Raw genomic sequence first — 53,740 nt, forward strand, 5'->3', positions numbered from 1 at the left:
GCCCCATCCGCCGGCGGACATCAGCCTTGACGGCCTCGCTGTATGGACGCATTGGTCGGTTCCATCAGGCCCCCTGGTGATTGGAATGGTCGGGATGGAGAGGCTTCATCTTTCCTGGCAGAGGGGGGTCGCAGATCCGCTGGCAAGCTGCCGATGCGTCGACGGACGAGCGGCATCGCCAGGGTGGTCATGCGGCTCAGCCGGCAGCGGGACGACATCTTCAGACGGCTCTGACTGAATTGTGGGTGGTCTGCTGGGATATCAAGCTCATCGCTGCTGGCTGCCCCCGCAACCTTTGAGCTGATGAAAGCCAGGAGAACGTCCTGATGCCGCTCGCTCAGGCCGATCACCATCGCCGGGCGTGGCTTGACGTTGGGCCCATCGGTAAACGGGAAGGCCACCAGGACGATGTCAAAGCGAGCCAGCATCAAGCGGCCACGATCGTTTCGCCGTCCGTGAAGCTGTAGAGATCAGGTTCCTGGGCAAGGTCATCGAAGGCCTGACCCGCCAGGGCCATTTCGGCCAGCTCGTGGTCGCTGAGCTCGCCTGAATCCTGGCCTAACTGCTCCAGCAGCCAGCGTCGATCAGCATCGGGCAGGCTGCGGATGACCTCCAGGAGGTTCCTGGTGAGTTGTGGATTGGTCATGGTCTGAGGTTATCGCCGCCGAGCGGGGCGGCAGCCTCAGGCAGCCTCCAGCCCAAGGTGTTCCACGTAGGGCAGGAAGTCCCGGTCGCTGAACAGCAGTGGCAGGTTCGCCTCGATGCAGGCGGTGGCGATGATCCCGTCGACCGTCTTGGCCGGCGTGATGCCGCGGCGGCGCAGCTCCCGGTAACTTTCCGCCGCTTTCCAGGCATTGCGTGCCCCCAGCATCGGCAGGAGCGCCAGGGAGCGGAACAGCTGGCGAGCTGTGGCCACGTCCTTCTCCTGTCGGAAGCCCTGCACCACCTCCACCAGGATCAGATCGCCGATTGCGATCGGCGTGACACCGAGCAGGCCATCGAAGCGCTCCACCTCTGGCGAGCTGAACCCATTGAAAAAGTCGATCCAGACCGAGGAGTCGACAACGATCACGACAGATCCTGGTCTCCTGGTTCCTCAGGCTCCGGATCGGCGTCGAGGCGTTTGGCCTCCAGGTCACCCTCCCAGCGGAGCTGGCCGCGGAAGGAGCGGATTTCCCCCTGCTGATGCAGCCGCACCAGGGTGCGCAGCCCCAGCTCCACCGCCTCTCGCTTGCTGCGGGCACCGGAGGCCTGCATCGCCTGCCGCATCAGGGCGTCGTCGATGACGATGTTGGTGCGCATGGGCGGTTCGCACGGAGGGCCCGTGACGGTTGCCGATGTGTATAGCCTAGTCAGTTCATACACATTAAGTCAGCGTTGCCGCGCTGCTCGCATCAGTGGCAATAGGACGTGAAAACGGCCTGCTGAGCTGATGACCTCCTGGGCGAACACCGGCTCGATCCGTGGACCGCAGGGGGTGCCTGGACCTACAGGTCCTGCTGGCAGCACGGGCGCCACGGGGCCGCAGGGCAACAGCGGGCCGCAGGGACCAGCCGGCCCCGCCGGCAGCCAGGGGCCATCGGGAACCACCGGCCCAGCCGGCAGCGTGGGAGCGGCTGGACCCCAGGGCCCGGCTGGCCCGCAGGGCACCGCCGGCACCGGCATCAACTTCAAGGGCAGTGTTCCCAACATCGCCTCCCTGCCGATCACGGACCGGCAGCAGGGGGACGCCTACATCGTTCAGAACGAGAACAACAACCTTTACAGCTGGAACGCATCGACCAGCACCTGGATCAACGCCGGGCCGATCTCAGGCCCCGCGGGGCCCGCTGGTCCCACAGGCAGCGTCGGCCCGGTGGGTCCGACCGGACCAACCTGACCGGCAGGTAGCACCGGCGCTGCTGGACCGCAAGGCATTCAGGGACCGATCGGTGCCACCGGCGGCGCAGGCCCTGCCGGCAGCCGCGGTACGGGCTGGTTCGTGGGCAGCGGCCCGCCGCCGGCCTCGATCCCCGGCCAGATCACTGGTGACCTCTACCTCGATCAGAGCAACGGCGACGTCTACAAGCTCAACCCGTGACCCTCTGATGCCGAACTGGGTTCCAAGGATTGACACGCCCCGTCGGGCCAGTGAGCAGCAGACCAGCGGGCCGCTGACTGGCCCGTCCGTGGCAGATCTGACCTTTGCCGGCCTTGGTGTCGATGGCCTGTTTCTGGAGGTGAGTTGCTCGACACCGGCCTGGGTGACCTTCTACGACTCTGCGGCGGCGCGAACGGCCGACGGGGCGCGGCCAATCGAGGAGGACCCGCCACTCTCGGCCGGCGTGCTGCTCGATCTGCGCTTCTCCTCTGACGCGCTCCTGCTCAAGCAGGCGCCGGGTTGCAGCTACAGCAACGGCGAGAACCCCCTGCAGCAGAGGCTCTGGGCGCGCGTGCGCACCGAAGCGGCTGGCGCCCACACGGCCACCTTGGGCGTGCTGGCCCTGGTGCTCAACGATTCGGCGGGCGGCTGATGGCGGCGACGATCACCGATCTCAGCCGCCGGGGGGACCAAGGCTTTGCGCTGCCGGCCTTGTTTGGCGAGGCCCATGCCCTGCTGATGGCCTGGATCACAGCGGCCAACGGTCAGAACCCCAGCCAGCTGCTGAGCTTGCTCACCGGCCCCGCCGGGGCGCCGGGCTTCTGCGGCTGGACGCTCAAGGCACGGCTCGCGGCGCTCAGCAGCGGCCAGCCGGTGGAGCTGATCAGCCAGTGGGTGGCGAACCTGAGCACCGGCGCAGTGACGACCCACGCCGGCCTGGCCTCGGGATTCACCGCCGGCACGGCCCTGGGTGGCCACGGCAGCCTCACCGGCGGGGTGGGCACCGCCAGCTCATTGATCACCCTGCCCCCTCAACCGCTGCCCCTGGGGGCGGTGGTGGCCTCCTCCCTGGCGGCAGGCCAGGAGTTCTTATGTTTTGCCTTCTCTCAGCACTCCTTCTCCAACCGCCAGGCGGTGGCGCTGCTGATCGCCAAGGACGTGGTCTCCGCTCAGTGGCACCTCTCGCTCACCGACATGGCCGGGGTAATTGCGGCGGTGGCCTGGAACCTGGCGCGGCCCCAGGTGATGCTCTCCACCGCCTTCCGCGCTGACTTCTTCTCATCGGCGGCGCCGCTGATGCTGGTGCGCCCGGCCCAGTGGGTGCCGATCACACCCAGCGTCGTGTACACCACGCCACTGCCACCGGTGCAGTGGTGGGACCCGGTGGCGTTGCCGGCGGACCTGGCGCTTTACAACCGCACCTTCACAAGCTTGGGCTACATCAAGCCGGCCGATGGCAGCGAGTGGCTGCAGCTCGGCCCCTCACGCCTGGTGGTGCGGCTCAAGGATCCGGTGAGCTGACGCGATGACCCTCACCTGCTCCGCTCTGCAATGGCCGCTCTGGAACTGGACCAGCAAGCTGGCCACTGATCCGGGCATGAAGCTGGCGGAGGCCTTCAGCGCCTTCTCGGCGGAGGTGAATGCCACGCCGGCCAATGCCCTGGTGCCGCTCTCGCTCGTCAAGGATCACAGCGCCGCGACAGGCTCCATCACCTACGGCTACGTCTGGCGGCTAGGCCATCCCCAGACGCCGGTGCTGCTCAGCTTCTCCAACAGCTCCAAGGTTCAGGGCTACAACTCCAGCAGCAGCTCCGCCCGCCTGCAACTGGGCCTCGAGAGTGCCTATACCAACGACAGCAGCAACGGCGGCTACGGCAGCTTTTCGGCGACCCTCTTCAGCGTCAATGCCGGCCTGTCGCATTACGCCTCGGATGGAACGCCGGCCTGGGATCTGGCTGGCTTTCTGCTGATTCAGGCGGATACGACGCCAGGCCGTGAGTTCTTCTGCTACACGATCGCGCCGATCGGCACCGATATCAACACGCAGAATCACACCCTGCTGTTGTTCCGCTCGCCGGCGGTCAGCGGCTGGAGTGTTGTTCTCAACCGCTCCAACTCCTACCCCGGCATGTTCTATTCACAGAACAGCTACACCTGGAGCAACAACGCCCTGGTGGCGGCCTCGATCATTCCGCTCCCGCCCACCGGCAGTGACCAGCAACTGATCCGCGGTTGCGGGTTGTATGCCAACACCACCAGCGGCATTTTCGCGCCGGGGATCATCCAGCCACGCATCACGCTGCCGGACTGCTTCTGGTTGGGCAGCAACCAGCTCTCGGACCCGCGCCGCCTGGGCCGGGTGAGCAACCCCGGTGGAGCCGGCACCTTCTACCAGCTGGCGGCGGCCTACAGCGGCGCCACCGACCTCTGGTATCTGCACCCACCGGGTACGCAGCCACAGGCGGGCTGGGACACGGTCGGTTCCTTGCCTTGGCAAACGATCCCGGATCGGTTGAGCTTCTGCCCGTTGCTCACCCCAGGTCCGGTGGCGATGGGTCCAGGCACCGGCCCGGATTTCCTGATCGACTGGTCAACCGCGGCCCTCGGTGCCCCGGGCGTCCGCCAGCACCCCTTCTATGCCAAGCAGCTCCAGGGGGGCGGGGGAACGGGTGGCGGCAGTGGCCGGCCGAGCACGGGAGTGCTGTGGCCCCGGGGGGTGTGAGGCCCGCCACCTTCTGGCACACCTACTCACGGACCATTCGCAGGTCGGCGTTGCCCTCAACGCTCAGCCTTCTCCAGCACCGTTCCACGTCGGCCCATCGCGCCTGCGGCCCCCCGCCGTTGGGGCACCCGCTGTTTCTTGATTTCCCTTCTCCTGGGGTACGCCGCCAGGGCGGACTGGAGCCAGTGCCGGTGCTCTCGTTGCAGAGACAGCGGCGACTCAATCCGCACCCCGCCGCCGAGGGCATACAGCCAGCGGCGCAGGTCCTGGTCACGCTCGAGGGTCCAGAGCGGCAGGTCGATCTCCACCGGGTAGGGGTGGCTGGAGCGGCTGCAGGGCAGCAGCTCTGCCTGCTCGCCCAGCGCGCTGATCACCCCATCACCAGGCAGGGGTCGCGACAGGCGCACCGCCGCCGCCGGGAAGCGCCGCACCTCCTCACGCAGCAGGGCAAAGGCGGTGGCATCACAGCTCAGCTGCAAGGTGCCCATGGCCTTGCTGCGCTGCTCCGATGGCGTCCCGCAAACTGCTTGCTGCGCCTGGATGGCATCACCGAACTCAAGGCTGCCGCAGCAGTGCTGCAAGGTTTCGCCACGCCGCAGCGCCGCCGCATGGGACGGCTGGCTGCGGCAACTGCCGATTTCGATCCGGCGCAGCCCCAGCTGATCGATTCGCCGGCAGGCCAGCAACCCCTCCGTCTGGCCGATGTGGTCATGCTCAAACAGCAGATACCAGGCGCTGGTGTGGAAGATCAGCTGCAAGGGCCATCCACGGATCTCTTCCACACCGGCGTGGGAGGCGGCCAAGGTGGTGAACACCACCCTCTGATGCTGCTGAATGGCGCCGCGCAGCTGCTCGGCCTGCTCGGTATTGAGCAGGGTGCCGCTCCTTCGCTGATCTCCCGCCAGCAGGGAACGGTTGAAGTAGGCCCGCACCGGCGGCACGGCCTCTATGACGATGCCGCTGCGTTGCAACCGCCTGCCCAGCTCCCTGGCGATGGCCTGTCCGCTGGGATCACCGAGCCGATCGGCATTGGCCTGCAGCAGCCCGTGGATTTCCACCTGCAGCGGCAAGGGCAGCAGCGAGGCGCCGAGGGCATAGCCATGGCGGCCACTGCCTGCCGCATCACGAAAGCCATAGGGCGTGAGGATCGCGGTGATGCTCTGGTGCAACTGGCGGGGAGTCCAGCAGTGACGGCCGCCGCTGAGCGTCTTGAGCCGAGCGGCGAGGTGATGGTCGATCGCCACCCCCTCCTGTCGATCAAAGGGGTGGTGAAGGATGTGGCGCAGCAGGGTGAGCGCACGGCAAAAGGTCTCGCGATCGCCGAGCGCAGACCAGCCGCCCGCGGTGAGCGGTTGCGTCGCCGGCCAGGGCGGCGGCTCCACCGCCCGCATCGGCCCTGGCTTTGCCTGCTCGCAGCGGCCTGGCCAGGCGGCGGTGAACCCCTGCTGCCGCAACCAGTTCAGGTCGGCGGCGATCGCGCCCACATCCGCATAGCAAGGCCCGTGCAGCTGGCTGAGCTGGGCTGCTGCCCGCTCGGCCAGTCCCGCAGACTCCTCGGGGGAGGCCTGGACGTTGGTGGCGGTCAGTTCCGGCTGACGGCTGAGCAGCTGGATCAGGTGGAGCAGCCGCTCGCACTCCAGCAGGCGCGAATAGGCATGGGGGATCAGCCGGGCGTCCCGGTTGCGGGCGGCGCTGATCCGCCGCTCCAGCTTTGCCAGCACTGCCTGTAGGTGTGGCTCCAGCGGCTCATGGTGATGGGGTTCGACGCAGACCACCGCCGCGAAACCTTCCGAGCGGCTGGGCGAGAAGGCGGCCTGGGCCAGCAGGGAGACGTGGTTGTCGATCACCTGCTCGGGGATGCTGTGATCACGGTGTTGGTTCCACTGCTGGCAGAGCTCACGCGGTGTGCTCAGCCACCAGCCGATCCACTCCACCGGCACCGGCAGCTCCAGCTTCTGGGTGATCGCCAGCCGCCAGGCCCGGCGCGAGAAGGTGGCTTCCACGATCACCGGGGCGCCTGAGCTGACAGCCTCCTGGATGCGCTGGTGCATCACCGCGGCGATGTCATCCCATGGGCCAAAGACGCCGCGATCACCAAAGATTTCGGCGCGAATGTCGCGGCTGCTGATGTAACAGGGGGGAGGCTCCTCAGTGCCGCTCAGCAGCGCGGCCAGGTGGCGGGCGAGCGTGGACTTACCGCTGGCCGGTGGGCCGATCAGCAGGTGGCAGCGGAGTGGGCGTTGCGGCGTCGCCGAGCAGCTGCTGAGTTGCTCGGCCGTCGTCGATGGAATGAAGCGAGTCATGGGCGTTGGAATAAAGGACACATCCCCAGCTCCATTGGGCAGCAAGTGGCGCTGCCATTCCTGCTGCATTCATCACGATTCGGTAGCGGTACTTGCCGTGCTGGTGGCGGTCAGTACCAAAGGCCGATTACGGCCGTGGTGGCAGGAGCATTCCGCAACCCGCCGACCAGCGCGAAATCCGCTGCCTGCTCCGATTCCACCTCCTCTGCGCCCTGCCACCGGCCTGCGTGTGGCCTCTGGCCCGTTCCATCAGCACCTGCTCGACGACCTCGCCCCTCCGGGGCCGACTCCGCTGCTGTGGCGGAGCCTGAGCCAGTGGGGCGAGCTGCTGCGTGCTGGCGAGCTGGAGGCGGTGCTGCTGGCGAGCGTTGGCCCTGATCTGGAGGCACCACCTGCACCGGTCGAGGGGATGGAGTGGCTGCCCCTGGGCCGCTGGGGGTTGCTCCTCGCCTGCCGTTTGAACGGCCACGATTCCGCCGCCGCGCCGCCGCCCCGGACCTTCCGGTTCCTGGCACCGCCGGTGGCGGCGGCACCGGCGCTCCATCACGCCCTGGAGGAGCAGCAGCTGGCGGCCATCACCCCGCTCGATGCGGTTGCTGCCACCGACTGGCTGGCGGCGTTGCAACGGGGTGATGGGCTGCTGCCGGTGCCGCCGTCGCTGCTGCAGACCAGCCCCTGGCGGGAGGCCTCACTGACGGCGGTGTGGCCATGGGAGCCGCTCGTGGAGCGTCTCTGGCTGCTGGTGCCCCCGGAGCTCGCCGGAAGTGCGGCCGTTCTGTCTCTGGCCGCCAGGCTGCGGGAGCGGATCGCAGCGGCTTCAAGATGACGGTCTCAAGGCTCACCAAGTGCAGCAGCTCCAAGCGGTTACGTTCAAGCACCGCCATCGCCTCCCCCACCCGTATGGCTCTGTCCTCCCCGATCAAGAGCACGGCAAAGGCGACGTGTTGTTCTGTTCAGTGGAGCAGTTGGACCATCACCAGGGCATCGACATAACCCAGCTGCCTGTGACGAAATGCCCCCGGCAGGGTGCCGATGATCTGAAAGCCGTTCTGCTGCCAGCAGCGGATGCCGGCGGTGTTGGTGCTCACCACCAGGTTGAACTGCATCGCCCGGAAGCCAAGCCGCCGGGCGGCCTGGAGCGAGTGCCGGCAGAGGCGGCTGCCGACGCCCTGGAGCCGGCAGTGCTCGGCTACCACGTAGCCGGCGTTGGCCACATGGGCGCCGAGGGCGAGGGAGTTGGGCCTGAGGTAGTAGGTGCCCACCACGGCTCCGGTGGCACCGATGGCCACCATGACGGCCTGGCTCTGTTCCACCCACAGGGCCCCGGCCTCGCTCTCGCTGATCGCCGGATCGTGGGGGAAGGTGTCCCCGGCGCGGAACACCGGCTCCAGCAGCCGCCACACTCCAGGCCAGTCGTTTGGCTCAAACGGGCGGATCTGCAGCGGGGATGCCACCGGGGCCGGGGATGCCGATCATCAGTGCTGTGATTGTCACGCCCTTTGTTGCCGCCATGCGTGAGCTGCTGCACTTCGCCACCCATCGGGCCCAGGAGCTGGTGGACATCACTGAGGCCGTGACCGCGGTGGTGCGGCGCAGCGGCATCGCCGACGGGCTGGTGCATGTCTACGCCCAGGGCGCTACCGCGGCTGTGATGATTCAGGAGAACTGGGATGAGAGCGTTCAGGAGGACGTGATCGATTTCCTGCGCCAGCAGATCCCGAAAGGTGTCTGGAAGCATGACGCCCAGGACGGCAACGGTGATGCCCACCTCAAAGCCGGTCTGGTGGGGCCGTCGGAAACCATCCCGCTGATCGACGGACACCTGGGCCTGTCGCGCTGGCAGAACATTTTCTTCTGCGAGTTCGATGGCCCGCGCCAGGAGCGCTCGGTGGTGGTCACGGTGCTGGTCGCCTGATCACCCCATAACGGAAGGCGCCCCGTGGGGGGCGCCTTGGCACCGGTTGCGGATCATCGCCTTGGCATCTGGGGCCTGACCGATCGGGTGTCTGTGTTTCACGCATGGCCTGTCTGGGGCCTGGCAGGTAAGGGATGGGATCACGTCTCCGGGAAGAGATGCTCGGGGCTTGACCTTCTCGGCTGTGATCCGGGCCCGGGTTATGCAGCCCGGGATTTGAACACGCGGGGAACAGAACTGGCATATCGCTCTCTGCGGTTACGGGATGGCGTTCGCGCTGCGCCATCAAGTTCACGAGTGGTTTCACGCATCTTTGGCGCACCTCCGCTTTGGGCACCGGCTCGGGTGATCCCTGGCCGGACTCTCTTGGAGGGTGAGGGTCGGGTTGGCTACCGGGCCTCCCCTCAACTTCAAAGTACGCCTCTTTTCAGGCTTCAGCGGCTTCCAGGAGTACCTGTTCCCGTACCACTCTTGCGGCTTGTTCGGCGCAAGGACTCGCAGGCCTCGCGGTCGCCACTTGGAGGGGTTGGCTCGCGAGTCAGCGCTGACGGCTCAGCGGGAGGATTCGCACCCTCAGGTCAGGGCCGCCAACCGGCTGTCGCTCTGGATCCAGCTGGGTACGGTGCCGATAGAGGCGAGCGATGGAATGCTGCGTGAGCTGGTGCTGGCCATCGGACTCCCCGTGGTCCTGCTGGTGCTGGCGGTGCTGGCCCTGGAGCACTGGGGCGATCGAATGCCGCGCTGGCTGCAACGCCTCTCCCAGCGGCCCTCCCTGCTGTGGAACACCGGCATCGGCCTGATCATCGGCCTGTCGCTGCTGCGCTGGCTGCTGCAGCGCTGAGGTGTTCAGGGAATGAACAGTTCCTCGTAGCCGCCGCTTTCGATGGCAGCGACCGCTGCCTGAAGCTCGCCTGTGACCTGGCGAATCCGCGGCCAGCTGGTTGTTGTCAGCACCAGGATCGCGATGCTGCGCCCGCTCAGATTCTGCTGATAACGCAGGTTGGTATCGGTGGTGATCAGGAGCTCGTAGCCCTCCTGCTCCGCCAAGCGAATCAGTTCGCCATTGGTGACGGTCGACCAACCCAGCTCATAAGCCGTGGCAATCACATGGCCGGTCAATGAACGGCGAAGAGGAACGGGTGTCCCCTGGTCAAACAGGATCCGCACTCAAGCCAGTGCGGCAGCTGCGGTGCTCCGAGCAGCGTGCTCCAGGACCAGCCGGGACTGCTCAAGGCTTACCCCTGGGAACAGTTCGACGAATTCAGCCAAGGAGACGCCGTCTTCCAGGTTTTCAAACAGAGCCGCCACTGGAATCCGGGTACCGCGGAACACCCAGGCGCCGCTCACGCGCTGAGGATCACGCTCCACAGCACTGCAGCCTGCCCAGCCCAGATCGGTTTGCGTGGTCATGGCCCTCAGGGCGGCCGGACTCATGAATGGTAGGCAGCACCTCCTACCTGAGCTGCCGGATGACTGGATCTCAGGCAACGGTCTGGTGCTGCACCAGGAAGGCCTCGATCCAGTCGTGGTGTTGCTTCTGGGTAATGCGATTCGCGATGGAGGTGGCCTCCTCCGGGACTTGAAACCGCTTGCGGAAGGCCTTGGTGAATCCCTCCAGCTGGGGCTGGGGAAGGCTGCGGATGGTGGCGTGAATCCGCCGGATCGTGGTGCCATCGAGGGGCAGCAAGGCCGGATCTTCTTGGGCCTCCTGGATACCGTCAGCCGCTGCAGCGTCGGAGTACTGGCCTACGGGTGGGTGGATGCTGGGGCGGTGACCGTTGCCAGCCGGTGAGCGCCGCAGTGAGCCGTTTCCGGCAGCGGCATTGGCTGTTATCCCGTTTGGGGAGTGGGGCGGTATGTCGCCCCGAGAGGTGTGCTCGGTGATGCCCCCCCGTGAGGGGACCCCCGAGACGCTTGAGGTGACCTCTCGCTGCTGCTTGTCGTACAACGCCAGCCCGAACGGGTTCCCGAAGGTCATCAACGCCCGCTTCATGGCGTCGGTCTCGGCTTCCTTGAGGGCGGATTCATGGGCCTGGCCCAGGTCGACGTCGATGCCGTGGCCGGCGCCGCTGCCTTCCCGCACGATCCCGCCGACGATCACCCGCACCCGGGCGGTGTAGGTGACGCCCCAGCCGTCACGTTGCGGTGGATCGGAGGGCTTACTTGGCTCACGGCCGATGCGGCGTTCCGCCTGGGAGACGCACTGCAACGCGACCGTCTCCCGCTGCCAGCCGTCGAACCCAAAGATCCGGTTGGCCTCGGCGATTGCCACCCAGCCCTCGATGTAGCTGACCTTGCCTCGGCCCTGGTCGCGCTGCTTGACGTTGGCGCGACTCAAGGGTGCCGCAAGTGCAGCGACCTGCTCGGCGGTGAGGGCGGACGCCTGAGCGAAAGAGCGGTCGATGGTCGTTGTCGTGGTCATGGCATTAAGGGGCAGGGTGGGAACAAGCGATGGGAGTCAGCTGGCGGGGCTGCCGGCGGGCACGGACTCGATCAGCACCCAGCAGGGCGGATCGCTGCAGTGGATGTGATCGGGCGAAGGCCGTCGGCCCGGCTGGCGGGTGATGGGCACCACCCAGCTGCTCAGCCGTGTGGACCAGATGTGGCCCCTGGGCCGTGGGCTGGTGGGTGTGGTGTTGGCGGTTGTGCTGCCGTAGGTGGAGAGATCCATGGCTTCTGGTGGTGGGTGGAGGTGATGGCCTGGCTGGTGATGGCGCTGACGAAATTCCCTGGGCCCGCCCCTGCAGCGGACCCCTATCGAGGGGGCCTCTGGCCCCCCGCTCAGTGGATGCGCCAGTTGCGGTGGGAGAGGAGCTGGGCTCCCGGGATTTGCTGGCCGGCCTTGAGGGCCTGCTTGATGGCGGCCTTGTCGGGCTGGCTGGTGGTCTTGACCGTCAGCCACTCGGGAGCCAGGGCCTGCTCGTCGTCGATCTCGACGGTCTGGGATCTGCGGCTTGTGAGCTCGTGATTGGGGAAGCTGAACCGGGTGGCCTGCGGCTGCAGCCGGGTGAGCACCAGCACGAGGGACTCCTCCAGGGCATCGGCCCGACTGGAATCGCCACTGGCCAGGGCGGTGAGGCGTTTGGCCTGCTGCTGGCGGTAGGCGGCCTGGCCGCGCAGGTGCTCGATGACCCAGCAGGTGGCATCGGCCTTGGCCGCCAGGGCCGCCTTGTTGCCCTCCTCGGCCAGCAGGGCGGCCTCCAACTCAGCGAGGGCCTGACTGCGGGAGTCGTCGTCATCGGCCTCCAGCTGCTCGGCCAGCTGGCCGATGGCGGTGGTGAGCTCCTGGGCCTCGATGCCCAGCTGCCAGAGCGAACCCGAGCGCTGGAGAGAGCAGGCCGGGCCAGCGGCCTCTGGAGCAGACACCGCAAGGGCAGTGGCGTAAGCGGCAGGGATGGGGGTGAGAACGGACATGACGGTGAGAAGGCGATGGGAAACGGAGGGGCCCACAGGCGCGGAAGGCTTCAGGGGCAAGAAGCAGCAGCGGGATCGGCCCAGCGAGCGGCGGATGGGCTGACCTCCATCACGGCGATCGGCACCGGGGAACGGGAGGCCATGCGGCGGGCTTCGCTCACCAGCGAGGCCGTGCCGGACCCACCGGGGAAGGCCACCACCAGCACGGAGGTGGAGACACCAGGGGAGGTGTGGGCCTCGGCCCTGGCCACGGCCAGCTCGAGCAGCTTCCGGTTGCGGATCGGCCCGGCGGCCCGGCCATGGCGCCGCCATTCGGCGGGCATGACCAGCGCCGACCAGCCCAGCTGATGGGCGGCTCGGGCAATGGCGGCATCGGCACCGCGGGCCCCGCCGTGGAGCAGCAAATGGACCAGCCGGCCGCCGCTGCGGGCCAGCAGCTCAGCGGCAACGCGCTGATGGGGCCAGTCCAGATCACGGCCGCCGCCGGCCGCGATCACAAGGGAGCGACCGGGGCCCACTTCGGGCCTGGATGACATACAAAGAGCCATGGAATCAGTTGCCGTGGATGACAACTGATCGGGGCATCAAGGCCGCTCAGACATATGCGGCGTTGATGGCGAGATCAGGGGATGACGTTGCCGCAGGCGATGGGCTCGGGGCCTTTGGCGCGACCCTTATTCTACCAGTACAAATGCACTTGAGGAGTGCCAGAGCCGCTGCAAGCACTTGGATCTGAGGAGTTCGGGCTCATGCTCACAGGCCTGGATTGAGTGACAGCCAGCTGGCCATCTTTGCGGCCGGCCTGGGGCTCCAGGCCTGATGGACAGCCGCGCAACCGCGCGAGGTAACCCCTGGCCATCAGCGCCCTTGATCTATCACCTGCCGGCCGGATGAGCAGCGGCACCGCAGCCGCGGGAGAGCCACCGGGCAGCCGTGACCTGAGCGCACCCATCCCGGCGGCGGCGAGGGGAGATCAGATTCACGCGAGCGCAAGGGTCGGCGAAGCCGACTTGTCCCGCCCTTGCGCCGCGTGACACCCTGCATCCCCGCCGCCGGGTGGTCTCCGTCCTTGTGCGCCTGAGGTGTCTTCTTCTTGAGCGATCAACTGCAAGAGATGCAAGAGAAAGTCCCGGTCTGCCTCCGGCTGATCAATGGCCGGCTTTAGTGCCCAGCGACCACCACGGGCGCAGCTGGCCGGCACAGAACCCTTGAAAGCCCAGAAACAGGCAAGTTTCTCTTGCACTTTCTCTTGCAAGTAAAAAAGAAGGGTTCCCGGTTTCGCCGAGAACCCTTGCTATCACTGATCGGGGCGACAGGATTCGAACCTGCGACCTAGTGCTCCCAAAGCACCCGCGCTACCAAGCTGCGCCACGCCCCGAATGGATGACTCTACCTGTACCCCCAGTCATCCCAGGAGATCGGATCAGAAGGTCAGAACCCTTCATGCCTGACCTGTGGATGTTTTCCCTTGACGGAAACCCTTTTCTCCACAGAGGTTGAAAAATACCTCTTGCGTCGAATGGCAAGAGAGCCATACCACGGAGCAGGGGTTTTCAGTGCATCAGACCCGGCCACGTCCCCGGGTAGCGCAGGGTGCGCCAGTCACCCCGGGGGGTGCTCACTTCGATCCCGATCCCAATGGGCTGTTCCACAGCGCCGACCTGCTTCTGCCACCAGTCAAGGGCCGCTTCCCAGGCGGCATCCATCGACTCGAAATGGTCATCAAGGACCGGATGGGGCGAACACTGCTGATCCACCAGCCGGTAGAGACGACCTTTGCTGGCGTTCAAAAGAGACCTGACGCCAAGATGGGAGTACGCCATGGGGTGAGCTGAAGCATCAACCGATTGTGGAGGCTGTGCCAGCTGCTGACTGTCACCTTGATTACCAAGGGTGTTGTTCGTTACCTTCTCATGCCGATCCGATCAGGAAGCTTCCAGCTGGGCGATGCAGTCGATCTCGATCCGGGCACCTTTTGGCAGAGCGGCCACTTCCACGCAGGCCCGTGCCGGAGAGACCCCGGCCCCGAACATTTCGGCATAGATCTGGTTCACCGCCACGAAATCGGCCAGGTCGGCCAGAAACACTGTCGTGCGCACCACCTGCCGGGGTGTGCAACCGGCGGCGGCCAGCACCGCTTCGAGATTGGCCAGCACCTGCCGGGTCTCGGCTTCCACATCACCTTCTCCCACCATCTGCCCGGTGGAGGGGTCGAGGGCGATCTGGCCCGAGCAGAACAGCAGCCCGCCGGCCTTGACGGCCTGGTTGTAGGGGCCGACAGGAGCCGGGGCCGCAGCCGTGTTGATCGCCTCAGGCGGGGAAGCGCCGACCATGACAGGGGAAGATGGGGTGCTGAGCGTAGGGGAGGTGGCCGATCGGCAGGATCCCACAACCACCTTTGAGTCGATCACCGATCCCCGGATTCTCTCCCCCCGTTGAGGCTGCCTGGAGCGAGGCGCCCCACCGTGACCAGGTCCGGCTTGAGAATGTCTGGCACCGCTATGGCAGGGCCACCGGCGGGCCTGCGCCCGCTGCGGCCATGGGCGATGGCTGGACCCTGGAAGCGATCAACTTCAACCTCCGCCCCGGCGAACTGGTGGGCCTGCTCGGACCCTCCGGCTGTGGCAAGACCACCTTGCTGCGTCTGGTGGCCGGATTCGAGCGGCCCAGCCTGGGCCGCATCCTGATCAAGGGCCAGGAGGTGGCTGGGTCCAGGCGCTGGGTGGCGCCGGAGCGCCGAGGGGTCGGCATGGTGTTTCAGGACTACGCCCTGTTTCCCCATCTCGACGCCTGGCGCAACACCTGCTTTGGCCTGAAACCCCGCCAGGACCGCAGCCGGGCCAGTTGGTTGCTGGAGCTGCTTGGTCTGAAGGGACTGGAGCACCGCTACCCCCACGAGCTCTCCGGCGGCCAGCGCCAGCGCCTGGCCCTGGCCCGAGCTCTGGCGCCGGGTCCCTCTCTGCTGTTGCTCGATGAGCCCTTCTCCAACCTGGATGTGGAGGTGCGCTTGCGACTGCGCAGTGAGCTCCCCGGCGTGCTCAGCCGCTGCGGGGCCAGCGGCGTGATCGTGACCCACGATCCCGAAGAGGCCCTGGCGATCTGCGATCGGGTGGCGGTTCTGGAAGCCGGCCGCATCCACCAGTGCGCCAGCCCCCGCCAGCTGGTCTCCAGCCCGGCCAGTGCCTTCGTCGGACGCTTCGTCTTGCAGGGCAATCTGCTTCCGGCCGCTTGGGAAGGGCAGCGTCTGCGCACCCCGTTGGGCTGGCTGGAGCGGGCGGTTCCACAGGCGAACTCGTACCTGGCTGGCCTGTCAGGCGAAGGCAAGGCTGGTCCCCTGGAGGTGTTGCTCGACCCCACGGCCCTGGAGTTGATCGCCGATCCGGACGGCGCAGCCTGGGTGATGGGGCGCGAGTTTCTGGGACGGGATTGGTTGCTCCAGGTTCACCTGGAGCAACCCTCCAGGCCTCCCCTCAAGCTGAGATTGCGTCTTCCCCTGGACCAGGAATTCAGCAACGGACAACGCTGCCGGTTGCGCATCCGCCCGTCCCAGTCGGCCTTGCTCTTCCCCGCAGGGCTCCGGGTGGTGGGCGTGTCAGACGATGGGGAGCTCAGCGGCTCCTGATCCCGTCCACTGTTCCTTCTGCTGACGCCGCTCCGCCAGCTGCCGAGGGCCCGAGACCATCAGGAAGAGATTCGTGGCGCGCTCCAGGCCGATCGTGCTGGGAATGGTGAACGCCCCTAGGCGTCGTCGCGCTTCCACCTCGGCAAGACGCGCCGCGATCGCCGCCCGGCTAGCCGGTTCCACGTCCACGGCCGTGACGGCCCAGCGCAGGTTGGCCAGGGTGTACTCATGGGCGCACCAGACCCGGGTGGCGGCAGGGAGGGCGGCGAGGCGCTGCAGGGCGTGATGCATCTGCTCCGGCGTTCCTTCACGCAGGCGCCCGCACCCGCCTCCGAACAACACATCACCGCAGAACAGCTCCCCCTGGCCGCCAGGAACCGGCGGCAGCAGGAAGGCCAGATGGGAACGGGTGTGGCCGGGCAGCTCCAGCACCTCCACCCGCCGCCCCAGCAGTTCGATCACATCCCCCTCCGCCACCGGATGGGTCTGCAAGGGGATGCGCTCGCGATCGGCGGCGCTGGCGATCACCTCGGCCCGGGGCCAGCGCCGCAGCAAGGCCGGTGTTCCGCCGATGTGGTCGCGATGGTGGTGGGTCTGGAGCACGGCGACCAGCTTCAGCCGATGCTCCTGCAGCCAGGTGGCCACCGGCTCCGCCACACCTGGGTCCACCACCACCGCTTCGGTGCCGTTGCGGAGCACCATCACAACATTGTCGGTGAGGATCGGAATCAGCCCCACATCCACGGCCACCTTCCCTGCCACCGCCCCAGCTCCATTGCCAAGACCGTCCATGGGACCGTCCGGCGATGCCAGCCTGGGCTCGCCCTGCTCTGCGCCCATCGTTAAAGTCCAGTTTGCGGTGCAGTTCCATGATCACCGTCGCCCTGGCAAAAGGTGCCCTCCTCAAGGATTCGGTTCGGCGCTTCGCCGCCGCAGGCCTCGATTTCAGCCCCCTGCTCGATGACGACAACCGCCAGCTGATGGTGCCAAGCCCCTGCGGCACGGCCCGTGCCCTGCTGGTTCGTAATGCCGATGTGCCTGTTTATGTGGCCTACGGCCAGGCCCAGTTGGGCGTCGTTGGCGACGATGTGCTGCGGGAGCATCGCCTGCCGGTGGCACCGCTGCTGGATCTCGGCTTTGGCGGTTGCCGCATGGCGGTGGCCGTCAAGGCGAGCAGCGGCTACCGCCGGGCCTCCGATCTGCCGGCCCACTGCCGCGTGGCCAGCAAGTTCGTGCGTTGCGCTGAAGCGTTCTTCGATCAGCTTGATCTGCCGGTGGAGCTGATCCATCTGACAGGATCGGTGGAGCTGGGTCCGATCACCGGCATGTCCGAGGCGATCGTCGATCTGGTGGCCACCGGCCGCACCCTTCGGGATAACGGCCTCGTGGCGATCGAAGATCTGTTCACCAGCACGGCCCGCCTGATCGGCCATCCGATCGCGCTGCGCCTCGATCATGGATCGCTGCAGACGATCGTGGACCAGATCGCCACGGCAGCCCCCGCGGCCCGTCCACCGGTGCCGGCCTGATGGCCAATCTGGATCGTCAACGCTTGCTGCGGCTGCTGCCCTACCTGGGCCGCGATCGACGCCGCCTGCTGCTCACCCTGCTGCTGCTGATCCCGGTGGCCCTGGCAGCGGCCATCCAGCCGCTGCTGGTCGGCCAGGCGATTTCCGTGCTGCGCAAAGAACCCACCGTCGCCTGGCTGAGCGGGCTTGCTGTGCCCCAGGCCATGCACCTGCTGGTGCTGCTGCTCCTCGCCGCGGTGCTGCTGCGGCTGGCCCTGCAGGGAATCCAGAGCTACAGCGTCCAGGCGGTGGGCCAGCGCCTCACCGCCCGGATCCGTGACGACCTCTTCCGCCATGCCATGGAACTGTCGCTCCGGTTCCATGACCGCACGCCAGTGGGCAAGCTGCTCACCCGGCTCACCAGTGACGTCGACGCCCTGGCCGAGGTGTTCGGCAGCGGGGCCGTCGGGGTTCTGGCTGACCTGGTCACCCTGCTGGTGATCGCCATCACCATGCTGATGATCGAACCCCGGCTCGGGGCCCTGCTGCTGGGGATCCAGGTCCCGGTCGTGCTGGTGATCCTCTGGCTGCAGGGGCGGTATCGCAAGGCCAATTACCGGGTCCGCGAGGAACTCAGCCAGCTCAACGCCGATCTTCAGGAGAACCTCCAGGGCCTTGAGGTGGTGCAGATGTTCCGGCGGGAGGCCATCAACAGCCGCCGGTTCGCCCACACCACCGATGCCTACCGCGAGGCGGTGGGGGGCACGATCTTCTACGACAGCTCCATCTCCGCCTTCATCGAATGGGTGGCCCTGAGCGCGGTGGCCCTGGTGCTCGCCCTGGGGGGCTGGATGGTGACCAGCGGCGCCATGGGTCTGGGCACCCTCACCACGTTCATCCTCTTCTCCCAGCGCCTCTTCGATCCACTGCGTCAGCTGGCGGAACGTTTCACCCAGATCCAGGGAGGACTCACGGCCGTCGAGCGGATCGGTGAATTGCTGGAGCAACCGATCGAGATCAGCGACCTCGCCGATGTCCAGCGCAGCCAGGCGGCGCTGCGTTCCGGCCGGGAGCGGGCCAGCGCCGGCGAGGTGGTGTTCGAGGACGTGTCCTTTGCCTACCGCCCCGACGACCCGATTCTCACTGGCCTGAGTTTCCGCATTGCCCCGGGGGAGCATGTGGCCCTGGTGGGCCCCACCGGCTCTGGCAAGACCACGGTGATTCGCCTGCTCTGCCGGCTTTACGAACCCCAGCGGGGCAGGATCCTTCTCGATGGCATCGATATCCAGGAACTGCCGATCGCCACCCTGCGCCAGCGGCTCGGTGTGGTGCTGCAGGACACCTTCCTGTTCAGCGGCAATGTGGCTGACAACCTGCGCCTGGATGCGGCGATCGAGGACGGCGAGCTCGAGAGGCTCTGCCATGAACTCGGCCTCGACGCCCTGCTGCGCCGCCTGCCCGACGGTCTGGCCACGGAACTCAGGGAGCGGGGCGGCAACCTCTCCTCGGGGGAGCGTCAGTTGCTCTCCGTGGTGCGCGTCGCGATCCGGAATCCCTCGGTGCTGATCCTCGACGAGGCCACCGCCTTCATGGATCCCTCCACCGAGGCCACCCTGCAACGGGACCTCGACAAGCTGCTGCACGCCCGGACGGCGATCGTGATCGCTCACCGCCTGGCCACGGTGGAATCCGCAGACCGCATCCTGGTGCTGCGCAAGGGGCGGCTGATAGAGCAGGGCAGCCACCAGCAGCTGCGCGCTGCCCATGGGCTCTACGCCCAGCTGGCCGACCTGCAGGAACGGGGGCTCGTCAAGCTCTGAGCGGAAGCTCCGAGATCGGGCAGGATCAGAGCGATGCCAGGCTGCCTTCCCCAGGATTTGGATCCTTCCGCCGATTGGTCCAGTCTCTACGGCCCCCAGTGCCGGATCTGTACGAGCGCGAATCCCCAGATCCAGCTGGTGTTGAGCCTCGACAAGGAGATCGACCTGATCGAACTCGAGCGACTCTGTGATGCCGTGGGCTGGAGCCGCCGGCCGCTGCGGCGTGTGCGCAAGGCGCTGGAGAACAGCCTGCTGCGGGTCGGGCTGTGGCGGCACGATCCCAGGCTCCCCAAGCTGGTGGGCTTTGCCCGCTGCACCGGCGACGGCGTTCTGGAGGCCACCGTCTGGGACGTCGCCGTCCATCCCACCTATCAGGGGACGGGCCTGGGTCGGGAACTGATGGCCTACGTGCTGGAGCGGTTGAGGCTGATGGAAGTGGATCGGGTGAGCCTCTTCGCCGACCCGGATGTGGTGGGGTTCTACGAACTGCAGGGATGGGAGCTGGAGCCCAGGCAGCGCCGCTGCGCCTTCTGGTATTCCCCCTGATCAGCCAGGAGGCTGGGCAGGCTCAGCCGTTGCGGCGCAACTCGGCCGGTCGCAGGTTGAGGCTGAGGGTCCGGTCGCCGCGGCGCACCCGCACCGTCAGCTCCTGGCCGACCTTGCCGCCATCCACCGCCACCTGCACGTCGGAAGGGTTCTTCACCCGCTTGTCTCCCACCTGCTCGATCAGGTCGCAGGCCTGAAGCCCCCCCTGGTCGGCGGGGCTGCCTTTCAAAACGTCGACCACCACGACGCCGTTGATTTCGGGCAGGCGGCACTTGGTGGTGGTGGCATTGATCTCCCTGGCCAGTTGGGGGGTGAGGGCCTGCAGGCGCACACCGATGTACGGGTGAGAAACCCTGCCGTTCTCGAGGATCTGGGCGGCGATCTGGCGGGCGAGGTTGACCGGGATCGCAAAGCTGAGTCCACCACCCGGCGCCTGCCGAATCGCCGTGTTGACGCCAATCACCTGGCCGCTGTCGTTGATCAGCGGACCGCCGCTGTTTCCGGGGTTGACGGCAGCATCCGTCTGGATGTACGGCACTCGCTGACCTTCCCCGATCGCATTGGTGCGCTGGATGGCGCTGATGATCCCTGCCGTCACCGTGTTGTCGAGACCGAGCGGGTTACCGATCGCAATCGCCCATTCTCCCGGCCTCACCTTGGTCGAGTCACCGAGGGGGGCCACCGGCAGTCCCTGGGCCACCACCTTCACCACCGCGATGTCGGTGAGGGGATCGCCGCCCAGCACCTTGCCGTTGAAACTGCGCCCGTCCGGCAGGGTCACCGAGACTTCGTTGGTCCCTTCCACCACATGGGCATTGGTGATGATCACCCCGTCGGAACGGGTGATGAAGCCGGACCCCTGGCCCTGCTGCTGCTGGATCGCCGGGGCACCGCCGAACAGGCCGCCGAGCGGATTGATCACCCGCTTGACCGTGTCGATCCTCACGACGGCGGGTCCCACCTTGTCGACGGCCTCGACGATGAAGCGATTGCCGGCCAGCAGCGGGGCGGCCGTTGGAGCGTCACTCACCTTCGGCGGTGCAGCCGGTTTCCCCTTCTGCTCCAGCAGGTTCGGAACGCCCAGGTTGCAGCCCCCCAGCAGCACAGCGGCGCTGGCCGCGGCGATCAGGCAACGCACCAGAGCTGCCGGGGGAGTGGGCCGTTCAGGGGTCATGGAGAGGGGAGAGGTTCCAGGCCACGTGCCGCCTGCAGCAAGCAGGTCGGAGGCTGGGGATCTGCCTATATTCGGCCACTGTGGGACGAGGCGGAGGTGCAGCAGGGTCAGGAGCTGTGGCGCCGGGTTCAAGAGGCACTTCAGGCCAATCTGAGCAAGCCCACCTTCGAAACCTGGATCCGGCCGGCCCGCTGCGCCGGCTTCTCCGACGGAAGGTTGTGCCTGGAGGCACCGAACAGTTTCGCCAGCGGTTGGCTGCGCAAGAACTACCTGAGCACAATCGAGGCCGTGGCCTCCGAGCTGGCCGGCCAGACCGTGCGGGTCGATGTCGAGACCGCTGCAGAGGCAGGCAATGACCCTGGCCTGGAGGCCGCCGCTGCACTCGGTTCCTCCAACCCGCAGCAGGGCGAGGCTGGCGGGGCTGACCACCAGCCCCGCCAGCTACCGGTCCCCCCGCCCCGCGGCGAAACGCCCCGCCGACCGGCGGCGGGGCTGAACCCCCGCTACGTGTTCAACCGCTTCGTGGTGGGCCCGAACAGCCGCATGGCCCATGCCGCCTCCCTGGCGGTGGCCGAGGCGCCCGGCCGCGAGTTCAACCCCCTGTTTCTCTGTGGCGGGGTTGGCCTGGGTAAGACCCACCTGATGCAGGCGATCGGCCATTACCGCGTCGAGATCGACCCGGAAGCCCGGGTGTTTTACGTGTCAACGGAATCGTTCACCAACGACCTGATTCAGGCGATTCGCAAGGACGGCATGCAGAAGTTCCGCGACCGTTACCGAGCCGCCGATCTGATTCTTGTCGACGACATCCAGTTCATCGAGGGCAAGGAGTACACCCAGGAGGAGTTCTTCCACACCTTCAACGCCCTGCACGAGGCGGGCCGCCAGATCGTGATCGCCAGTGACCGCCCGCCCAGCCAGATTCCACGCCTGCAGGAGCGGTTGATCTCCCGCTTCTCGATGGGGCTGATCGCCGACATCCAGGCCCCGGATCTGGAAACCAGGATGGCGATCCTCCAGAAGAAGGCCGAGCAGGAGCGGATGTCCTTGCCCCGCGACCTGATCCAGTACCTGGCTGGCCGCTTCACCTCCAACATCCGGGAACTGGAGGGTGCCCTCACCCGGGCCGTGGCCTTTGCTTCGATCACCGGGCTACCGATGACGGTGGAATCGGTGGCGCCGATGCTGGACCCCGTCGGCAACGAGGTGGTGGTCACGCCCCAGCAGGTGGTCGAGAAAGTTGCGGAGGTGTTCGGCATCGGCGTGGAGGAGATGCGCAGCAGCAGCCGCAAGCGCGCCGTGAGTCAGGCGCGGCAGGTGGGCATGTACCTGATGCGCCAGAGCACCGACCTCAGCCTGCCCCGCATCGGCGATGCCTTCGGCGGCAAGGATCACAGCACGGTGATGTACGCAGTCGAGCAGATCGAGAAGAAGCTGGCGATCGACCCCACCTTGGCCCGCCAGCTCCAGCAGGTGCGGGACCTCCTGCAGATTGATTGCCGCCGCCGCCGCTGAGCCGCCCTGCCAACTTGGGGGATGGTCAGGTGAGGGGGAGGCTGGGGTCGAGCCCCTCCACCTCTCCTTGAAACACACGGCTGGAGGTGATGTCAGCCGCTTCGATCGTGATCAGATCCCGCTTGGTCAGGCCCGGCCCCAGGTGATTGAACAGCCGGTTGGCCTGGCGCATCCTGGCCCGGTCGATGGCGTTGCGGATTGAGCGGGCATTGGCGAAGAAGGGGAGCTGCATGCGCCGCCGGATATAATCAGCAAAAGCGGAGCTTGCTTCCTCGCTGAAGCGATAACTCTCCGCCGCCATGATCAACTTAGCAATGGCCAGAAGCTCACTGGCGGTGTAATCAGGGAAGTCGATGTGGTTGGCTACCCGCGAAGACAGCCCGGGGTTGGACTGGTAGAACACATCCATTCGATCCTTGTAGCCGGCGAAGATCACCACCAGATCGTCGCGGTTGCTCTCCATCACCTGCAGCAGAATTTCAATGGCCTCGGCGCCATAGTCCCGCTCGTTCTCCGGCCGGTAGAGGTAGTAGGCCTCGTCGATGAACAGCACGCCGCCCATGGCCCTCTTCAGCATCTCCCGGGTTTTCGGAGCGGTGTGGCCGATGTACTGGCCGACCAGGTCATCCCGGGTGGCGGTGACCAGGTGGCCCTTGCGCACATAGCCGAGCCGGTGCAGGATCTCGGAAATCCGCTCTGCCACCGTTGTTTTGCCCGTGCCGGGATGTCCGGTGAACGACATGTGCAGGCTGGGGGCACCGGTGGCCAGGCCGACCTGCTTGCGGGCCCGCTCAACAACCAGCAGGGCGGCGATCTCGCGGATCCGCGTTTTGACAGGTCGCAGGCCGATCAACTCCCGATCGAGCTGCTCGAGCACCTCGTCAACACCGGTACCGTCATAGGCGGCGCGCAGATCGACGGGGGTGTCGTCATCGACGGCTCCCTGACCCACTGGCTGAAGCGGACTGGGCGGCCAGTCGCTGCGGGGCTCCATCAGGGCACCAGGGCGTCGATGGCGGCGGCGAAGGCATGGTCGATGGCCCCGAGCGGGGTTCCGAGCTCCTCGGCCCGCAGCGTGATGTTCACGTAGGTGCGCCCGAAGCTGATGTCCGGATACCGCCCCTGCTGCTCGCAGAAGTCGTTGAGGAGATCGAGGAAGGCGCGGTTGCTGGCGTAGTCCTCGAATTCGATGCGGCGCTCGAGGCGGTCGGCCTGCTCGGGTTTGGGGCGTGGTGTCCAGGGCTGGTCCATGGGGTCAGGCTACGGGAGGCTTGACAGCGAGGCAGTCGGTGCGGGCAACCGCCAGCCGGCTGGCCCAGGCAGCGGCATAGGCCCGGTTGGCCGAGCGGGCCTGCGGATCGGTGCTGCCCAGGGGGTGGGGGAAGGTGCCCCGAATGGCGGCATTGGTGACGCAGAACATTGACTTCTGAAAGCTCATGCAGATCTTCACGCGCACGTCTCCCTCCCCGCGGGTGCGCTGGAGGTACCAGCTGTGCAGGCGCTCCGGCAGGTGGCGGTACATGTCCTGCATCAGCAGGCTCGGCGGGATCCCGGACCCCATGGTCGGCAGCGGATCGGCATAGAGGGCGCCGTAGGCGAACTGGGCCTGATCCGGTGAGATCTGGTGGGCCTGGGCATTGAAGCTGACCGTTCCCAGGAACGGCATGCCCCGCAGGAACACCGCCTCCACGTAGGGCACGGCCACGTCCACCAGAAAGGTGAGGCCTGCCTCCGGCGGCAGCACCCAGAGGTGCTCGCCCGCCACCTCGACCCCGTAGGTGATCGGATTGGCGGCGGCGGCCACCAGACCCGCCTTGAGGAACTCCACGACGGCGTCGATCGAGTCCATCTGCCCATCGGCCTCGGCGCGGGCCAGATCGAGGAACAGATCGCTCATCACCCGCCAGAACTGGCCCAGGGCGTGGGTGGTGGCGGCGGCTCGGATCAGCTCAATCAGGAAGCTAGGGAAGAGCGGATGGAGCAGGGCCAGCAGGGGATCGCGGCGCGTCTTTTTTGAGATGATCGCTGCGCAGCTGGCGGCGAAGGGCTCCGAATCCAGGTAGGCATCGAGGCCACCGGTGCCGTGCCAGAGCATCGCCTTCATGCAGTACTCGGCGTACTCGAAGTTGATCCGATCGTGGTTCAGATGGCGCCAGATTTTGGCTGGGCTGTTGTCGCCATCGAGGTACTTGAACAGCGGGAAGGGCAGCAGAAGCTGGCGCTCAGCCTGGAAAATCAGGTTGGTGCTGTAGGCATCGAGCACTTCGCCGTAACTGTTCAGCACATCCACCACCTCGATCAGGTGGTCGGGCGTGTTGGCCAGCAGGGTTTCGCCGCCGAGCAATTTGGCCTCCAGTTCGGCGGCGCTGGGCATCCCACCGCTGTGAACCAGATCGGCTGGGATGATCGGCATTAGCCGAGGCCCCCGGTTTGCAGGGCGGCCGCCAGGGCAGGCAGCTGCACCATGGCCGTGGTGGCAGCCTCACTGAGTTTGCCTAGCCCGTAGGGCAACAGCCCGATCGCAAACACCGCCACAGCCAGGGCCATGGCAGGGATGGTTTCGCGGGGGGCAACCGCGGCAAGGTTCACATCAAGCCGGCCATGGGCCACTGGATCGATGAGCGGCGTTACCGCCAGCCGGCCGAAGAAGGCACGGTTCACCAGCAGCAGGAAGTACACCGCCGTCAGGCCCGAGCCCACCATCGAGAGCAGCGTGGCCACGGGGTAGGCGCTGATGCTGCCGCGGAACACCATGAATTCGGAGATGAAGCCCGCCATGCCCGGCATGCCGGCGCTCGCCATCACCCCCACGATCATTAAGGTGCCGGTGAACGGCAGGCCACGCTCGGGGTTGAGCAGGCCGTGCAGCACCGTGAGATCACGGGTGCCGGTTTTGCGATACACGATCCCCACCAGCAGGAACAGCAGCGCTGAGATCAGGCCGTGGCTCACCATCTGGAACACCGCCCCGAGGATCGACACTGGCGTGACCGCCGCAGCTGCAAGCAGGATGTACCCCATGTGGCCCACGGAGCTGAAGGCCACCATCCGTTTCATGTCTGTTTGGGCGATCGCCGCCAGGGAGCCAAACAGCACCGAAACCGCCGCCCAGATCGCCAGCCCCGGTGCCAGCAGCGCCCAGGCCTCCGGGAACAACCCCATGCAGAAGCGCAGCAGCCCGTAAGTGCCGAGCTTCAGCAGCACCCCCGCCAGCAGCACCGAAACCGGCGTGGAAGCCTGGGTGTGGGCATCGGGTAGCCAGTTGTGGAAAGGAAACAGCGGCACCTTGATGCCGAAGCCGATCAGCAGCGCCCCCAGCAACACCAGCTGGCTACCCATCGCCAGCCGTTCGCTGGTGACAGGCGTGAGGCTGAAATCCACCGTGCCGGTGTACAGGGCAAGGCCCAGGAAGGCCCCCAGGATCAGCATCCCGGAAGCGGCGGTGAAGATCAGGAACTTGGTGGACGCATAGGCCCGGTTGACCCCGCCCCAAACGGCGATCAGGCACCACAGGGGGATCAGTTCGAGTTCATAGAAGAGGAAGAAGAGCAGCAGGTTCTCGGCCAGAAAGGCACCATTGACGGCCCCACTGATCACCAGCAGCAGGGCGAAATAGATGCGCGGCCGCTTGTCGATGTCGCGGGTGCAGATGCCCGCCACCAGGGTTAAGGCACCGTTGATCAGCACCAGAGGCAACGAGAGCCCATCAACGCCGAGCTTGTATTCGAGCCCCAGGATGTCGACCCAAGGGAAGGACTCCTGCAGTTGCATGGCGCTGTTGCCGGGGTCGAAGCGGGCCAGCACCACCAGGCTCCAGGCCATCTGCAGGCCCAGCACCAGCAGCGTGACCGTGCGCATGCGCCCCTCTGCCGGCCTGCCGGGCCAGAGGGCCAGCAACAGGACTCCGGCGAAAGGAATCAGCAGCAGGATGCTCAGCATGGTGGGCCCCTCATCTGTTGAACCACTGCAGGGGTAACCACTGCAGCGAGGCCAGCAGCAGCACGATCGCCGCAACAACCGTGAGCACATAGCTCTGCAGCTGGCCGCTAACCACAAGCTTCAGACCCTCGGCGCTGGCAAGAGACAGCCGCCCGATGCCGTTCACCAGACCGTTGACGAGCGTACGGTCGAACCAGACGGTCAGCCGGGCCAGTCCCGCCACCGCCGCCACGATCGTCACCCGGTAAATCTTCTCGGTGTAGAAGTCGAAGGCGAGCAGGTCCCGCAGCGCTCTCAACGGCTGGAGCATCGATCGCGACCAGAACGTGTCCAGCCCCACAAGGGCGCCGGCGGTCACCCCGACCAGGCCGCTGGCGCAAACGGCGATGGCGGTGATCCGGGAGAAGGACGCCAGGCCGGGCACGGGATCAAGCCGGGCCATCAGGGCCGGCATCAAGGCCACCAGCACAGTGAGGATCACCATCGGCAGGGCCATGAGCCAGTTCACTTCTGGAGCACGCTTGGTTTTCGGCTTGGCCGGGCCGAGGAAAACCTGGCGGTACACGCGCGTGAGGTTGAACGCCGTCAGGACGTTGGTGAGGAGCACCACGGCGGCGAAGAACGGGGCCCTGGAGCCCAGCCCCTCCACCATCAGGCCGAAGCTCCAGAAACAGCCCAGGGGTAGCAGGCCCACCAGTCCGGCGCCGGCCACCAGGTAGGCCGTGGTGGTGGCCGGCATGCGCGACCCCATGCCTCCCAGTTCGGTGAGGTCCTGGCAGTTCGTGGTGGCGATCACGCTGCCCACGCTCATGAAGAGCAGCGCCTTGGCCAGTCCGTGGGCGAACAGCAGCAGCAGGGCAATCCCCGGTTGCTGCAGGGCGATGGCGATGAACACCAGACCCAGGTAGGAGGTGGTGGAGTAGGAGAAGGCCCGCTTGATGTCCACCTGGGCGATGGCCACCAGGGCCCCAGCCACGGCGCTGATGGTGCCCACAACCAGCAGCACGTTGACGGCCAGGGGCGATAAGCGCAGCAGCGGCATCACCTTCAGCAGCACCAGGGCGCCGGCGGTGACGACCACCGAGTTGCGCAGAATCGAGGCTGGATTCGGCCCCTCCATCGCCTCATCCAGCCACAGGTGCATGGGGAACTGGGCACATTTGCCCATCGGACCGGCGATCAGCCCCAGGCCCAGCAGCGTCCCGGCCATGGGCGAGAACGCACCACTGGCGTCGGCCTCGGCAGCCCAGACGTAAAGGTCCTTGAACTCCATTGAGCCCGCCCAGGCCGAGAGCGCCACCATGCCCATCAGCAGAAGCACATCACCCACCCGCTTGGTGAGAAAGGCGTCGCGGGCGGCGGTCACCACCAGGGGCTGGGCATACCAGAAGCCCACCAGGAGGTAGGTGGAGAGGGTGAGCATCTCCAGCAGGAAATAGCTCATGAACAGGCTGCTGCTCAGCACCACTCCTGCCAGGGCTCCCTCGAAGAAGCCAACCAGGGCATAGAAACGGGCCAGCGACCATTCCTTGTCCAGGTAGCCGAGGGCGTACACCTGGCCCAGCAGGCTCATCCCGGTGACCAGCTCGAGCGCCGCCAGGTTCGTGAGCGAAAGGTCGAAGCCGATGCGCAGGTCCAGATCGGCGGCGCGGAACCAGGCAAACTCAAGGTGCTGGGGCCCCAGCTGCCACACCTGCTGCAGGATCAGGCTGCTGTGCACCACCGCCAACAGGGTGCCGAGCAGGTTGAGGTAGGCCGCCGGCCGGGGGCCGTTGCGCCTGATCCATCCGGCCGCCCACGGCAGGGAGAGCACGACGCTGCCGAACCCGTAGAGCGGGATCAGCCAGACCATCTGGATGGAGTGGGGCATGGGCAACGCCAAGGTCAGAGCCGACCGCAACGGGTCAACTGGATGGGTCGATCGATCGCCGCATTTGGGTATCCGGGTCTGTTCATTGTCATCTCTCCAGCAGAACCTCTGCTAAAGGCTCGGGGCGATGCCTGCGCCGGCTCCAGCCGTCGTGGCCGATGGGTCGGCCGGATCGGTTCAAACGATGAAGCGAAACGTCACCATCATTAAAAGGTGGCTCTCTGATCCACTCCCCCCAGGCCATTGCGGTCGATCTGCCCAAGCCATTCCTTCAGATCTTCGCCATGCTGCCGCTCCTCCTCACACAGGTCACGAAAAAAGGAGCCATTCGACTCATCACGCACGACCGTGCAGAAGCGCGCCGCTTCGTCGTAGAGCAGAACCAGATCCTCCTCAAGTTCGAGGTCTTGATGGAGAAGCTGATACAGATCGGACCCGGTCCACACCGGCCGCAACTGGGAGGCGGCAGGGGCTACCCCCAGCGTGAGCATGCGCTCGATGATCCGCTCGGCATGCCGCAGCTCTTCTACGGTTTCACGCCGGAACCGATCGGCAGCCTCAGCCTGACCCCACAGGGCGACCAGGGAGGTCTGGGTCATGTACTGCTGCACCGCGGAGTATTCAAGGGTGAGGGCCCTGCCCAGGTAGCCCAGCACCCGTGGATGAACACCGACCACCACGCTCAACTCCTCCGGTCAGCACCGCTGGGGACAAGAACGGGCTCCACTTCGACATGGGGACGGGCGATGATGTGGGCTGCGACCAGGCCGTCGCCAACCCGCTCACAGGCATCGGCTCCAGCCCGAACGGCCGCATTCACCGCTCCGGTTTCGCCGCGCACCATGACGGTGACATAGCCGCCTCCCACGAATTCGCGGGACACCAGGGTGACTTCGGCGGCTTTGGTCATGGCGTCAGCCGCCTCGATGGCGGGGACAAGGCCGCGGGTCTCGATCATGCCGAGGGCGATGCCGTGAGGAAGAGAGGCCATGGCGGGTTTCGTTGGGGTGGGTTGGGGGGATCTTGGGGACGGGGGCTTGCTGGGCCTGGAGCCCTGCTCGGCTGGAGTGGAAGGAGGAGTGGCCGGAGGATCCTGGGTCTCCGGGGTGTCTGGGACGGCGGGGGTGGCTGGGGCGGCCGCAGCCGCTGGCAATGCTTTGGCCGTGGTGCTGCTCACGCTCCGACTGGCGGTGGTGCGACGGGAGGAGGGTTGTCGGGGCGTGGGAGTGGCCATGGAGGCGGAATCGAATGGACGGGATCAGGTGGAGGGAAGCAGCGAGGGGAGGGCTTGAAGCCGGGGGGATTCAGCCATCTGGATCCCAGAAATCAATGATCCCACCGATGGTGAGGTCGGTCTGGAGGTCGGGATCGCCGGAGGCAAACCGTGCTGCCGAGCCACTGGCGGTGAACACCCAGTTGCCTGGAGAGGCGCCGACCGGATCCACCGCGACACTGAATTTTCCCTTGTTGGAACGCAGCACCCGCAGATTGCAATGGCGCAGACCATCCACCCGTTGGCTGCAGACCAGGGAACCCGTCACCTGCATGATCTCCATCAGGCTCGGCCCTCGGGTGCATTGCCGCTTTCGGGATCCCAATGGTCGATGATCCCCACGATGGTGAGATCGCTGGGGTAGGACTTGCTGCCGGCCGCCTCGCGGGCCGCTGAACTTCCCACGCAGATCACCCAATCCCCAGGGATGCAACCCACCGCATCCACCGCCACTTTCTGGGAGCTGCCATCAAGCACGACCTGGAGGTGCTTGTGCTCGAAGCCCGGGATCCGATTGGTGGAAACGAGCGGCTTGACGACCTTGCAGATCAACATCTCAATGCCCCCCTGCCGCGTCGAGGTTGATGGATGACCCTACGGCCTCGGCAGGGGCATGCTGGTCTCGGTCCCGCACCGTGAGCAGGGTGTGGAGCAGGCCCTCCCGGCAAAGCTCCCCGTAGCGGCTGCGGAGGGCGGCTTCGGCGCGACGGCCGTGCTGAATGGCCCGCTCCCTCGCGCCGGGCACACTGCCGTGGTAGTCGAACCGAACCACCACCGGAACGGGCAAGCCTCGCGACACGTTCAGTCCGGTGAAGATCTTCACGCCGACATCAAGATCGGCGGCACCTTCCTCGACGGTGTCGAGGTGGGCGAAGTAGGTGAGATTGCGCAGGTGAATTTCCTTGAAACCGATGCCCACGCCAATGAAGCGCTCGGCGTGGCCGGCGTCGGGATAGGCACCGCCATGGAAGGTGCGCACATAATCGATCTGGGAGATGTTGTGCTCCACCAGCCGTGTGATCATTGTCACCATGCCCTCGTCGGGTTCGCCGGCAGCTGCCGCCGCCACCATCGAGCGAAGCTTGTGGCGGCCAGCCTCAGGGTTCAGCTGCAGGGTGGCGGCATGGGCCTCGCCGGCATCGAGCCAGGTGTCGAGGTCCGTGGTGCCATCCCTGGAGGGCACATGGACCCGGATCGCATCGGTGTCGGTGTCGAGCCCGATCAGCAGCAGATCCACGGAGGCCCCGCAGCAGAAGCTGTTCTCGACCGCCTGCTGGAAGTCCATCAGCCGTGACATTCCGCTGGAGGCGGCGAGGGTGTCATTGGACTGGTGCGCCGCGCAGCCTTCATGGCTCGGGTCCACGGAGCTGAAGTGGTACACCACCACCTTGAGGTAACGGGTGGGCGCACTGGCCTGGTTCGGGCGACCTTCCCGGTAGCGCAGGTGCTCGGTCTTCACCCACCGATCCACAGTGTCCTCAACGTCGAACATCGCTCCGGCATGGGGCCGGCGTCGCACCGAGCTGAACGGCAGACGAAGGGCGTAGCTGATCGTGTGGGCCAGGCGGCCATCGGCGCAGGGGGTCACATCAAGCAGATGGAAACCGCAATCCAGCAGAAAGGCATTGAAGGCCTGGGCGGCGGGGGTGCCATCGCGGCAATCGAGTGGATCATCACGAAAGAACGATTCACTCACCTGTCCATAGGTTTCGAAGACGCACCAGGCAAAGAGGGTGCGCATGTCGAGCTGGCTGACCCAGGCCTTCTCAAGGATGGCCGTGGGCAGGGAAAACCCGAGCTCAGCTTCGGCATGGCGCTGGGCCTGCGCAACGAAATGGTCGTCATGCTGCAGGGCGGAGAGCCGTTTCAGCACGGGGACGATCCGATCGAAGGCCCCCTTCACCGAGGACTCGTAGTCATGCAACCGAGCGTTGCCGGCCTGGTCAGCCAGGGGATGACTCGGTCCCGTGGTGATCGGCCGCCAACGGCGTACGGGGCGGTCCCTGGCAGGCTCGCTTCGCTGGGCCGGCGCGATCTTGGCCTGGTGATCCGGGGTTTCGAGTGCAAGGCCGGGAATCTCGGCGGGGAACAGGCCCATCGGCCGGTCCGATGGGGGCCGCCGGCTTGGCGCTGTTGGCGCCAAGGGCCGATCCCCGGTGGCATGGCGTCGCGGGATTGGCAAGGTCAGCTCAGGGGGGAGAAGGGAAACGATGCCATCAACCTCGGGCGCCGCCTGAGACCGTGATCAGGGAACCCTGGTCGGTGTTGCCGCTGGAGCCGGTCACGCGGCTGACCGGTTTCGTCACCTCTTCGTTGCGCTTGGGCTGGACCCCAGCCATGGCCGGCATCGGGCCGGTGCGGGTCGGATTGCGGCGACGGGCCGAGACCCCTTCGGTGCCCGTGACCCGCTTGCCCCGGTCCCAGTCATCTCCCGTGATGTGCAGACCGGCGGAGATGCCTTCACCGGTGACCCGAGAAACCGGTCGGCTGTCTTCATCGACGCTGACGGGAGCCTTGGCGGGAACATTCATGGCCGCACCGGCGTAGTGGGGAGCGCGGCGGTCAAAACGGAACTGCTCGGTGCCAGTGACCTTGTCACCGGCCAGGTCAAAAGGGCCGGTGATCCTGGCGCTGGTTTCATAGCGCGTGCCGGTGACGGCACCGCTGCGTTCAGGCTGCTGCTGGGCCGCCCTCGCCGGGGACTGGACGCTGAACTGTTGCCAGGGCTGGGGTTCCAGGGGCTGGGGAAAATCAGCCGCGGGGCTCTGGGCAACAGCGCAGGCCTCGTTGTACTGATCCACACCCACGTAGGGGGTGCCGGTGAGGGGTTCGCAGGCCCCCTTGCTGGCGCCCGTCATCACGCCACCGATGCCCGGCTGAATGCCGCTGAGCCTTGGCCCCGGGGTGCCACGGCCCATCGGGGTGCGCTGACGAATGGTGTTGACCGCCGAAGGGGCGCACCATTCGCCTGCTTGCTCCAGGCCCGCATAGGGGGTGCCGGTGACCGCCTTGCAGGTGCCGGGTTCATCGCCGGTGACCTTGGACGAGCGTCCGGTGCTGGTGCCGGAGACCACCAATTGCTTGTTGGTTAGGCTGAAGCTCACCTTGGCGGCCTCGGCTTCAGGGCGGGCACCGCAGAAATTGTCGTACTGCTGGCTGCCGATGTATTCATCCCCCGTGACCCGGCGGCAGGTGCCGGGCTCATTGCCGGTGACCTTGTCGCTGCGGCCGACGAGGGTGCCGGTGATGCCCGTTCCCCGCAGGGTGTGCACCTGTCCCACCTTGGCGGGGGCCTTCCCTGGGGTGGCTGTGGAATCGGAGCCGACGTACTGGGTGCCGGTGGTGCGAAGGCCGGCGCCGTGCTCGTCGCCGGTCACCTTCTCGGAACGGCCGACCATCACGCCGGAGACGGGCCGGCCGGCCAGGGTCTGGCCGAGCCCGACCTTGCGGGGGGCAGGGCTTGACACGCCGCAGTAAGCGGCCGACTGGTTCGCGGAGAGATACTCGGTGCCGGTGACGATCTTGCAGGTCCCTGGCTCATCACCGGTGACCTTCTCGGAGCGACCGACCTCATTGCCGGTGACTTTGTTGCCATGGCTGGTGGCCGTCACTGCCACCTTGGCTGGCTGCAGGGGCTGGGGCTCGCTCTGGCAGAACGACCGGAAGATATCGGCGCCCATGTATTCGGTGCCGGTGATCGGCCGACAGGTGCTCGCTTCATTCCCGGTGGTCTTCAGGGAGCGGGTGGCCTGGGTGCCGGTCACCAGCTGGCCACGGCTGGTCTCACCAACACCCACCTTCCAGGTGGCGTCCTGGGCACCAGCCACCTTGCTGGGGCCTCGGCGAGGTCCCGTCGGCCTGGTGACTCCTGTGCAACCGCCGACGGCAGCCGCACCGTTCTTGCTTTTCAGATCTCGAATGCGATGGGCCAGATCCCGGCTGCTCATGTCGGGATTGGTCTGCCGCACCACGGCGGCGGTGCCGGTGGAACCATTGATGGCGGCCGACTTGCCGTGCTTGGACTGGGCTTCGCGGCGGGCGAGGACCACGGCACGGCTGGGGTTGTGCTGGGCGGAACGCTTCGGCCCGTTGCGATGATTCGGGTTGGACTTGGTGGCTTGGCGCTGGGCCGAACCTTCGCTGAACAACGGCCTGGAGGCGCGGGTTGGTTCGGTCGTGCTGGCTTTGGCCGAAGCTGCAACGGCCGGTTCAAAGGCGGTGGCCGCCGGGCTGGCCGGCGCCGGGGCGGTGCGGGTGCGGTCCTTGCTGGTGTCAGCACGCTTGCCCCGCTTGCTGAGGGCCTCGCGGCGAGCCAGCACCAGATCGCGGCTGGGGTTGGAAATCGGAGCACGGTTGCGGGGCTGGCTGCTTGCCTGGTGGCGGCTGGCAGGACCGGGCTGGCTCAACATGGGCACGGGTAGCGCCGATGCGACGACGGTTGCAGCAGCCCGGGTCGGGCGGGCCTCGGAGGCGCTGCGGACCCGGTCGGGACTGCTGGCAAAACGCTTCTCAGCCGTTTTTCCGGCGGTGGAGAGCGCCAAACGACGTGCAAGGGCCGCTTCGCGACTGGATTGAGTTGCCATATCCGCCCGGTGAGTAAGTGGCCTGAACAATTCAGAGGTAAGGGTGGTCCCGGCTTATGCCGGGACCTGCTATTCCCTTCAGCGTGCTTCGAACACGACGAAACAGGAGCCCTGGCTCTGGGTGTAGGCGTCGTAGCCGACGAGCCGGACATGGTGATCGGGGTAGGCCCGATGGCAGGCCTCGAGTTCGCTGACGATCACGCCGAGATCCTTCTCACCGAAGAAGGGCAGCTTCCAGTACGACCAATAGGTGACCATGGAGCGGCTGGGATGAACGTGCTCGACCAGGGGACTCCAGCCCTGGGCAATGATGTAAGCGATCTGGTCGTAGATCTCGTCCTGGGAGAAGGGGGGCAGAAAGCCGAATGTCTCCAGGGTGGCGACTGTTTGATAGTCACCCACGGTGCTCATGAAGGGCATGGGGGGCCTTGGTTGGGTGGAGGGGAACAGGGAACGCTTCAGTTGACGTCAAGCTTGTCGACGGTGTCGAACTCGAACTTGATCTCCTTCCAGGTCTCGAGGGCGATCGCCAGCTCAGGGCTGTGCTTGGCCGCTTCGAGCAGGATGTCGCGGCTTTCCTTCTCGATCTCGCGTCCGGCGTTGCGGGCCTTGACGCAGGCTTCGAGGGCGACGCGGTTGGCGGCGGCGCCTGCGGCGGATCCCCAGGGGTGGCCGTGGGTGCCACCACCGAACTGGAGCACGGAGTCGTCACCGAAGATCGCCACCAGGGCGGGCATGTGCCAGACGTGGATGCCGCCGGAAGCCACGGCGAAGACGCCGGGCATCGAACCCCAGTCCTGATCGAAGAAGTTGCCGCGGCTGCGATCTTCGGGGATGAAGGATTCGCGCAGCTGGTCGATGAAGCCCAGGGTGGTCTGGCGATCACCTTCGAGCTTGCCCACCACGGTGCCGGTGTGGAGCTGGTCACCACCGGAGAGGCGCAGGCACTTGGCCAGCACCCGGAAGTGAATGCCGTGCTTGGGATGGCGGTCGATCACCGCGTGCATGGCGCGGTGAATGTGCAGCAGCATGCCGTTCTTGCGGCACCACTTCGACAGACCGGTGTTGGCGGTGAAGCCCCCGGTGATGTAGTCGTGCATGATGATCGGCTGACCCAGTTCCTTGGCGAACTCGGCCCGCTCGTACATCTCTTCCGGGGTGGCGGCGGTGCAGTTGAGGTAGTGCCCCTTCTTCTCCCCGGTTTCCTGCTGGGCCGACTCAACGGCTTCAGCGACGAACTCAAAACGGTTCTGCCAGCGCTGGAACGGCTGGGAGTTGATGTTCTCGTCGTCCTTGGTGAAGTCGAGACCGCCGCGGAGGCATTCGTAGACCACCCGGCCGTAGTTCTTGCCGGAGAGGCCGAGCTTCGGCTTGATGGTGCAACCGAGCAGGGGACGGCCGTACTTGTTCATCCGGTCGCGCTCGACGCAGATGCCGTTCGGCGGTCCCGGGCAGGTCTTGATGAAGGCCATCGGGAAGCGGATGTCTTCCAGGCGCAGGTGGCGCAGGGCCTTGAAGCCGAACACGTTGCCCACCAGGGAGGTGAGCACGTTGGTGATCGAGCCCTCCTCGAACAGGTCGAGGGGGTAGGCGATGAAGGCGTAGAAGGATTCCTTGTCGCCTGGAACGTCTTCGATGCGATAGCAGCGGCCCTTGTAGAAGTCGAGGTCGGTGAGGAGTTCAGACCAGACCGCCGACCAGGTGCCGGTGGAGGATTCAGCGGCCACGGCGGCTGCCACCTCTTCGCGGGGAACACCTTCCTGGCCGGTGACCTTGAAGCAGGCCAGCAGGTCGGTGTCCAGGGGAACGTAGTCAGGAGTCCAGTAGGTATCCCTGTACTCCTTGACCCCGGCGTCGAATTTCTTGCTCATGGGGAGAATCTGTGGGTGGATCGGTTGGGAAGGGGAGGGCTGGGCGCCCGTCGGTTCAGGGGCGCGTCAGATCTCAGTCCTTCGACCCGACTCCGAAGCTGCTGGTCAGGGCCGGCTCCACTTCCCTGTGGGGACGGGCAATGATGTGGGCAGCCACGAGGCCGTCGCCGACCCGCTCGCAGGCGTCAGCCCCGGCGCGAACGGCGGCGTTGACGGCGCCCGTTTCGCCGCGTACGAGGACGGTGACGTAGCCACCACCCACGAACTCACGGCCGATCAGGCGGACTTCCGCCGCTTTGGTCATCGCGTCAGCAGCTTCGATGGCAGGCACCAGGCCGCGCGTTTCGATCATGCCGAGGGCAATGCCCATGGTTTCACTCGCCATTGACGACTCCGGGACAGAGAAAGGAGGTTCGATGAGAACAGTGCTCTTCGACGTACCCCGCCGTCAAGCCAATTGGGTGTTCTTTCCCATCAAGGTCCGTAGTGGTCTCGATAAGCAGTGCTCATCCTTGCTTAGAACCATGAAGCAATATGAAGGAAACAGCGAAACCGGGCGACGGAATTCCTTCGTCGGGGCGGCTGGGAGTAGCCAGGAAGAGTTTGATCGACCCTCTCCATGGCCGCCACGCCCACCCTGCCGCCGCTGATCAAGGAAAGCGGCCAACGGGAGGTGTTCTGCGGCCTCACCTCGATCGTCTGGCTGCACAGGCGCATGCCCGACGCCTTCTTCCTGGTGGTCGGCAGTCGGACCTGCGCCCACCTGATCCAGTCGGCCGCCGGGGTGATGATCTTCGCCGAGCCCCGCTTCGGCACGGCCATCCTGGGGGAGCGCGACCTGGCCGGCCTGGCCGATGCCAATGACGAACTCGACCGCGTCGTGGGCGACCTTCTGGGCCGTCGCCCCGAGATCCGCACCCTGTTCCTGGTGGGCTCCTGCCCCTCGGAGGTGATCAAGCTCGACCTGGCCAAGGCCGCTGAACGGCTCAGCCAGCGCATGGTTGGCCGGGTGCGGGTGGTGAACTACTCCGGCAGCGGCATTGAAACCACCTTCACCCAGGGGGAAGACGCCGCGCTCACGGCCCTGGTGCCGATGCTGCCGGCCAGCGATGCTCCCCAGCTTCTTTTGGTGGGCACCCTGGCCGACGGGGTGGAAGAGCGCTTCCTCACCCTGTTCGAGCGCCTGGGCATCGGCCCTGTCCGCAGCCTGCCGCCCCGCCAGTCCACGGAGCTGCCGCCGGTGGGACCCGGAACCCGCCTGCTGCTCGCCCAGCCCTTCCTCAGCGACACGGTGCGCGCCCTGGAGCGCCGTGGCGCCCGCCGGATCGCCAGTCCCTACCCCCTGGGGGTCGAGGGCAGCCTGGCCTGGATGGCCGCCGCCGCCGCCGCCTTCGACATCGACCCGATTCAGCTGGCCTTGGTGATGGATCCCCTGGTGGAGCGGGGTCGGCGGGCCCTTGAGCCCCTGCGCCGCCAGCTGGAGGGGAAACGGCTGTTTCTGCTGCCCGATTCCCAGCTGGAGATTCCCCTGGCCCGTTTTCTGCACCGCGAGTGCGGCATGGAGCTGGTGGAGGTGGGCACCCCTTACCTCGATCGGCAACTGATGACCGAGGAACTGGCCCTGTTGCCGCCGGGCACCCAGCTCAGCGAAGGCCAGGATGTGGAGCGACAACTGGAGAGGGTGCGGGCCAGCCGGCCTGATCTGGTCGTCTGCGGCCTGGGCCTGGCCAACCCCCTGGAGGCCGAAGGCATCGCCACCAAGTGGTCGATCGAGCTGGTGTTCAGCCCCATCCACGGCTGCGACCAGGCCGCCGATCTGGCCGAACTCTTCGCCCGTCCCCTGCACCGCCGCGAGCTTCTGCAATGGAACTGACCCTCTGGACCTATGAAGGACCGCCCCATGTGGGCGCCATGCGGATCGCCGCCTCGATGGAGGGGGTGCACTACGTGCTCCACGCTCCCCAGGGCGACACCTATGCCGATCTCCTGTTCACGATGATCGAGCGTCGCGGCCGGCGCCCCCCCGTCACCTACACCACCTTCCAGGCCCGCGACCTCGGCGGCGATACGGCCGAACTGGTGAAGCGCTCGATCCAGCAGGCGGTGGATCGCTTCCAGCCCGAAGCCCTGCTGGTGGGCGAGAGCTGCACCGCCGAGCTGATCCAGGACCAGCCCGGATCCCTGGCCGCCGGCATGGGCCTGGGGGTGCCAGTGGTGAGCCTGGAGCTGCCCGCCTATTCCAAGAAGGAGAACTGGGGAGCAGCGGAAACCCTCTACCAGCTCTGCCGTGGCCTGCTCAAGGAGCAGGTGCCGCTGCCCGGAAGGCCGAAACCCGATCCAACCCGCTGGCGCGCCGAGGGCCGTCGTCCGCGGGTGAACCTGTTGGGCCCCAGCCTGCTGGGCTTCCGCTGCCGGGACGACGTCAAGGAATTGCGGGGCCTGCTGGGTGACCACGGCATCGAGGTGAACGTGGTGGCACCGCTGGGGGCGGCGCCCGCCGACCTGCTGCGGCTACCGGCCGCCGATGTGAATCTCTGCCTGTATCCGGAAGTGGCCGGCCCCCTCTGCAGCTGGCTGGAGCGCAGCTTCGGCACGCCTGTGCTGCGAGCCGTGCCGATCGGCATCGGCGCCACCACCGAGTTCCTCCGGGATCTCCATGCCCTGCTCGATCTGGAGGCTCCAGCCAGCCTGGAGGCCGACCAGCGCTCCCGGCTGCCCTGGTACTCCCGCTCGGTGGATTCCACCTACCTCACCGGCAAGCGGGTGTTCATTTTTGCCGATGCCACCCACGCCATCGCCGCGGCGCGGATCGCCAGCCGGGAGCTGGGCTTCAAGGTGGTAGGCCTCGGCACCTACAGCCGCGAGCTGGCCCGCGAGGTGCGGGCCGCCGCCCAGGAGCTGGGCCTGGAGGCCCTGATCAGCGACGACTACCTGGCGGTGGAGAAGGCGATGGGCGAAGCCGCTCCCGAACTGGTGCTGGGCACCCAGATGGAGCGCCACAGCGCCAAACGGCTGGGCCTGCCCTGCGCCGTGATCAGCGCGCCGCTGCATGTTCAGGATGTGCCGGCCCGCTACGCGCCTCAGATGGGCTGGGAAGGGGCCAACGTGATCTTCGACACCTGGGTGCATCCGCTGATGATGGGCCTGGAGGAGCACCTGATCGGCATGTTCAAGGAGGACTTCGAGTTCGTCGAAGGGCACCGCAGCCACCTCGCCGAAGGGGCCCCGGCCCGCTCCGCACCCACGCCTGAGCCAGCTCTGGCAACGGCCACCCTGGCCCCTCTGGATGGTGGGGCGAAAGCCGCGCCGGTGTGGAGCACCGACGGGGAGGCGGCCCTCGGCAAGATCCCCTTCTTCGTGCGCGGCAAGGTGAGGAAGAACACCGAGACCTTCGCCCGGGACCAGGGCCTGGCTGCGATCACCGAGGAGGTGCTCTACGACGCCAAGGCCCACTACAGCAGGTAGTTGATCCGGGGAGGATGTTTCGGTTTGCACCACCCGCTCGCAGGGCCGGCTCCACTGGTCTTCCATGGAGCAAGTGCCAGTGTCTGGCCCCGCTTTAGGCAAGGATCCCACCAATGACCGCCACCCTGACGACGCCGACCACACGCGGTGAAGACGGAGAAGGAAGCCTCCAGGTGCATCAGGACGCGGCCATGGCCATCGAGGAGGGCGCCCTGGTGATCGCCGTCTACGGCAAGGGCGGCATCGGCAAGTCCACCACCTCCTCCAACCTCTCGGCCGCCTTCTCGAAGCTGGGCAAGCGGGTGCTGCAGATCGGCTGCGATCCCAAGCACGATTCCACCTTCACCCTCACCAAGAAAATGGTGCCCACGGTGATCGACATCCTCGAAACCGTGGACTTCCACACTGAAGAGCTCCGCCCCGAAGACTTCGTGTTCGAGGGCTACAACGGCGTGATGTGCGTGGAATCGGGCGGCCCGCCGGCCGGCACCGGCTGCGGCGGCTACGTGACCGGGCAAACGGTGAAGCTGCTCAAGGAGCACCACCTGCTCGAAGACACCGACGTGGTGATCTTCGATGTGCTGGGTGATGTGGTGTGCGGCGGCTTCGCCGCTCCCCTGCAGCACGCCCACTACTGCCTGATCGTGACCGCCAACGATTTCGATTCAATCTTCGCCATGAATCGGATCATGCAGGCGATCAATGCCAAGGCCAAGAACTACAAGGTGCGTCTTGGTGGCGTGATCGCCAACCGCTCCGAAGACACTGACCAGATCGACAAGTTCAATGAGCGCACCGGCCTGCGCACCATGGCCCACTTCAAGACCGTGGATGCGATCCGCCGCTCCCGCCTCAAGAAATGCACGATCTTTGAAATGGATGACGACAGCCCGGAAGTGGTGGCCGTTCAGCAGGAGTACCTGAGCCTGGCCCAGAAGATGCTCACCGATGTGGAGCCCCTCCCGGCCGAACCCCTCAAGGATCGCGACATCTTCGATCTGCTGGGCTTCGATTGACGCACAGGCCGCCAACGGAGTCTGGCGGACGTCCATTGCTCCCTGCTGAGTCCGGGGCCTGAGGATCATCCCGGACGCAATCGATGAAAATCGTGCTGGCGCCAGATTCCTTCAAGGGCTCGATGACGGCCATGGAGGTGTGCAACGCTCTTCAACAGGGTGTGTGCCGCATCGTGCCCGGCGCTGAATTGGTTGCCCTGCCGATGGCCGATGGCGGTGAAGGCACCACCGAGGCCCTCGTCGCCGCCTGCGGTGGTGAGCTTGTCAGGGTTGCTGCCAGCGGGCCCCTGCCGGGCCACCGGCAATCGGTCGAAGGCGTGATCGGCTTGATTCACGGAGGACGCACCGCGGTGATCGAGATGGCCTGTGTCTCGGGGTTGCCTCTCGTGCCCTTGTCCAGGCGAAATCCACTCCACACCACCACCTATGGCACCGGCCAGCTGATCGCTGCCGCCCTGGATCGGGGCGCGCGCCAGCTGATCGTGGGGATCGGCGGCTCGGCCACCAATGATCTGGGCGCCGGCATGGCCCAGGCGCTTGGCGTCCGCTTCCTGCGGGCCGATGGGACGGAGTTGCTCGAGCCGATCACGGCTGAACGGTTGGCCGACGTGGCCCGGATCGATCCAGCAGGTCTCCATCCGGCTGTGGCCCGGAGCCGCATCCTGGTGGCCTGTGATGTGGACAACCCGCTGCTGGGGCCCCAGGGCTGCAGTGCGGTCTACGGTCCACAGAAGGGGGCCAGCCCTGCGGTTGTGGCCAGGCTCGAAGCCACCCTCGCCGGCGCGATCGATCTGATCGAAGCGACCCTGGGCCTTTGGGTCCGGCTTCAGCCCGGCGCCGGTGCGGCCGGGGGCCTGGGCGCCGGGCTGATGGCCTTTCTCGGCGCCGAACTGCGACCGGGTATCGACCTGGTCCTGGAGGCCAGCGGCTTTGCCGCAGCCATTCAGGGTGCGCAGCTGGTCTTGACCGGCGAGGGCAGGATCGACCAGCAGACAACCCATGGCAAAACGATCAGTGGCGTGGCACGCCTCTCGCAGCAGCAGGGAGTGCCGGTGGTGGCCATCGTCGGCAGCATCGGTGCCGGCGCTGATCTCCTCTACCGCAGCGGTTTGACCAGCATCGTCTCCCTGGTGCCGGGTCCGGTGAGCCTTCAAAACGCCATGGAGCAGGGCCGGGGCATGGTGGCGGACACAGCCGAACGGGTGATGCGGCTGTTCCTGGCCAGGGGCAGCGGGGCGAGCCCAGGCGGCTGAAAACGCGCTGGTTTTCTTGAAGCTGTCAGATCTCCGCTGCCGCCCGCTCCACCAGCCGCCGCGCCACCGCCTGCACACCGGTATGGGCATAGGTGTCGGTGAAGGCATCAAGAAAGGCGGCCAGCTGATCCATCCGCCCTTGCCAGGGTCCGATGCTGCCCTCCAGGGCCTGCACCGCTTTCTGCCCCGAAAGGCCCAGCTGGCCCACGAAACCACCGGCCCAGCCCAGCCACTGATCCACCCCTTTGCGCAGGAAGCCCATGTGGGCCTCATCACCCCGGCCCGGAATCAGGGCAGCCATCCGGCCATAGGCCGGCAGCTTGCGAAGCTCGCCGCTGCCGGCGGCTCCCAGCAGGCCATCAAGCCTTTGCAAGGCCTGATCGCCGAGGGGCAAGAGGCCATCGAAACAGATCAGGGCCGCCATCCTCACCCGGGCCTCGCCGGCGTAATCAGCCAGAGCGGCGCCAAAGTCGCCGAAGCTGTCACCTGGCAAGCCGTTCACCTGGGTGAAGGCCAGCAGCTCGGCACCCACCTTCAAGCTCAGGTCCACCGCCTGCAGGGTGTCGCTGGGGGGCGTGATGCTGGAGATCCGCTTGAGCAGGGGAAGCCCCGCCGTGACGTTGGCCAGAAAACGCAACCCGCCGGTGGCGTGCTGCGACCGGTTGACCGCGTCATAGAGGCTGAGCGCTCGGCCGTAGCCTTCGGCGCGGGCACCGCTGAGCTGGTCCGCCCGGGCCCGAACCAGGCGGATCAATTCAGGATCGTTGCTGCCGATCACCTCGCGAATCAGCTGATCGGCGCTGGTGGGGTTGCTCCAGCCGCCGGGCACGAGGGTGCTGATGCCCTTGAGCGCCAGCACGGTGAGATCACGACGGGGCAGGCGCTCGAGGCGCTCCAGAACGGTTCGGCTCATGCGGCGGGCTGCAGGGCGGGCTGGCGTTCAGCGTTCGGCGCGAGCTGGTGCAGCGGATCACCGCTGGCTGGAGGCAGCTGCTTGCCCATGGCACCGGCGGACGGCTCCAGGGCCGCCAACCGGGGCAGATCGAAGGCGCCCAGCAGGGCGTGACGGCGGTCCGGATCCAGGCCACTGCCCTGGCCGATCACCTTGACCTGGAATCGATCCGCCACCAGCAGGGCACTGGCCTGGGGCCCCTGCTCCACCAGGGGCCACCCCTTGATCTGCTGGCCGCTCGATTGGAACTTGGCCCTGGCCTCCGGGGCCGTGGTGGTGTCGGAGATGGCGAGCAACGCCAGCAGTTCGCCACCGCGCTTGAGCTTGGCCTCGCTGAAGCCCCGCTTCTCCTGGCTGAACACCACCTCCTCACCGGCCCCTGGTGCGGGGAAGAGACGGTTGAAGGCCGTGCCATTGACCACCTCCTGCTTGGAGATGTCGCCGACGGTGCCGCCCGGCAACCAATCGGAGAAGGGAAGCAGCAGCAGCCCGCCAACGAGCAGCAGGCCAGCCAGTCCAAGACCAAGGACCCAGCGCAATGGACGCGGCATCGGCGTTCTCCTGTTCGGAATTGGTCTTGGACCAGCCATGTCCTAGCAGCGTTTGCCAGGTCAGCTCAGGCGAGACCGACCAACTTCATCGAGAGATCCCACATCTGCTCCGCTGTGCCCTGATCGCTGGCTTTCTCGGAGAGCTCCTGGATGAACTGCTTGCCATTGGCCGATTGGCGGTTGCCCCAGCTCCAGTGGGCACCGGAGCTGGCGAAGCCTGGATCGGCCACCACCAGGGCGACCCGCTCACCGGAGAGCTCCTGGCTCACATACCCCCCGGTGATGGTCTTCTGGAACCAGGGAAAGATGCGCTGGAAGAGGGGATAGCTGTTGCGAAAGAGGGGTGTATCGGCCACGCAGCCGGGATAGAGGGATGTGAACACGATGCCGGTGCTGGCATTCAAGCGCCGGTGCAGTTCCCGGGTGGTGATCATGTTGCAGAGCTTGCTGTCCTTGTAGGCCTTGCCTGGCTTGAACGGCTTGGCGTTGGCCATGCTGATCGGTGCCTTGAAGCCGCCCTTGAAGCCGGCCAGATCACCCAGATCGGCGGGAGCAGGAATCGGGATCTTGCCGCCGAGCTCCTTGGAGTTGGCCGTCACGGTACCGAGAATCACCAGGCGTCGGGATGGATGGGTGGACTGCTTCAGCGAATCGAGCAGAAGCTGGATCAGCAGAAAATGGCCGAAGTGATTGGTGGCCATCGAGAGCTCATAGCCCTGGGGGGAGCGCCGTGGTTGCTTGAGGAGGGGGAGATACACCGCCGCATTGCAGACCAGGGCATCAAGGGGCCGGCCCGTGGTCTTGAAGGCATTGGCCAGCCGCCTGACGCTCTCGAGATCACCGAGATCCACCTGCAGATGGGTCTGGGCGCCCTCGGGAATCCCCAGGGCATTGGCGGCCGCGCGGGCCTTGCCGGTGTCGCGGCAGGCCATCACCACATGCCAGCCCCGATCCACCAGGGCCTTGGTGGCATGGAGGCCGACGCCCGAGGAGGCGCCGGTGACCAGCACCGTTCCTGGTGCTTGCCCCGCAGTGGAATCAGACGCCATGCTGGCGGATCGCATTGAAGTGCCCTTACCTAAAGACATTGACCTGCCTTCTCAACCTGAAGGGCAGAAGAATTCAACAGAAGAACATCGTTGCCAGCCAGGCCTCACGGCTCAGAGACGGGATTGCAGCGAACGGGATTGCCTGGGCTCTTCCCAGACCACCCGCAGCCGATTCGGAGCGATCCACTGGTCCTGCTCCCGCATCATTTGCTGTTCACCTTCCAGGGCAAAGAGATTGTCGAAGCGGGTCTGGGCCCGGCGCAGTCGGGCGGTTTCGATGTCGAGAATGGCGCTGAGCTCGCTGTGACGATCCAGACGTTGCTGGTAGGCGGAGGCCAGATGGGTCAGGCTCACGGCGGCCAGCAAGCCGAGCCCCAGCTTGACGGACAGGCCGATCACGCTGCAGAGAAACTCCTGACGCTCGCTGGAAGGCACCGGAAAGGTGAGCGGCGCAGACGAGGAATCGGCCCGCCCCTCCAGGGAACGGAGACCAACCCCGGCAGGCCTTGAGGGTCGGTCCCTGACCAGGCCCCTGGGGCCACGAACCTGAAGACTGCCCAGGGAACGGGAGGGCTGCGCGGTGGTCAAGGCAGAGCTGCGTTGTTCGCCCGCTTCTAACAGCTTCTGTGGGGCGTGCCAAGGCCCTGGCTCTGGATCAGGCGTTGTAGAGGCTGACGCATAGGCGAATCGCCAGCACGCCGGCATGGGCGGCTACCACGAGTGCGATCAGCACTTCCACCTGGCTGAGTGTTGTGACCATGGCCGACGATGAGGAATGATTGTCGCCACCATTGTTCAGCTCGATCTCACCGGTTGCCGCCCCAGGCCCCTCGGTTGTCATAGCTCTTGATGGCTTTCTCCTCGACCACGCTGACGATTTCCGCCAGCCAGATCCGCTCCCTCGATCTCGGCCCCCTCCAACCCTGGCGTGATCTCTCCGCGGCGGCCCTGCTGGAGCGCGCCGGAGAGCTCGAACTTGGCTTCGCGTGGCCCCGGACCGACGGTGATCCCCGGGAACTCTCGGAGTTGGCCGAACTGCGGCTCTGGAGCCTGCGGGCCGATGCGCTCCTTCCCTGGCTGCCGTTGGTGCTGGAGCGAAGCAGCGGCCAACTCTGTCGCCATGTGGCGATGTTGCTGCCCCATGGCTTCAGCCGCAGCGAGGGCATCCGCTTCGCCCCGGAGTGTCTGGAGCTCTGGATCACCCATCGCCTCTTCCTGCTCGACGACTGGAGCCGACTCCATGGCCTCAGTTGCCGAGGCGGGCTGGCGGAGATGGCGGCGATGCTGGGCTTCGAGCTGGATCCCGCCTTCTGGGAGCCCCTCAGCCGTTCAGCCCCAGGCTGATCGCCCGACGGCCGGCATCGGCGGCCAGCAGCAGGGTGACCAGCTGCAGCAACCAGGCCAGGTTCTGCCCGCTGACGCGGTGCAGCCGGTCTGCCGACCACCGGGCGGAGAAGGCAGCGGTTCCCCCTAGCACGATCGCCATCGCGGCCACCATGGTGGGATCCTGAGCGTTCCGGTCCGTTGGCTCCAGGATCTCCCATCGCTTCCCCGTTTCCGAGCCGCTGGCGCTGGATTCCGCCGCTCGCCAACCTGGGCGACTGGCAGATGGCCCTGGATGACTGGCTGCTCGACGAGCTGGTGGCAGGTCGGGGTTCGGCGGTTTTTCGCCTTTACACCTGGTCCGTGCCCACCCTCTCCCTTGGCTTTCACCAGCGCAGGCTCGAGGCCCACTGGGGACTTTTGGAGGAGCAGGGGCGGATCGCCCTGGTGCGGCGACCCAGCGGCGGCCGGGCCGTCCTGCACGGTGGCTGCCTCACCTATGCGCTGCTCTGGCCCGACGCCCCGGGGCCGCGAACCCTGGCCTATCGCCTTGCCAGCCTCTGGCTGCAGGAGGGGTTGGCGAGCCTGGGCCACCCACTGCGCTTTGGAGTCGGGACGACCAACCAGCAAAGCCCCAGCTGTTTCGCCACCAGCACCGCCGCTGATCTGGTCGAAGCCGACGGGGCCAAGCGGGTCGGCAGCGCCCAGCTGTGGCGCCAGGGCCACCTCCTCCAGCACGGCAGCCTGCAGCTCGATCCCACTCCTGAACTTTGGAAGGCCGTGTTCGGCATGGAACCGCCACCGCTTCCAGCGTTGCCGATCGGGGCAGAGGCCCTGGTGAACCATCTCCGCCGTGCGGCAGAAGTGGGCCTGGGGGGGAAGCCTTTCGACGAGCAGCCGCTCAGTAGGGGGGAGTTGGCCGCGATCGAGCCCCGCAGGGAGCGGTTCCAGCTCAGGGCGGCGGCCTCCGCGCCTTCCCTCAGTCCCCTGAACTGACCGCCGCGGTGGTGGCTGGATCCAGGGGACTGGAGCCGGCGATGCCGCGGGCCACCTGGCCAAGGGCCAGACCCATCGGGTAGGCACCCTGGCGCCGGGCAGCCTCGAGCAAGGGTGTCGGCAGGCGGAGCCCCAGGCGCTTGAGGACGGCTTCGGACAGTTCGGGTCGCTCGATCGTGCCGGCGGGAAGGCCCGCGGCACTGAGCACCAGCAGACGGTTCACCCCCGGCTCATCGAGTTGTAAGGCGGCCTGCCACAGCGGCGCCGCTTCCCCGATCGAGGCGAGCGAACTGAGGGGCTCGAGGTGATCACCCACCCGTTCGAGGTCCCAGCGCTGCACCGGCAGCGACTGCAGGGCCCCGTCATCGATCCGGCCCCGCCAGCGGCCCCGATCGCAGACCAGGATCCAGTCGGCGCTCTGGGCTGAATCGTCGCTGCGGCGCATTCCACTGAATTCCTTCAGCGTGGCATCCGCTTCGAGGACGCGAAAGCGACGGCCGGTCGCATCGCGAACCTTCAGATCCCGCAGGGCAGCCTCCAGGGAGAGCAGCTGGAGCTGATTCCGGGAAGAACCAAGGCCGAACCAGCCCAACAGGATCAACCAGAAGGCTCCAAAACCTCCGCCCCGCAACACCAGCAGCGTGCCCATGCCGATTGCCATCAGCGACAGGAAGCGGCCGATCCCCGCCGCCACCTGGATACCGCGGCGCTGGCTGCCGGTGTATTGCCAGACCAGGGCCTTGACGATCAAGCCACCGTCGAGGGGAAGGCCGGGAAGAAGATTGAACAGGCCCAGAACCAGATTGAGGGCTCCAAGCTGTTGCACCATTTCACCGGCCAGGGGGGAGAGATGGGAGACGGAATGGCTGGCGAACAGCAGCAGCCCAGCCAGCACCAGGCTCACGAGCGGCCCAGCGGCGGCAACCTGGAGGGCAGCCAGCGCCGTGCTGCACTCCCGCTCCACCGTGGCGACACCGCCGAGCAGGAACAAGGTGATGCTCCGCACTTTGACCCCATGGGCGATGGCCACAAGCGAATGGCCCAGCTCGTGAAGCAACACCGAGACGAACAGCAGAAGAGCCGTGGCCAGCGCGAGCAGCCAGAGGCTGAACGGGGAAGCCTGGCCGGCGAACTGGGCGCCGTATTGCTGCTGGAAGCCCACGGTGGCCAGGCCCAGGATCACGAACCAGCTGGGATGGATGCGCAGGGGTATCCCCTGGATCCTGAACAGCAACCAACCCTCGCCCACGCGATTCATTCCGGCTATGACTCCGGCGGACCGGTGTCGTCGAAGTCTGATCCTAGAAAGGCCACCGCACCCCTCCGCCGTGCCCTCTCCGTTGTTGAAGATCTGCGGCCTCCGCCAGCAGAGCCAGGCGGCGGCAGTGGCAGGCCTGGGGGTGGATGCCTTAGGGGTGATCGGCGTTCCCGGTTCACCCCGCTGGCTGGAGCCGGCCCACCGGCCGGCCCTGTTTGCCGCCATGGGGCAGGCCAATCCCCGTTGTCGTGGCGTGCTGGTGGTGGCCGACCCCTCGGACGACGACCTGGAAAACCTCAGGCCGGTGCGGGGGGGGCACGATGTGGTGCAGTTGCATGGCCAGGAATCGCCCCAGCGTTGCCACCAGCTGGGCGAACGGCTGGGTTGCCCCCTCTGGAAAGCCCTTCGCCTCCGCCACCCTGAAGACCTGCAACGGGTCTCGGCCTATAGGGGTGTGGTGGAGGCGGTGTTGCTCGATGCCTGGGTGCCCGACCAGCTGGGAGGCACTGGCCAGCGAATCCCGCTGGAATGGTTGGTCGGCTTCCGGCCGCCCATGCCGTGGTGGCTGGCCGGCGGCATCTCTGCTTCGACCGTGGCGATGGTGCTGAGGGCCGTGCAACCAGACGGACTCGATGCATCGAGTTCGGTGGAGCTGGCCCCGGGCGTCAAGGACATCGAGCGGGTGGTCAAGCTGCTGAGCGTCGTCAAGGGACCCGAAGGGGAGGGACGTTGAGCCAGCCCTGGTCACCCGGGAGATTCCAGGCCAGGATCCATTGGGTTGGCCGTGCCCTCAGGCCTCCCACGACAGCCCATCGATCTCCTGCCTTGCCATTTCTTCCCCTGTCATTCCTTCCCCAGCCCTCTGGCGCCGTCAGTTGTTTTCTCTTGATCGGCGCCGCTTGGATGGCTGCACCGATCGTGTCGCCGCGAGCCGCCCTGACTCAAGGCATGCTGCCTGGCTGCCAACTCGTCGACGGGAGCCTGCAGTGCGTCCCGGGATTGAGCGCCGATCCCGAGCAGCAGATTCAGATTCTGCGCAAGGAAATCAGTCTTGATCAAAGCCTCGAGTCGGCAATCGGCCAGGATCGGGGGCGTCTCGAACAGGTGCTGATCAGCGGCCAAGCGGAGGTGGGGGCCATCCTGCGAGCAACTGTCGCGGGCCCGGGGGAAGGGTTGTTTCACTGGTACCGACTCGCCCCCACCCAGCAGAGCTGGCAACTGATTCCTGAAGCGAAAGGATCGACTTACCTGGTCTCGGTCACGGATGTGGGCAACCAGGTGATGGTTGTTTCCGTCACGGGATCTTCAGGAACAACGCGTCGCACCAGCTCAATACCCATCGGGCCGATCAAACTGCCGACTCCTTAATCGGCGGAGCGGAGCTTCCGGAAATGAATCATATTGATGCGAAGCCACCAGCTCAGGTGGAGAGCATCGATTCCTGCTGACGAACCAACTCGAAGAACTCCTGTTTCAGGCTGGGGTCATGGCGGAAGTCGCCACGGACAACGGAGTTCACCATGCTGGTCTGGGGTTCCTTCACGCCGCGCCACTTCATGCAATAGTGCTGGGCTTTGACCAGAATCGCCAGCCCCTGGGGGCAGCAGAGCCGTTCAATCTCGTCGGCGAGAATCATCACCGCTTCTTCCTGGATGTGGGGGCGGGAGAAGACCCAGTCGACCACGCGAGCAAACTTGGAGAGCCCAATGACCCGGTCGCCAGGTTTGATACCGATCCAGCAGTTTCCGAGGATCGGAACAAGATGGTGGGAGCAAGCCGAACGGATGCTGATCGGCCCGACGGTGTAGATCTCATCCAGCTTCTTGACATTGGGGAAGCTGGCAATCTTGGGCTGCTTGTGGTAGCGACCTTTAAAGACTTCATGGAGATACATCCGAGCGACCCGCTCAGCGGTTTCTTCCGTGTTGTGATCATTGTCGATATCAATCACCAGGCTGCGGAGCATCTCCCGCACCTTGCCGGCAACCTCAATCTCCAGCTGGTCAAGCTCGCCATCCTGAAGGTAGTCGGCGATGTTGTCGTTCGCGAAGAAGGAAACGCCGGCCTGCTGGAGGCGCTCACGAATCCGCAGACTGACCGGCGCAGGGCCGACCGCAGGCGCCGTAGCCCTGGGCATGGAAGAGGAAGGGAGGGTGGAAGTCATGGAAGACGTCATTGAGCGCCGGTGGCTGGCATGAGGGTGAGATCTTCCACCACTTGGGAGGAAGGCTGTTGAGCAAGAAACAGGAGTGCTTCAGCCGCTTGGTCGGCACTTAGCATGGCACGGGTATCGAACGACGCGTGGACGGTATCCGCCCCCCAGAGAGGGGTATCCACCGAACCGAGGGTCAGGGTGCAGACCCTGACCCCATGGCTGCGCTCTTCTTCGGCAAGGCAACGGCTGAAAGCCTCCAGGGCGGCCTTCGAGGTGCAGTAAGCCCCCCAATCGGGGAAGACCTTCCGGGCCGCATGGCTGCTGACATTGATGATCAGGCCGCCCTCGATGCCCCGGAGGGTGGGCAGAACGGCCTGACAGACCTGAAAGACGCTGGTGAGGTTGAGCTGCATCAACCATTGCCAGTGATCAAGGGACATCTTGGCCAGGGATCCAGTATAGGCGGCACCAGCGTTGTTGATCACCACGCTCGGGGTGAGTCCAGCGGAAAGCAGTTGGTCGATCGAGGGGCCGATCGATTCGGCCTGGTTGAGATCCGCTTCGATGACTTCGATCTGAACATCGCAGCTACGCAGTGAATCAGCCACGGCTTCCAGGTCTGAGCGGGTTCGAGCCAAGAGCAAAAGATCCCAGCCAGCCGAAGCGAAACGCCGGGCGGCCGCCGCCCCTATCCCCCTGGAGGCACCCGTGATCAGAACAGCAGCCAAACCATCACCGTGTCCATTTTTAGCTTAAACATTCGATTCGACACCAATCGATTAACAACTTGATTTTAGGTGCTCAGTGAAGAATCCGTGGCCCCCGCCTCAATGAACCGTCCCATCCGACGGAACTTCTCGTAGCGCTGGTTCAAGAGTTCGGATTCACGCAACCGGCCGAGATCCTCCAGTTGCTCCAGAAGGGCGGCCCTCAGGGTCTGGGCCGCCTGCACCGGTGACCAGTGGTTCCCTCCCGAAGGTTCGCTGAGCACCGCGTCGATCACGCCGAGTTGAAGCAGATCGGCGGCGGTGATCTTGAGGGCCGCCGCCGCCGCCGGTGCCTTGGCGGCATCACGCCAGAGAATCGAGGCGCAGGCTTCCGGGCTCGCCACGGTGTAGACACTGTGCTCGAACATGAGCAAGCGATCGGCCACACCGATGCCAAGGGCTCCGCCGGAGCCGCCTTCTCCGATCACGGTGGCGATGATGGGAACCCGCAAGCGGAACATCTCCCGAAGGTTGACGGCGATCGCCTCCCCCTGGCCCTGCTCTTCAGCCAGCACGCCCGCATAGGCGCCAGGTGTGTCGATGAAGCTGATGATCGGGAGGCGGAAGCGATCGGCGTGATCCATCAGGCGCATCGCCTTTCGATAGCCCCCCGGAGAAGCCATGCCGAAGTTACGGGCCACGTTCTCCTTGGTGTCACGACCTTTCTGCTGGCCCAGCAGCACCACCGCCTGATCGCCAATCCTGCCCACCCCGCCCACCAGGGCCCGGTCGTCGAAGCCCCGGCGATCGCCGTGCAGTTCAAGCCATTCCTCGGTGATCACCTGGATGTAATCGAGGGTGCTGGGGCGCTGCGGATGGCGTGCCACCTGGATCTTCTGGGATGGGGTCAGCGCACTGAAGATGTCCTCCCGTCGGCGGGCCGCGAGGGTTTCCAGTTGAAGCAATTGCTGGCTGACATCCACTTCCGAATCCTTGGCGAGCTGGCGGATCTGTTCAATCTGCTCCTCCAATTCAACGAGGGGCTTTTCGAAGTCGAGCAGGGGTCGGCGGGCCATCGGGGAGGGGGGAGGAACGTCTGTCGTTCAGAGAACGACGCCGGCCAAGGAGAGGATCCCGGCGGGATCAAGGCCCAGGGGCTTGAACCCATGGCGGCCGGAGGCTGCGCCGATCTGCTCCATCGTCTGGGTGGTGATTCGGTTTCGACCCCAGCTGAAATTCGTGTGCCAACCCTCGAACTCCAACAGGATCGCCTCGGCGAAGCAGGCAAACATCTGTCGCTTCGGGTTCTCCATATCGGCCACCTCCAACATCTGCCAATCGATGTCGGTGAAGAACTCAACAATGCCCCCCTTCAGCACATGAATTCCCTGGGCATTCACCTTCGAGTCAAGATTCTTTGGATAGCCTCCGTCAATCATCAGGCAGGGGGTTTTGAGCGTCCGCCAATCAATCTCCAGGGACTGGGGAAGACTGGCCACCCACACGACCACGTCGGCTTCGGGAAGGGCCTCCTCCAGAGCAAGAATCCGACCAGAACCGAGGGCCGTCTGCAGATCGAGCAGGCGCTGCTGGTGGCGGGCCACCAGCAGCAATTCGCCAACGCCGGTCTTGTTCTGCAACCACCGGCAGACGGCGCTGCCGATGTCGCCGGTGGCACCGACCACCGCAACCTTGGCCCTGGCCAGATCGATGCCCAGCAGCGGGGCATTGACTTCCAGCTGACGGCAGATCACCCAGGCGGTGTGGGTGTTGCCGGTGGTGAACCGCTCCCAATCCAGGGTGGTTGAGCGAATCTGCTGAACCTTGGCCAGATCGAAGTTCTCGAAAATGATCGAGGTGAAGCCACCCAGGGCCGTGATGGCCAGGCCCTGTTTCTGGGCCAGCTCCATGGCGTTCAGCACCTTGCGCGTGGCCGTCTTGAAGCGGGACAACATCTCTGGGACGAAACAGGAATCGATGTAAGCGCCCTCGATGGTCGTCCCAGACGGGCTCGTGAGAGAGAGCCTTTCGAGAAGCTGGGGGGGTGCGCTGCACCACATGTCGAGATCACCTTCGGCGTAGTCGTCGTATCCCAGGTTTCGCGCCTTCTGCCGGGCCTCCTCGAAGTTGCTGGAATGTCCGATCAAACCAAACATGGGAGCTGAACCTTTCGAGGCGAACGGACGTCCGCGGACCACTTGGTAGCGCAGAATACCTGTTCACGCCGACTCCCCGTTGCTGAGGGCTAGGAGAAATTGCCTAGCCGACCAACGCCGCTGCTGCCATGCGGGCAATCTCCCTGCTGGTGAAACCGATCTCGGCAAGGGCTTCCTGGTAAGCGATCAGGAAATCCTCGATCAGCCCTTCCTTCTCCATCTTGAGAACGGCGGCATCGCCGGCAACCTGATCGAGCATCTGACGCACCAGGGGGAGGTTCTGGCGGTTGGCGATTTCCAGCTCGTTGCGGCTGGTCTCGAGGTTGGCCTTCAGCCATTCCTGGCCGTAGTTCAGGTGGGTGTACTCATCCTGGACCACCCCTTCGGTGATCTTGCGGGCAAACGGATCAGCAACGGGGATGTAGATGTGATAAGCCGCGATGGCGAAGGCTTCGATCAACAGGGCCTGAATCAGCAGGCAGGTCACCACCTTGCCTTCAGCCAGAGCCACCTGAAAATTGCCGTGGAGCGGGGAGAAGAAGTCCTTGGCGAAAGGCATGTCTGCAACGACATCCAGGTTCCTGGCGCAGGCCTGGAAGCCCTTCATGTGCTTCAGCTCCATCCGCGCCAGACGGGCGAGCTCCTCGGCTTGGTCGGGAATCAGGGTTCCCAGGGAGATGTAGTTGTCATGGGCTTCCTGTTCACCCTCGATCACGATCGCGTTGATGCGGCTGTAGGCATCCTTGTAGGCTGGAGTGGTGAAATCCGGCAGGGCTTCGCGAAGGGCCGAGGTGCTTTCCGCAACGGGCATGGCAGCCAAGATTCAGAGATGAAGCAACTGTAACCATCACCGGGCCAATCGGTTCAGCCCCGCGGTGGCCAACGGCTCTGCAGCAACGCCTCAAGCAACTGCTTCCAGCCGG

The 53,740-nt window shown here is 66.0% G+C and carries 63 protein-coding genes and 1 tRNA gene (1 of these 64 cut by a window edge); 19 read left to right on the plus strand and 45 right to left on the minus strand.

Going from position 1 to position 53,740, the window contains the following annotated elements:
- Positions 1 to 20: 20 nt before the first annotated feature.
- Genes KBY66_RS03735 through KBY66_RS03750 form a run of 4 tightly spaced genes read right to left on the minus strand, consistent with a single transcriptional unit; the run spans position 21 to position 1,302 of the window.
- Positions 21 to 428 carry a type II toxin-antitoxin system PemK/MazF family toxin gene (locus KBY66_RS03735; protein WP_255087829.1) on the minus strand — a complete coding sequence of 136 codons (408 nt, stop codon included), beginning with the start codon at positions 426 to 428 and terminating at the stop codon, positions 21 to 23.
- On the minus strand, positions 428 to 646 hold the full coding sequence (locus tag KBY66_RS03740) for a hypothetical protein (protein WP_255087831.1): 219 nt from the start codon (positions 644 to 646) through the stop codon (positions 428 to 430). The genes KBY66_RS03735 and KBY66_RS03740 overlap by 1 nt, the downstream gene beginning before the upstream one ends.
- Before the next feature lie 36 nt (positions 647 to 682).
- Positions 683 to 1,072 (minus strand): PIN domain nuclease, encoded by a 390-nt coding sequence (locus KBY66_RS03745; protein WP_255087832.1) that lies wholly within the window; start codon positions 1,070 to 1,072, stop codon positions 683 to 685.
- Positions 1,069 to 1,302, minus strand: a complete 234-nt coding sequence (locus KBY66_RS03750) for a type II toxin-antitoxin system VapB family antitoxin (RefSeq protein ID WP_255087833.1) — start codon at positions 1,300 to 1,302, stop codon at positions 1,069 to 1,071. Before KBY66_RS03750 ends, KBY66_RS03745 begins: the two co-directional genes overlap by 4 nt.
- A 130-nt stretch (positions 1,303 to 1,432) precedes the next feature.
- Here KBY66_RS03750 and KBY66_RS03755 point away from each other — a divergent pair, with 130 nt between their 5' ends.
- The 4 genes from KBY66_RS03755 (at position 1,433) to KBY66_RS03770 (ending at position 4,583) form a co-directional block, all read left to right on the plus strand.
- Positions 1,433 to 1,879, plus strand: a complete 447-nt coding sequence (locus KBY66_RS03755) for a collagen-like protein (protein ID WP_255088017.1) — start codon at positions 1,433 to 1,435, stop codon at positions 1,877 to 1,879.
- A gap of 289 nt (positions 1,880 to 2,168) precedes the next feature.
- Positions 2,169 to 2,513, plus strand: a complete 345-nt coding sequence (locus KBY66_RS03760; RefSeq protein ID WP_255087834.1) for a hypothetical protein — start codon at positions 2,169 to 2,171, stop codon at positions 2,511 to 2,513.
- Positions 2,513 to 3,382 (plus strand): hypothetical protein, encoded by an 870-nt coding sequence (locus tag KBY66_RS03765; RefSeq protein ID WP_255087835.1) that lies wholly within the window; start codon positions 2,513 to 2,515, stop codon positions 3,380 to 3,382. The genes KBY66_RS03760 and KBY66_RS03765 overlap by 1 nt, the downstream gene beginning before the upstream one ends.
- Positions 3,383 to 3,386: 4 nt before the next feature.
- Positions 3,387 to 4,583, plus strand: coding sequence for a hypothetical protein (locus tag KBY66_RS03770; RefSeq protein ID WP_255087836.1), 1,197 nt, complete (start codon positions 3,387 to 3,389; stop codon positions 4,581 to 4,583).
- A 56-nt stretch (positions 4,584 to 4,639) separates the two neighbouring features.
- Here KBY66_RS03770 and KBY66_RS03775 read toward each other — a convergent pair whose 3' ends face one another.
- On the minus strand, positions 4,640 to 6,886 hold the full coding sequence (locus KBY66_RS03775; RefSeq protein WP_255087838.1) for an ATP-binding protein: 2,247 nt from the start codon (positions 6,884 to 6,886) through the stop codon (positions 4,640 to 4,642).
- A gap of 229 nt (positions 6,887 to 7,115) precedes the next feature.
- On the opposite strand from KBY66_RS03775, the gene KBY66_RS03780 reads away from it, so the two are divergent.
- Positions 7,116 to 7,712: a hypothetical protein gene (locus KBY66_RS03780; RefSeq protein WP_255087840.1), complete on the plus strand. Its 597-nt coding sequence runs from the start codon at positions 7,116 to 7,118 to the stop codon at positions 7,710 to 7,712.
- Positions 7,713 to 7,839: 127 nt separating this feature from the next.
- On the opposite strand, the gene KBY66_RS03785 is transcribed toward KBY66_RS03780, so the two are convergent.
- Positions 7,840 to 8,340, minus strand: coding sequence for a GNAT family N-acetyltransferase (locus KBY66_RS03785; protein ID WP_255087841.1), 501 nt, complete (start codon positions 8,338 to 8,340; stop codon positions 7,840 to 7,842).
- 56 nt (positions 8,341 to 8,396) lie between these two features.
- Here KBY66_RS03785 and KBY66_RS03790 point away from each other — a divergent pair, with 56 nt between their 5' ends.
- Entirely contained in the window at positions 8,397 to 8,801 is a 405-nt protein-coding gene (locus KBY66_RS03790) for a secondary thiamine-phosphate synthase enzyme YjbQ (protein WP_255087844.1), read from the plus strand.
- Between the two features lie 526 nt (positions 8,802 to 9,327).
- Positions 9,328 to 9,642, plus strand: a complete 315-nt coding sequence (locus KBY66_RS03795) for a hypothetical protein (RefSeq protein WP_255087845.1) — start codon at positions 9,328 to 9,330, stop codon at positions 9,640 to 9,642.
- Between the two features lie 5 nt (positions 9,643 to 9,647).
- Here the strand turns inward: KBY66_RS03795 and KBY66_RS03800 are convergent, their stop codons facing one another.
- The 9 genes from KBY66_RS03800 to KBY66_RS03840 all read right to left on the minus strand — a co-directional run bounded on the left by KBY66_RS03800 (position 9,648) and on the right by KBY66_RS03840 (position 14,548).
- The gene (locus KBY66_RS03800) at positions 9,648 to 9,968 is read right to left on the minus strand and encodes a DUF5615 family PIN-like protein (protein WP_255087846.1); all 321 of its coding nucleotides are present in this window, start codon (positions 9,966 to 9,968) and stop codon (positions 9,648 to 9,650) included.
- Positions 9,969 to 10,211 (minus strand): DUF433 domain-containing protein, encoded by a 243-nt coding sequence (locus KBY66_RS03805; protein WP_180662735.1) that lies wholly within the window; start codon positions 10,209 to 10,211, stop codon positions 9,969 to 9,971.
- 70 nt (positions 10,212 to 10,281) lie between these two features.
- Positions 10,282 to 11,223 (minus strand): RAD52 family DNA repair protein, encoded by a 942-nt coding sequence (locus KBY66_RS03810; protein ID WP_255087847.1) that lies wholly within the window; start codon positions 11,221 to 11,223, stop codon positions 10,282 to 10,284.
- A 36-nt stretch (positions 11,224 to 11,259) separates the two neighbouring features.
- The gene (locus KBY66_RS03815; protein ID WP_255087849.1) at positions 11,260 to 11,472 is read right to left on the minus strand and encodes a hypothetical protein; all 213 of its coding nucleotides are present in this window, start codon (positions 11,470 to 11,472) and stop codon (positions 11,260 to 11,262) included.
- 110 nt (positions 11,473 to 11,582) lie between these two features.
- Positions 11,583 to 12,215 (minus strand): siphovirus Gp157 family protein, encoded by a 633-nt coding sequence (locus tag KBY66_RS03820; RefSeq protein ID WP_255087850.1) that lies wholly within the window; start codon positions 12,213 to 12,215, stop codon positions 11,583 to 11,585.
- A gap of 50 nt (positions 12,216 to 12,265) precedes the next feature.
- Positions 12,266 to 12,751 carry an SLOG family protein gene (locus KBY66_RS03825; protein ID WP_255087851.1) on the minus strand — a complete coding sequence of 162 codons (486 nt, stop codon included), beginning with the start codon at positions 12,749 to 12,751 and terminating at the stop codon, positions 12,266 to 12,268.
- Between the two features lie 768 nt (positions 12,752 to 13,519).
- Positions 13,520 to 13,593 (minus strand) — tRNA-Pro (locus tag KBY66_RS03830).
- Positions 13,594 to 13,768: 175 nt separating this feature from the next.
- Complete coding sequence (locus KBY66_RS03835; RefSeq protein WP_255087853.1) at positions 13,769 to 14,038, minus strand: hypothetical protein; 270 nt, start codon at positions 14,036 to 14,038, stop codon at positions 13,769 to 13,771.
- A gap of 102 nt (positions 14,039 to 14,140) precedes the next feature.
- Positions 14,141 to 14,548, minus strand: coding sequence for a Rid family detoxifying hydrolase (locus tag KBY66_RS03840; RefSeq protein ID WP_255087854.1), 408 nt, complete (start codon positions 14,546 to 14,548; stop codon positions 14,141 to 14,143).
- 206 nt (positions 14,549 to 14,754) lie between these two features.
- On the opposite strand from KBY66_RS03840, the gene KBY66_RS03845 reads away from it, so the two are divergent.
- Positions 14,755 to 15,837: an ABC transporter ATP-binding protein gene (locus KBY66_RS03845; RefSeq protein WP_255087855.1), complete on the plus strand. Its 1,083-nt coding sequence runs from the start codon at positions 14,755 to 14,757 to the stop codon at positions 15,835 to 15,837.
- On the opposite strand, the gene gloB is transcribed toward KBY66_RS03845, so the two are convergent.
- Positions 15,808 to 16,629, minus strand: a complete 822-nt coding sequence (gene gloB / locus KBY66_RS03850; RefSeq protein ID WP_255087856.1) for a hydroxyacylglutathione hydrolase — start codon at positions 16,627 to 16,629, stop codon at positions 15,808 to 15,810. The genes KBY66_RS03845 and gloB overlap by 30 nt on opposite strands.
- A gap of 77 nt (positions 16,630 to 16,706) precedes the next feature.
- Between gloB and hisG the strand changes: the two genes are divergently transcribed.
- The 3 genes from hisG to KBY66_RS03865 are packed head-to-tail and all read left to right on the plus strand — an operon-like array spanning position 16,707 to position 19,711.
- Positions 16,707 to 17,366 carry an ATP phosphoribosyltransferase gene (gene hisG, locus KBY66_RS03855; protein WP_255087857.1) on the plus strand — a complete coding sequence of 220 codons (660 nt, stop codon included), beginning with the start codon at positions 16,707 to 16,709 and terminating at the stop codon, positions 17,364 to 17,366.
- Positions 17,366 to 19,165, plus strand: coding sequence for an ABC transporter ATP-binding protein (locus KBY66_RS03860; RefSeq protein ID WP_255087858.1), 1,800 nt, complete (start codon positions 17,366 to 17,368; stop codon positions 19,163 to 19,165). The genes hisG and KBY66_RS03860 overlap by 1 nt, the downstream gene beginning before the upstream one ends.
- Before the next feature lie 33 nt (positions 19,166 to 19,198).
- Complete coding sequence (locus KBY66_RS03865) at positions 19,199 to 19,711, plus strand: GNAT family N-acetyltransferase (protein ID WP_255120050.1); 513 nt, start codon at positions 19,199 to 19,201, stop codon at positions 19,709 to 19,711.
- 22 nt (positions 19,712 to 19,733) lie between these two features.
- Here KBY66_RS03865 and KBY66_RS03870 read toward each other — a convergent pair whose 3' ends face one another.
- Positions 19,734 to 20,885 carry a trypsin-like peptidase domain-containing protein gene (locus tag KBY66_RS03870; protein WP_255087862.1) on the minus strand — a complete coding sequence of 384 codons (1,152 nt, stop codon included), beginning with the start codon at positions 20,883 to 20,885 and terminating at the stop codon, positions 19,734 to 19,736.
- A 96-nt stretch (positions 20,886 to 20,981) separates the two neighbouring features.
- On the opposite strand from KBY66_RS03870, the gene dnaA reads away from it, so the two are divergent.
- Entirely contained in the window at positions 20,982 to 22,400 is a 1,419-nt protein-coding gene (dnaA, locus tag KBY66_RS03875) for a chromosomal replication initiator protein DnaA (RefSeq protein ID WP_255087863.1), read from the plus strand.
- A gap of 25 nt (positions 22,401 to 22,425) precedes the next feature.
- Here dnaA and cbbX read toward each other — a convergent pair whose 3' ends face one another.
- The 14 genes from cbbX to KBY66_RS03950 all read right to left on the minus strand — a co-directional run bounded on the left by cbbX (position 22,426) and on the right by KBY66_RS03950 (position 36,321).
- Positions 22,426 to 23,394, minus strand: coding sequence for a CbbX protein (cbbX, locus tag KBY66_RS03880; RefSeq protein ID WP_255087867.1), 969 nt, complete (start codon positions 23,392 to 23,394; stop codon positions 22,426 to 22,428).
- Positions 23,394 to 23,651 carry a 4a-hydroxytetrahydrobiopterin dehydratase gene (locus tag KBY66_RS03885; protein ID WP_255087868.1) on the minus strand — a complete coding sequence of 86 codons (258 nt, stop codon included), beginning with the start codon at positions 23,649 to 23,651 and terminating at the stop codon, positions 23,394 to 23,396. The genes cbbX and KBY66_RS03885 overlap by 1 nt, the downstream gene beginning before the upstream one ends.
- A 4-nt stretch (positions 23,652 to 23,655) precedes the next feature.
- Positions 23,656 to 24,813 (minus strand): CO2 hydration protein, encoded by a 1,158-nt coding sequence (locus KBY66_RS03890; protein ID WP_255087869.1) that lies wholly within the window; start codon positions 24,811 to 24,813, stop codon positions 23,656 to 23,658.
- On the minus strand, positions 24,813 to 26,339 hold the full coding sequence (locus KBY66_RS03895; RefSeq protein ID WP_255087871.1) for an NADH-quinone oxidoreductase subunit M: 1,527 nt from the start codon (positions 26,337 to 26,339) through the stop codon (positions 24,813 to 24,815). The genes KBY66_RS03890 and KBY66_RS03895 overlap by 1 nt, the downstream gene beginning before the upstream one ends.
- Positions 26,340 to 26,349: 10 nt before the next feature.
- A complete protein-coding gene (locus tag KBY66_RS03900; protein WP_255087872.1) occupies positions 26,350 to 28,209 on the minus strand; it encodes an NAD(P)H-quinone oxidoreductase subunit F in 1,860 nt (619 codons plus the stop codon).
- A gap of 206 nt (positions 28,210 to 28,415) precedes the next feature.
- Entirely contained in the window at positions 28,416 to 28,889 is a 474-nt protein-coding gene (locus KBY66_RS03905; protein ID WP_315855478.1) for a bacterioferritin, read from the minus strand.
- Between the two features lie 2 nt (positions 28,890 to 28,891).
- On the minus strand, positions 28,892 to 29,443 hold the full coding sequence (locus KBY66_RS15680; RefSeq protein WP_315855475.1) for a BMC domain-containing protein: 552 nt from the start codon (positions 29,441 to 29,443) through the stop codon (positions 28,892 to 28,894).
- Between the two features lie 70 nt (positions 29,444 to 29,513).
- Positions 29,514 to 29,765, minus strand: coding sequence for a carboxysome peptide B (locus tag KBY66_RS03920; RefSeq protein ID WP_255087875.1), 252 nt, complete (start codon positions 29,763 to 29,765; stop codon positions 29,514 to 29,516).
- A complete protein-coding gene (locus KBY66_RS03925) occupies positions 29,765 to 30,037 on the minus strand; it encodes a carboxysome peptide A (RefSeq protein ID WP_255087876.1) in 273 nt (90 codons plus the stop codon). Before KBY66_RS03925 ends, KBY66_RS03920 begins: the two co-directional genes overlap by 1 nt.
- Position 30,038: 1 nt before the next feature.
- Positions 30,039 to 31,580: a carboxysome shell carbonic anhydrase gene (locus tag KBY66_RS03930; RefSeq protein ID WP_255087877.1), complete on the minus strand. Its 1,542-nt coding sequence runs from the start codon at positions 31,578 to 31,580 to the stop codon at positions 30,039 to 30,041.
- Between the two features lie 118 nt (positions 31,581 to 31,698).
- Complete coding sequence (locus KBY66_RS03935; RefSeq protein ID WP_255087879.1) at positions 31,699 to 34,065, minus strand: CsoS2 family carboxysome shell protein; 2,367 nt, start codon at positions 34,063 to 34,065, stop codon at positions 31,699 to 31,701.
- Between the two features lie 78 nt (positions 34,066 to 34,143).
- A complete protein-coding gene (locus KBY66_RS03940) occupies positions 34,144 to 34,485 on the minus strand; it encodes a ribulose bisphosphate carboxylase small subunit (protein WP_255087880.1) in 342 nt (113 codons plus the stop codon).
- Between the two features lie 38 nt (positions 34,486 to 34,523).
- Positions 34,524 to 35,936, minus strand: a complete 1,413-nt coding sequence (locus tag KBY66_RS03945) for a form I ribulose bisphosphate carboxylase large subunit (RefSeq protein ID WP_255087882.1) — start codon at positions 35,934 to 35,936, stop codon at positions 34,524 to 34,526.
- 73 nt (positions 35,937 to 36,009) lie between these two features.
- Positions 36,010 to 36,321 (minus strand): BMC domain-containing protein, encoded by a 312-nt coding sequence (locus KBY66_RS03950; protein WP_255087884.1) that lies wholly within the window; start codon positions 36,319 to 36,321, stop codon positions 36,010 to 36,012.
- Positions 36,322 to 36,555: 234 nt separating this feature from the next.
- Here KBY66_RS03950 and KBY66_RS03955 point away from each other — a divergent pair, with 234 nt between their 5' ends.
- The 4 genes from KBY66_RS03955 to KBY66_RS03970 all read left to right on the plus strand — a co-directional run bounded on the left by KBY66_RS03955 (position 36,556) and on the right by KBY66_RS03970 (position 41,670).
- A complete protein-coding gene (locus KBY66_RS03955; RefSeq protein WP_255087886.1) occupies positions 36,556 to 37,809 on the plus strand; it encodes a ferredoxin:protochlorophyllide reductase (ATP-dependent) subunit N in 1,254 nt (417 codons plus the stop codon).
- On the plus strand, positions 37,800 to 39,401 hold the full coding sequence (locus tag KBY66_RS03960) for a ferredoxin:protochlorophyllide reductase (ATP-dependent) subunit B (RefSeq protein ID WP_255087888.1): 1,602 nt from the start codon (positions 37,800 to 37,802) through the stop codon (positions 39,399 to 39,401). Before KBY66_RS03955 ends, KBY66_RS03960 begins: the two co-directional genes overlap by 10 nt.
- A gap of 113 nt (positions 39,402 to 39,514) precedes the next feature.
- Positions 39,515 to 40,417, plus strand: coding sequence for a ferredoxin:protochlorophyllide reductase (ATP-dependent) iron-sulfur ATP-binding protein (bchL, locus tag KBY66_RS03965; protein ID WP_255087890.1), 903 nt, complete (start codon positions 39,515 to 39,517; stop codon positions 40,415 to 40,417).
- 83 nt (positions 40,418 to 40,500) lie between these two features.
- On the plus strand, positions 40,501 to 41,670 hold the full coding sequence (locus KBY66_RS03970; RefSeq protein WP_255087891.1) for a glycerate kinase: 1,170 nt from the start codon (positions 40,501 to 40,503) through the stop codon (positions 41,668 to 41,670).
- A gap of 25 nt (positions 41,671 to 41,695) precedes the next feature.
- Here KBY66_RS03970 and KBY66_RS03975 read toward each other — a convergent pair whose 3' ends face one another.
- The 5 genes from KBY66_RS03975 to psaM all read right to left on the minus strand — a co-directional run bounded on the left by KBY66_RS03975 (position 41,696) and on the right by psaM (position 44,982).
- The gene (locus KBY66_RS03975) at positions 41,696 to 42,583 is read right to left on the minus strand and encodes a hypothetical protein (protein ID WP_255087892.1); all 888 of its coding nucleotides are present in this window, start codon (positions 42,581 to 42,583) and stop codon (positions 41,696 to 41,698) included.
- Complete coding sequence (locus tag KBY66_RS03980) at positions 42,580 to 43,173, minus strand: hypothetical protein (RefSeq protein WP_255087894.1); 594 nt, start codon at positions 43,171 to 43,173, stop codon at positions 42,580 to 42,582. The genes KBY66_RS03975 and KBY66_RS03980 overlap by 4 nt, the downstream gene beginning before the upstream one ends.
- 65 nt (positions 43,174 to 43,238) lie before the next feature.
- Entirely contained in the window at positions 43,239 to 44,222 is a 984-nt protein-coding gene (locus KBY66_RS03985) for a protochlorophyllide reductase (protein WP_255087895.1), read from the minus strand.
- 111 nt (positions 44,223 to 44,333) lie between these two features.
- Entirely contained in the window at positions 44,334 to 44,810 is a 477-nt protein-coding gene (locus KBY66_RS03990) for a hypothetical protein (RefSeq protein ID WP_255087897.1), read from the minus strand.
- 67 nt (positions 44,811 to 44,877) lie between these two features.
- Positions 44,878 to 44,982 carry a photosystem I reaction center subunit XII gene (gene psaM, locus KBY66_RS03995; RefSeq protein ID WP_255087898.1) on the minus strand — a complete coding sequence of 35 codons (105 nt, stop codon included), beginning with the start codon at positions 44,980 to 44,982 and terminating at the stop codon, positions 44,878 to 44,880.
- A gap of 89 nt (positions 44,983 to 45,071) precedes the next feature.
- Between psaM and KBY66_RS04000 the strand changes: the two genes are divergently transcribed.
- On the plus strand, positions 45,072 to 45,566 hold the full coding sequence (locus KBY66_RS04000; protein WP_255087899.1) for a CRR6 family NdhI maturation factor: 495 nt from the start codon (positions 45,072 to 45,074) through the stop codon (positions 45,564 to 45,566).
- On the opposite strand, the gene KBY66_RS04005 is transcribed toward KBY66_RS04000, so the two are convergent.
- Positions 45,544 to 45,720 carry a hypothetical protein gene (locus KBY66_RS04005; RefSeq protein ID WP_255087900.1) on the minus strand — a complete coding sequence of 59 codons (177 nt, stop codon included), beginning with the start codon at positions 45,718 to 45,720 and terminating at the stop codon, positions 45,544 to 45,546. The genes KBY66_RS04000 and KBY66_RS04005 overlap by 23 nt on opposite strands.
- 26 nt (positions 45,721 to 45,746) lie before the next feature.
- Here KBY66_RS04005 and KBY66_RS04010 point away from each other — a divergent pair, with 26 nt between their 5' ends.
- A complete protein-coding gene (locus KBY66_RS04010) occupies positions 45,747 to 46,541 on the plus strand; it encodes a lipoyl protein ligase domain-containing protein (RefSeq protein WP_255087901.1) in 795 nt (264 codons plus the stop codon).
- On the opposite strand, the gene KBY66_RS04015 is transcribed toward KBY66_RS04010, so the two are convergent.
- Positions 46,525 to 47,790 carry a site-2 protease family protein gene (locus KBY66_RS04015; protein ID WP_255088004.1) on the minus strand — a complete coding sequence of 422 codons (1,266 nt, stop codon included), beginning with the start codon at positions 47,788 to 47,790 and terminating at the stop codon, positions 46,525 to 46,527. The two genes, KBY66_RS04010 and KBY66_RS04015, sit on opposite strands and share 17 nt — an antisense overlap.
- A gap of 79 nt (positions 47,791 to 47,869) precedes the next feature.
- Here KBY66_RS04015 and KBY66_RS04020 point away from each other — a divergent pair, with 79 nt between their 5' ends.
- Positions 47,870 to 48,532 carry a phosphoribosylanthranilate isomerase gene (locus tag KBY66_RS04020; RefSeq protein WP_255087902.1) on the plus strand — a complete coding sequence of 221 codons (663 nt, stop codon included), beginning with the start codon at positions 47,870 to 47,872 and terminating at the stop codon, positions 48,530 to 48,532.
- Between the two features lie 110 nt (positions 48,533 to 48,642).
- Here the strand turns inward: KBY66_RS04020 and KBY66_RS04025 are convergent, their stop codons facing one another.
- The 7 genes from KBY66_RS04025 to KBY66_RS04055 all read right to left on the minus strand — a co-directional run.
- The gene (locus KBY66_RS04025; protein ID WP_255087903.1) at positions 48,643 to 48,921 is read right to left on the minus strand and encodes a hypothetical protein; all 279 of its coding nucleotides are present in this window, start codon (positions 48,919 to 48,921) and stop codon (positions 48,643 to 48,645) included.
- Positions 48,922 to 49,219: 298 nt separating this feature from the next.
- Positions 49,220 to 49,963 (minus strand): GTP cyclohydrolase I, encoded by a 744-nt coding sequence (folE, locus tag KBY66_RS04030; protein ID WP_399224797.1) that lies wholly within the window; start codon positions 49,961 to 49,963, stop codon positions 49,220 to 49,222.
- An 8-nt stretch (positions 49,964 to 49,971) separates the two neighbouring features.
- The gene (locus tag KBY66_RS04035) at positions 49,972 to 50,682 is read right to left on the minus strand and encodes an SDR family oxidoreductase (RefSeq protein ID WP_255087904.1); all 711 of its coding nucleotides are present in this window, start codon (positions 50,680 to 50,682) and stop codon (positions 49,972 to 49,974) included.
- Positions 50,683 to 50,747: 65 nt separating this feature from the next.
- A complete protein-coding gene (locus KBY66_RS04040; RefSeq protein WP_255087905.1) occupies positions 50,748 to 51,737 on the minus strand; it encodes an acetyl-CoA carboxylase carboxyltransferase subunit alpha in 990 nt (329 codons plus the stop codon).
- 27 nt (positions 51,738 to 51,764) lie between these two features.
- The gene (locus tag KBY66_RS04045; protein ID WP_255087907.1) at positions 51,765 to 52,817 is read right to left on the minus strand and encodes a long-chain acyl-[acyl-carrier-protein] reductase; all 1,053 of its coding nucleotides are present in this window, start codon (positions 52,815 to 52,817) and stop codon (positions 51,765 to 51,767) included.
- A 103-nt stretch (positions 52,818 to 52,920) separates the two neighbouring features.
- Positions 52,921 to 53,628: an aldehyde oxygenase (deformylating) gene (locus KBY66_RS04050; RefSeq protein WP_255087908.1), complete on the minus strand. Its 708-nt coding sequence runs from the start codon at positions 53,626 to 53,628 to the stop codon at positions 52,921 to 52,923.
- Between the two features lie 53 nt (positions 53,629 to 53,681).
- On the minus strand, positions 53,682 to 53,740 hold the end of the coding sequence (locus tag KBY66_RS04055; protein ID WP_255087909.1) for a creatininase family protein. It continues 778 nt past the right edge of the window; the window shows 59 of its 837 coding nt (coding positions 779–837); the start codon falls outside the window, past its right edge; it ends in the stop codon at positions 53,682 to 53,684.

The sequence above is a fragment of the Synechococcus sp. Tobar12-5m-g genome, assembly GCF_024345415.1.
In the GTDB taxonomy this organism is placed as follows: domain Bacteria; phylum Cyanobacteriota; class Cyanobacteriia; order PCC-6307; family Cyanobiaceae; genus Regnicoccus.

Coding starts and splice junctions, on each gene's coding strand:
- KBY66_RS03735 (WP_255087829.1), bottom strand. CDS start 428: ATGCTGGCTCGCTTTGACATCGTCCTGGTGGCCTTCCCGTTTACCGAT.
- KBY66_RS03740 (WP_255087831.1), bottom strand. CDS start 646: ATGACCAATCCACAACTCACCAGGAACCTCCTGGAGGTCATCCGCAGC.
- KBY66_RS03750 (WP_255087833.1), bottom strand. CDS start 1,302: ATGCGCACCAACATCGTCATCGACGACGCCCTGATGCGGCAGGCGATG.
- KBY66_RS03755 (WP_255088017.1), top strand. CDS start 1,433: ATGACCTCCTGGGCGAACACCGGCTCGATCCGTGGACCGCAGGGGGTG.
- KBY66_RS03765 (WP_255087835.1), top strand. CDS start 2,513: ATGGCGGCGACGATCACCGATCTCAGCCGCCGGGGGGACCAAGGCTTT.
- KBY66_RS03770 (WP_255087836.1), top strand. CDS start 3,387: ATGACCCTCACCTGCTCCGCTCTGCAATGGCCGCTCTGGAACTGGACC.
- KBY66_RS03775 (WP_255087838.1), bottom strand. CDS start 6,886: ATGACTCGCTTCATTCCATCGACGACGGCCGAGCAACTCAGCAGCTGC.
- KBY66_RS03790 (WP_255087844.1), top strand. CDS start 8,397: ATGCGTGAGCTGCTGCACTTCGCCACCCATCGGGCCCAGGAGCTGGTG.
- KBY66_RS03805 (WP_180662735.1), bottom strand. CDS start 10,211: ATGACCACGCAAACCGATCTGGGCTGGGCAGGCTGCAGTGCTGTGGAG.
- KBY66_RS03810 (WP_255087847.1), bottom strand. CDS start 11,223: ATGACCACGACAACGACCATCGACCGCTCTTTCGCTCAGGCGTCCGCC.
- KBY66_RS03815 (WP_255087849.1), bottom strand. CDS start 11,472: ATGGATCTCTCCACCTACGGCAGCACAACCGCCAACACCACACCCACC.
- KBY66_RS03820 (WP_255087850.1), bottom strand. CDS start 12,215: ATGTCCGTTCTCACCCCCATCCCTGCCGCTTACGCCACTGCCCTTGCG.
- KBY66_RS03825 (WP_255087851.1), bottom strand. CDS start 12,751: ATGTCATCCAGGCCCGAAGTGGGCCCCGGTCGCTCCCTTGTGATCGCG.
- KBY66_RS03835 (WP_255087853.1), bottom strand. CDS start 14,038: ATGGCGTACTCCCATCTTGGCGTCAGGTCTCTTTTGAACGCCAGCAAA.
- KBY66_RS03840 (WP_255087854.1), bottom strand. CDS start 14,548: ATGGTCGGCGCTTCCCCGCCTGAGGCGATCAACACGGCTGCGGCCCCG.
- KBY66_RS03845 (WP_255087855.1), top strand. CDS start 14,755: ATGGGCGATGGCTGGACCCTGGAAGCGATCAACTTCAACCTCCGCCCC.
- gloB (WP_255087856.1), bottom strand. CDS start 16,629: ATGGACGGTCTTGGCAATGGAGCTGGGGCGGTGGCAGGGAAGGTGGCC.
- hisG (WP_255087857.1), top strand. CDS start 16,707: ATGATCACCGTCGCCCTGGCAAAAGGTGCCCTCCTCAAGGATTCGGTT.
- KBY66_RS03860 (WP_255087858.1), top strand. CDS start 17,366: ATGGCCAATCTGGATCGTCAACGCTTGCTGCGGCTGCTGCCCTACCTG.
- KBY66_RS03865 (WP_255120050.1), top strand. CDS start 19,199: ATGCCAGGCTGCCTTCCCCAGGATTTGGATCCTTCCGCCGATTGGTCC.
- KBY66_RS03870 (WP_255087862.1), bottom strand. CDS start 20,885: ATGACCCCTGAACGGCCCACTCCCCCGGCAGCTCTGGTGCGTTGCCTG.
- cbbX (WP_255087867.1), bottom strand. CDS start 23,394: ATGGAGCCCCGCAGCGACTGGCCGCCCAGTCCGCTTCAGCCAGTGGGT.
- KBY66_RS03885 (WP_255087868.1), bottom strand. CDS start 23,651: ATGGACCAGCCCTGGACACCACGCCCCAAACCCGAGCAGGCCGACCGC.
- KBY66_RS03890 (WP_255087869.1), bottom strand. CDS start 24,813: ATGCCGATCATCCCAGCCGATCTGGTTCACAGCGGTGGGATGCCCAGC.
- KBY66_RS03895 (WP_255087871.1), bottom strand. CDS start 26,339: ATGCTGAGCATCCTGCTGCTGATTCCTTTCGCCGGAGTCCTGTTGCTG.
- KBY66_RS03900 (WP_255087872.1), bottom strand. CDS start 28,209: ATGCCCCACTCCATCCAGATGGTCTGGCTGATCCCGCTCTACGGGTTC.
- KBY66_RS15680 (WP_315855475.1), bottom strand. CDS start 29,443: ATGGCCACTCCCACGCCCCGACAACCCTCCTCCCGTCGCACCACCGCC.
- KBY66_RS03920 (WP_255087875.1), bottom strand. CDS start 29,765: ATGGAGATCATGCAGGTGACGGGTTCCCTGGTCTGCAGCCAACGGGTG.
- KBY66_RS03925 (WP_255087876.1), bottom strand. CDS start 30,037: ATGTTGATCTGCAAGGTCGTCAAGCCGCTCGTTTCCACCAATCGGATC.
- KBY66_RS03930 (WP_255087877.1), bottom strand. CDS start 31,580: ATGGGCCTGTTCCCCGCCGAGATTCCCGGCCTTGCACTCGAAACCCCG.
- KBY66_RS03935 (WP_255087879.1), bottom strand. CDS start 34,065: ATGGCAACTCAATCCAGTCGCGAAGCGGCCCTTGCACGTCGTTTGGCG.
- KBY66_RS03940 (WP_255087880.1), bottom strand. CDS start 34,485: ATGCCCTTCATGAGCACCGTGGGTGACTATCAAACAGTCGCCACCCTG.
- KBY66_RS03945 (WP_255087882.1), bottom strand. CDS start 35,936: ATGAGCAAGAAATTCGACGCCGGGGTCAAGGAGTACAGGGATACCTAC.
- KBY66_RS03950 (WP_255087884.1), bottom strand. CDS start 36,321: ATGGCGAGTGAAACCATGGGCATTGCCCTCGGCATGATCGAAACGCGC.
- KBY66_RS03955 (WP_255087886.1), top strand. CDS start 36,556: ATGGCCGCCACGCCCACCCTGCCGCCGCTGATCAAGGAAAGCGGCCAA.
- KBY66_RS03960 (WP_255087888.1), top strand. CDS start 37,800: ATGGAACTGACCCTCTGGACCTATGAAGGACCGCCCCATGTGGGCGCC.
- bchL (WP_255087890.1), top strand. CDS start 39,515: ATGACCGCCACCCTGACGACGCCGACCACACGCGGTGAAGACGGAGAA.
- KBY66_RS03970 (WP_255087891.1), top strand. CDS start 40,501: ATGAAAATCGTGCTGGCGCCAGATTCCTTCAAGGGCTCGATGACGGCC.
- KBY66_RS03975 (WP_255087892.1), bottom strand. CDS start 42,583: ATGAGCCGAACCGTTCTGGAGCGCCTCGAGCGCCTGCCCCGTCGTGAT.
- KBY66_RS03980 (WP_255087894.1), bottom strand. CDS start 43,173: ATGCCGCGTCCATTGCGCTGGGTCCTTGGTCTTGGACTGGCTGGCCTG.
- KBY66_RS03985 (WP_255087895.1), bottom strand. CDS start 44,222: ATGGCGTCTGATTCCACTGCGGGGCAAGCACCAGGAACGGTGCTGGTC.
- psaM (WP_255087898.1), bottom strand. CDS start 44,982: ATGGTCACAACACTCAGCCAGGTGGAAGTGCTGATCGCACTCGTGGTA.
- KBY66_RS04000 (WP_255087899.1), top strand. CDS start 45,072: ATGGCTTTCTCCTCGACCACGCTGACGATTTCCGCCAGCCAGATCCGC.
- KBY66_RS04005 (WP_255087900.1), bottom strand. CDS start 45,720: ATGGTGGCCGCGATGGCGATCGTGCTAGGGGGAACCGCTGCCTTCTCC.
- folE (WP_399224797.1), bottom strand. CDS start 49,963: ATGACTTCCACCCTCCCTTCCTCTTCCATGCCCAGGGCTACGGCGCCT.
- KBY66_RS04040 (WP_255087905.1), bottom strand. CDS start 51,737: ATGGCCCGCCGACCCCTGCTCGACTTCGAAAAGCCCCTCGTTGAATTG.
- KBY66_RS04045 (WP_255087907.1), bottom strand. CDS start 52,817: ATGTTTGGTTTGATCGGACATTCCAGCAACTTCGAGGAGGCCCGGCAG.
- KBY66_RS04050 (WP_255087908.1), bottom strand. CDS start 53,628: ATGCCCGTTGCGGAAAGCACCTCGGCCCTTCGCGAAGCCCTGCCGGAT.